Origin of the sequence: Maribacter polysiphoniae, assembly GCF_003148665.1 — a bacterium.
Classification (GTDB): Bacteria; Bacteroidota; Bacteroidia; order Flavobacteriales; family Flavobacteriaceae; genus Maribacter_A; species Maribacter_A polysiphoniae.
This window is the reverse complement of sequence record NZ_QGGQ01000002.1, coordinates 634385-692055: the sequence shown is the minus strand read 5'-3', so window position 1 is coordinate 692055 and position 57671 is coordinate 634385. Positions and strand designations below refer to the sequence as shown.

Sequence of the window (57671 nt, the reverse complement as noted above, 5' to 3'; positions counted from 1 at the left end):
TACAAGAGGCAAATAATAAGGCACAGATTGTCAGTGTTGAAAGGAACTTTTTCATTGCGTTGTTTGAGTTAATTAGTTAAATTGGATAAATCCAAATTTAAATAAAATTATGAGATTCGCAATCTTTATGGTAAAAAAATTATGCACGCATAATAAAAAGAGGGATTTGTTACGACTTTATGAAATTAAAGGTCTTGTTGAAAAACTGGGTGGGATTTTCCGCGTGAAGCCAATGCCCGGCATGATCGATTGACTCAATGACGGCGTTCGGAAAATGTCTGCGGATGATCTCGCTATCTGAAGGGATAATGTATTCTGATTTATCGCCACGAAGGAATAAGGTGGGACCATTGTATTGGTCAATGGCGCTGAGGCCTTCCCCAATTTCTTCCATTTTATGCGATAGGACCTCTAAGTTGAACCGGAAGGCAAGTTTTCCTTTTTCGACCCAATAGAGGTTTTTCAGTAAAAACTGGCGTATGCCTTTTTCCTGTATGTATTTACTTAATTCGGAATCGGCTTCCCCTCTGGATTTGATTACCCCGAAATCAAGATGGTTCAGTCCGTTGATGATGTATTCATGGTGTGGCGGATAGTATTTAGGGGCGATATCCGCAACGATCAATTTTTGGATTAGATCGGGATAGCGTACCGCAAACTGCATGGCGGTCTTTCCTCCCATTGAATGCCCTAGGATGATGACATCCCTTAATTCGTGTTGTTCAATATAATTCCTAAGGTCCTCCGCTAGAATATCATAGTTGAATTCTTCGGCATGAAAACTTCGACCATGGTTGCGTTGATCGATCAAATGAACTTGCATTCCATGTTCACTGTATTTTGACCCTAAGGTTTTCCAATTGTCGGACATTCCCAAAAAACCGTGTAATATCAATAGGGGTTTGCCGCTTCCTAGAATATTCGAATGTAATACGGGATTCATTTTAGTTTGTTCAAATACATGTTTATAACGTTCTCCAATCCCAAATAAAGCGATTCGCAAATTAATGCGTGGCCAATGGAAACTTCCAACAAGTTCGGAATGTTGTCCTTAAAGTATTTGATATTGTCCAAACTCAAATCATGGCCAGCGTTTATGCCCAATCCCAATTGATCTGCTGTTTGGGCGGCCTCAATAAAAGGGTCAATGCCTTTCATGTCCCCTTTGTCAAAAGCCTCTGCAAAACTTTCCGTGTAGAGTTCAATACGATCTGTCCCGGTTTCAGCAGCCCCCGCTACCATTTTTGGGTCGGCGTCAACAAATATGGATGTCCTTATGTTGTTTTGTTTAAAGGTAGCGATCACTTCTTTTAAAAAACTTCTATTGGTAATGGTGTCCCAACCCGCATTGGAGGTAATGGCATTCAGGGCATCGGGAACCAAGGTGACTTGTGTAGGTCTTACTTCCAAAACCAAATCCATGAATTTTTGGATAGGGTTGCCTTCAATGTTGAACTCCGTGGTCACCAATTTTTTCAAATCCCTTGCATCTTGGTATCTGATATGCCTTTCATCCGGTCTGGGATGTATGGTGATTCCTTGGGCGCCAAAAGATTCGATATCCTTGGTTACCCTTAATAGGTTCGGTACGTTGCCTCCCCTTGAATTCCTCAAGGTTGCAATTTTGTTGACATTTACACTGAGCTTGGTCATTGGGATGTATCTAGTGTTTTCATGGCAAAAATACGAAATAGGCATGCCTTTTGATATATTTAATTAGTATTTTGCGTTTAATTTTAAGCTATGCAGATTCAAACACACATAATTACCACAATACCTGTCTTTGAGGTCGATGAGCCTTTAGGTAATTTGGTTAAGTTCTTCATGGAGAATACCTACTCGCATATAGCCATTGTAGATGGGAAAAAGTTTTTGGGGGTGTTCAATGAAAATGATTTGGAGCATTTTGACGTGGACAAGAAAATCGAGGATTTCAAATACAATCTGGAATCGTTTTTTGTTCGTGAAGAAACCAGTTGGTTCGATGTCTTGGAGACCTTTGCGAGAAATGAGGCTAATTTGGTACCGGTTATAAGTGAGGGTAATGACGTTCTCGGGTATTATGACATTACCGATATTGTCAGTGTTTTTATCGATATGCCTTTTTTTACGGAGCCAGGAGGTATTTTGGTGGTGGCCAAGGAACAGCGGGATTATTCCTTTAGTGAGGTTGTGCAGATTGTTGAAAGTAACAATAGTAAGTTCATAGGAGGGTTTATTTCCCAGATACGGGATGGGGTAGTGCAGATTACGATTAAAATAAGTGGTACGAGTATGAATGAGGTCCTGCATACTTTCAGGCGCTATAATTACACGATCCTTTTTGGGAATGTGGAAGATCAGTTTATTGATGACCTTAAACAAAGGTCTGACTACTTGGATAAATACCTAAACGTTTAATTAGAGTAAAAATCGTGATTGTCCTTGATGTTGATCGGGACTTTCATCGGTGTGGTCGAGTGTTTATAAATACCCATTATGTGGATAGGTCGGTACGTGGTTGCATACGTCTGGTCGATGAAAGAAATAAGAAAAACAATAGATGAAAGTTGCTATATACGGACAAGTATACCAGGATTCAACGATGGATTATGTGGGTGAGCTGCTCGATGAACTCAAAAAGGCATCGGCGATAGTAGCTATTGAAGAACAATTTAAATACCATTTGTCCAAGAAGTCGAATGTTGATGATTGCAGGTCGTTTAATGAAACCACTGGGTTGGATGGTTCTTATGACATGTTCGTTAGTTTCGGGGGCGATGGTACCATATTAAGGGCAACAACATTTGTGCGCGATTTGGGTATTCCCATTGTAGGGGTCAATACCGGGCGTTTGGGTTTTCTTTCGACAATCAAGAAAGAGGATGTCCGTAAAGTTGTTCGGGAGTTCATGCAAGGGGCCTATACCATAGTGGAAAGAAGTTTGGTTGAGGTCGATGCCGGAACCCAGTCCGATGAAATAGGCCCGCTTAATTTTGCATTGAATGAGATTGCCGTAAGTAGAAAGGATACCACCTCTATGATTACGGTGGAAACCCATCTCAATGGGGAGTATCTGACTTCGTATTGGGCGGACGGACTCATTGTTTCCACGCCGACTGGTTCTACAGGGTATTCCCTGAGTTGTGGCGGGCCTGTGATAGTTCCTACGGCAAAATCCTTGGTACTTACCCCTATTGCCCCGCATAACCTGAATGCTAGACCTTTGGTGATTTCCGATGATACGGTCATTCGATTAAAGGTTTTAGGACGGGAAGACCATCATCTTATTTCCTTGGACTCTCGGATTGCTACATTGGAGAACGGTACTGTTATAGAGATTAAAAAGGCACATTTTGCCATAAATATGATAGAATATACTTCCGATAGTTTTTTAAATACACTGCGTAATAAATTGTTATGGGGGGAAGATAAGCGCAATTGAGCCATAGAAAACAATATTTGTGCCCAAAAGCTGTTTATCATGTGGGTACATATATGTATTGCTAATATGGGTATGTCCCTGTTAGGGTTTAATTTGCAAACTATGTTGGATATATGAAGAATTATTTTTTTTCAATTCTTTTTTTGCTTTGTGTTTCGTTGAATGCACAGACTTATGAGATAGGGGCTTTTGTTGGTGGTGCCAATAACATTGGTGATGTTGGTAGGACAAATTTCATAGCACCTTCGGATATTGCCATTGGCGGATTGTTCAAATGGAATAAAAGTAAACGATATGCTTGGCGTGCTAGCTTAATTTATGGTAAATTTACAGCCGACGATTCAAAATCGAGTATGACCGCTAGGCAACAAAGGGGTTATGTGGTTAATAATTCCGTCTTTGAAGCTTCGGCGGGTCTGGAGTTTAATTTTGTTGATTATAATTTACATAGGTTGGGTTCTGCTTTTACGCCATATTTATACACGGGGTTTACCTATTTTAGATATGACTACGACTATATAGATGCTGGTCAGCAATTGAGTATCGATCAAAAGGATGGTTCTTTTGCCATTCCTATGGTTGTGGGAGTTAAAAAGAGGTTGAATCAGTTCTTGATTATTGGTGCGGAAGTTGGGGCAAGGTATACCTTTACAGACAATTTGGATGCCAGTAATCCTGAAAAATCGAATGTGAATCAACAATTGGATGTTGATTTTGGAAATATTTTTAGTGACGATTGGTATGTTTTCTCAGGGGTTACATTAACGTATACCTTTGGCAGAAAACCTTGTTCCGATTGTTTTGAGTGATACTTACATGAATACTATCGAAGAAATCGACGACCAAAAATTACCAAAGCATATCGCTATTATTATGGACGGTAACGGTCGTTGGGCCAAACAGAAAGGTAAACTTCGGGTTTTTGGCCATGAAAATGGCGTTACTACCGTCAGAAGAACCGTTGAGAGCTGTGTTAAAATCGGCTTGGATTACCTTACCCTCTACACTTTTTCCACCGAAAACTGGAACCGACCGAAATTCGAAATCGATACTTTGATGCGGCTTTTGGTGTCTTCCCTTAAGAAAGAGCTTAAGACATTCAACAAGAACAATGTGAAGTTGAATACGATCGGTGATATTAAGGCATTGCCAAAAACAGCCTATGAGGAACTTATCGAGGTAATGGAAAAAACCAAGGGAAATACGGGAATGACCTTGACCCTGGCACTGAGTTATGGGGCCCGGGACGAAATGTTGAACGCTGTGAAACAGATTGCTATCAAAGTTAAAAATAATATAATTTCTCCTGAAAATATTGATGAAACCATTATAAATAACCATCTTTACACGCACAATTTACCTGATGTGGACTTGCTCATCCGAACCAGTGGAGAACACCGGATAAGCAATTTTTTATTATGGCAAATTGCGTATGCTGAATTATATTTCATAGATGTATTTTGGCCCGATTTTAAAGAACATCATTTAATAGGTGCCATAATAGATTATCAGAACAGAGAACGAAGATTTGGAAAAACTAGCGAACAACTCAACTAGCGATATGAAAAGGTTCATGTCCCTTGAACCCATTATTACTTTCTTATTATTTTTTATTGTCACCATTGCCTCTGCACAAGAAACTTCTTATGAAGATGGCAAAAAGTATATACTTGGTGGTCTCGAAGTAACGGGGCTACAAAGTTATAATGAACAGACAGTAAAGACCTATACCGGTTTGAGGGTAGGGCAGCCGATTACCCTTCCCGGGGAACAGATCAGTGCCATCATCAACAAACTGTGGGGCTTGGAACTTTTTACCGATATCGCATTCTATGTTACCGATATCCAAGGGGAGAATGTTTTCCTAGAATTGAACATCATTGAGCGTCCCACCTTGTCCAAGGTGAAGATGAATGGTGTGAAAGATGGTAAGGTCGATGAGATTTTAAAGGATACGGATCTTAAGAAAGGGAAAAAGATAACCGAAAGTCTTATTGCGAACAGTAAGAACTATATCACGAATAAATTCAAGAAAAAGGGCTACCTTAATACTAAGGTCAATATTATTACGGTCAAGGACACCTCGCAAACTAATGCTAGGAGTATGGTCGTAAATGTTGATAAGGGTGATAAGGTTAAAATAAAGGATATTGTTTTTGAAGGCAATGAAAAATTACCTGCAAAGAAATTGCGAAAAGCCTTTAAGAAGACCAAGAAGAAGAAATTGGGACGCTTTTGGAAAAAGTCCAAGTTCATCGAGGATGATTATGAAAATGACCTGACGCTATTGATGGATAAATATGCGGAGAACGGTTACCGGGATGCTAGGATACTTTCAGATACCATCATTAATGTTGATGAGAACAATATCAAGATCAAGATCAATGTTGAAGAAGGAAACAAGTATTATTTCGGTGATATTGATTTCGTGGGTAACAGTGTCTATTCGGATCAGGTATTAAGCCGTGTTTTGGGTATTAAAAAAGGGTCTACCTATAATGGGGTGTTGTTGCGCGAGCGTATTGCCGATGATACCAAGCCCGATGCCAATGATGTCACAAGCTTGTACCAAAATAACGGTTATTTGTTTTCAAGTATAAACCCAGTAGAGGTTTCCGCTGAGAATGACACGATTAATTTTGAGATCCGTATTGTTGAGGGCAAGGAGACCTTCTTGGACCATGTTACGATCAACGGGAACGACAAAACGAATGACCACGTTATTTTCAGGGAATTAAGAACCCGTCCCGGTCAAAAATATAACAAGTCCGATATTATAAGGAGTATTCGTGAATTGGGGCAACTTGGTTTCTTCGATGCGGAACAGATCAAACCGGATATTATCAATCCAAAACCCAATGAAGGTACTGTGGATTTGGACTATGGTCTTGTTGAATCGGGATCGAGCCAGATTGAACTCCAAGGTGGATATGGTGGCGGTGGTTTCATCGGTACCTTAGGGCTTTCTTTCAGTAATTTTTCTTTGCGGAATATTTTTAATGGGGAAGCCTATAAGCCTGTACCTATGGGTGATGGTCAGAGTTTTGCGGTACGTTTGCAAGCCAGTAAGACCTATCGGGTATACAGTTTAAACTTCTCGGAACCTTGGTTGGGTGGTAAAAAACCGGTACGTTTTAACCTATCATTATCCCAGACCAAACAATTCCGTGCCAGTTATACCAGTTCAGGTAGGATAAAGGTAGATAAGGACGAAGGGTTCTCCATTACCGGGATTTCAGCAGGGTTGGCGAAAAAAGTACAATGGCCCGATGATTTCTTCGTGATTTCACATTCTTTGGGATATCAACTCTATGAATTCAACAATTATAGTTTGGGCTTGTTCAACTTCGGTAATGGTAAATCCAATGCGTTTACCTATACCTTGGGTATTTCAAGAAATGCCACCGCTGGGGGTAGGATATTCCCAAGGGGAGGTTCCAATTTTGAGATTACGGGTAAATTCACTCCCCCATACTCCCTGTTCAGCAATAAGGATTATAGTGGCTTGAAAGAAGAGAGTACGGATCTTACGATACAAAGGGCCCAGCAAGGTGGTACATTGGATGCTGAGGATTCTGCACGATTGGAAGAAGTGGATCAAGAACGTTTTAGATGGTTGGAATACTATAAGGTAAAATTCAAAGGGGATTGGTATACGACGCTTGTTGGTGATTTGGTGCTGCGAACCAATGCCGAGTTAGGATTCTTGGGTAGTTACAACAGTGCCGTGGGCGATGTGCCTTTTGAGCGTTTCTATGTTGGTGGTGACGGTATGGGTAATTTTACCTTGGATGGTAGGGATGTAGTGCAGTTACGAGGGTATGATAACCAGGCGTTGACCCCATTTAATCCGGATACCGGCCAGCTAGATGGTGCCTTGGTGTACAATAAATTCTCTATGGAGCTACGATATCCATTGACCTTAAAGCCATCAGCATCGATTTATGGCTTGGCTTTTATGGAAGGTGGTAATGGTTTCAACAATTTTCAGGACTTTAATCCGTTTGAAATAAAACGTTCGGCTGGAGTGGGGCTTCGTATATTTATGCCGGCATTCGGTTTACTGGGAATTGACTTTGGTTATGGTTTCGATCAGGACTACAGTTCAAGTTCTACAGGACCCAGTGGATGGCAAACACACTTCATTATCGGTCAACAGTTTTAATTTAAGAATCGTGGCATAAGCTAAACCATTCATTTTAAAAGTTTTAGTATTTTTGGCACGATATTTTCTATGTATTAAAGCGGAATCAAAAATGAAACCAAAAACAAAAGTTCTTATAGTCGTATTCTTGATGTTTTGCACATTGCATTCGTTTGCCCAACGGGGTGTTCGAATGGCTTATGTGGATATGGAGTACATACTGGAAAATGTTGAGGAATATCGTGATGCTACTGCCCAATTGGAAAATAAGGTCCAAAAATGGAAAGTTGAGATTGAGCAAAAACAAAGCGTTGTTGAGCAAATGAAGAAGGATCTAATGGCTGAAAAAGTGCTGTTGACCAATGAGTTGATTGCTGAGCGGGAAGAGGAGATACAGATTCTTGAAAAGGAGATGATCGAATACCAACAAGATCGTTTTGGTCCGCAGGGTGATTTGGTCATGCAAAAGCGACAATTGATCCAGCCGATTCAAGATCAGGTTTTTAATGAGGTACAAAAAATCGGGGCCAATAAAAAGTATGATTTTATTTTTGATAAATCTGCGGATGTTGTAATGTTGTATTCCGAAAAAAGACATGATATCAGTGATCTGGTATTGCGGGGTATCGCTAGGACCAGAAAAATAAGTAAACCGAAGAAAGCAAATGCCAAGAATAGGTTGTCCGACTTTGAAGGTGGGGACGTGCAGGAAGAGGAGATGAGTGATGCCTTGCTAGAGCGAAAAGCGATGGCCAAACAGGCAGAAGAGGCCCGAACAAAGACCGCTGAGGAAAAAAGGGCGGAACAATTGAAGATTCGGGAAGAGCGTAAAAAGGCATATGACGAAAGAAGGAAGAAACTCCTAGAGGAAAGGGAAGCCAAAAAGAAGGCCAAGATTGAAGAACGGGAAAATGAAATTGAAAAAGAAGATACAAATAACAAATAAGAATCATTAACTTAAATTAATACTCAAATATTTTAATTGGAAATCATGAAAGAAGTAAAGAAAATAGTAGTTGCCTTGGTTTTGTTCGTTGCGGCAACAAGTTTTGTACAAGCACAAAGTAAAGTTGCCCATATTGATGTAACCCAGCTTTTGTCCCAAATGCCTGAAATGAAATCAGCCGAAGCCGAATTAAAAAAGCTTCAAGAAACCTATAGGGCCGATATCGAGAGCTCTATGACAGAGTTGAAAAACAAATACACTCAGTATTCAAATGAGTCTGCCTCTAAATCTGAAGAGGAAAACCAAAAAAGGGCACAAGAATTGCAAGTGTTCGAGAAAAACATTGGTGAGGCACAACAAAATGCCCAACAAGAACTTCAAAAGAAGCAAGCCGAATTGTTTGCTCCAATCTCCGAAAAAGCAAAAGCAGCTATTGAAAAGGTAGCGGCAGCACAAGGTTTCGATTACGTTATCGATGCCCAAGCCGGTGGTGGATTGATAGTAGCGAAAGGTAAAGACCTTCTTCCTGAGGTTAAAAAGGAATTGGGCTTCTAGTTCTCGAAAAAAGAATATTAAAAAAACATCCTAGCATTATTGTTAGGATGTTTTTTTTTAGGCAATGATTTTACCCTTAATGCCTTTCCATCGGAGCTTGCGAATGAACTTTCCTTCTTCCGGGGAGACCATTTTTTGAAGATTGCTTGCCTTGGCTTTGAAAAAGCCCTTCATGTTATGGTAAAAGGTTTTTGTGTTTTTCTGTTTTAAAGCCATTTTTAAGGAGGCTATGGATGTCAGTAAGAATCCATAATCCATGGCGTACATGGCTTCGCCCTGCATCAACTTCGCTTTTGCATTATAGGCTTTCCCTGTGGGTCGTAAATGTTTTACCCTTAATTCATCCAAGGTCTTGATCTCAAAACCGTGGTATTGTGCCAATAATTCATCCACAGTATCCCAACCCATAGCATTTCTGAGTCCGTCGATACTTTTGAAACACTCCTTTGTATAGGCTTTAAAAGCGCCTCTTACGTGCTTTTTGTTCATGGGGTGGTTCAGTGTCCATTCGTTGTTTGAATCGAGCTCATAAACGAACCCACCGGCTAAACCGATATTTTTGTTTTCGTTGAAAACCGAGGCTATGGATTCAAAGTAGTTTTTAGGAAGGATCAGATCGGCATCGAGCTTAACGATAAAATCATATTCATCGTCTAAGAGCGCCAATCCTTTGCGAAAAGCATTGATTACCTTACTGCCTGGAAGATGTTCCTTAGACGAGCTCGTATTTAGTTTTAGGTAGGTGTTGTGCTTGTTGCAGAAAGCGTCAATGATCTTTTCAGTGCCATCGGAGGAATTGTCATTGACGATGATAACCTTTTTGGGTGGTAGGGTTTGTGCGGACAAAGACCTTAGGGTTTCCTCTAAAAAGGCCTCTTCGTTATGCGCCGGTATAACAATGTAATACTTCAATTTAGTGTTTTTTATGCTCTGCCTATCTTATCCTTTCGGCATAAACGATATAATATCTTGGGGTAAAGCTTCGTAAGAGGGGTCTAAAACCGATTTTTTTAACGGGATTCGTCCATTTGTCCCTGTCAATGATTTTCCATCCGGCCTTTTCCAATAGCCAATCGAATTGCCAATCCTCGAATTCGTGATAATGCCTGTCCCAGGGATCGGTTTTGCTTTGGTAAGCGGGGGAGAACCATAATCGCAATGGAATACTGGCAACAAGTTTGTCGGCCTTTATTTCACGCAGTACGTTGAATGGGGCGATAAGATGTTCAAAAATCTCAAAGGCCGTGACGACATCGGTCTTACTTTGGGTTATTGTCTCGAAATCCAGGTCTAAATCCTCTCCTTTGGTATTACTGACCGTATATCCATGTTCTTTCATGATCTTGGAAAAAGGATTTTCAACCCCTAAGTCTAAAATCGTTTCTTGGGTAGTAATGTGCTTTTCTAAAAAAGAAAGGGTTTTTTCGAATCGTTTATTGGGAAATGTTTTTTCGTACATCTAAACTAAGCGTTATTTTGATGCCCCTAATAAAAGGTTGGTCATTCTATAGTAAGTACGAAGTTAAAAAAATATGCAGAGGCATAACCATATACCTCTGCAATTCTTTATTTGGGATGTGTGCGAATTTTAAACTTCGTATACCATGGCATTGATGTTCATGCCGGCACCCACACTGGCAAAGAGTACCACATCACCTTTTTTGATACTGTGGCCTTCAATGTTCCCTTTTCTTACTTTGTCATACAGGGTGGGTATCGTGGCAACGGAACTGTTTCCCAATCTACCAATGGTCATTGGCATAATATCTGTTGGGGGTTTAAGTTTATATTGTCTATAGAACCTTTTTACAATGGCCTCATCCATTTTTTCGTTGGCCTGGTGTATGAATATTTTTTTGACTTCGGAAATATCCCTTCCAGTTTTATCCAAGCATTCTTTCATCGCTTGGGGTACATGGGATATGGCAAACTCATAAATTTTTCGACCGTACATTTTTATGTAACGTCTATCTTCCTTAAGGTCCTTGTTATACGATTTGCCAAAAAACAAATAGAAGGCCTCGTCATTGGCATAAGTAGCCGTTTCAAAGTTCAGGAATTGTCCCTTGCCTTCAGTCTCCTCTATAATTGCGGCACCCGCGCCATCTGAATATAGCATGGTGTCACGGTCATAATCATCGACCACCCTTGAAAGGGTGTCGGCACCAATGACCAAACATTTTTTTGCCATTCCCGCTTTAATGAATGCGTTGGCCTGTATAACACCTTCGATCCATCCGGGACAACCAAAAAGCATATCATAAGCCACACATTTTGGATTTTTGATATCCAATTTATGCTTTACACGTGTGGCGAGACTTGGAAGGGTGTCGCCTTGGATCTGGCCTACGGACAGATCGCCGAAGTTATGGGCAAATATGATGTAGTCCAATGTTTCTTTATCAATACCGGCATTTTCAATAGCTTTTGCTGCCGCTAAATGACCTAAGTCAGAGGTTTTCAACTCTTTTTTTGCGTAGCGTCTTTGTTCAATACCTGTAATTGATTTGAATTTTTCTATGATGACTTCGTTCGGGCCTTCGATGACCGTCCCATCGCTATTCAAGAAAGTGTTTTTTTCGAAATATGAGTTTTCAATGATGATGGATGGTCTAAAAGACCCTGTTCCGGTAATGGCTATGCTCATTATTGATAAAATTTTACGCAAATTACCCAATCCCTAAATTTCGAGGGGAATAAAATGGGGTAACAATACGATGTTCAAGATTATTTGATATAAATAAATTAATAAACAAATGTATTAAAGATTAACAAAAAGGCATCTGTTTACGGGGGTTTATAATGTTATTCTGATTCAATATAGGCTTCAATGGGTGTACAACTGCAAATAAGATTACGATCTCCATAGGCATCATCAACCCTTCTTACCGTTGGCCAAAACTTATTGTCCGAAACATAGGGTAACGGAAAAGCCGCTTCTTGTCGGCTATATGGAAATGCCCAATCATCACTTGTTAGCATCGACATGGTATGGGGGGCATTTTTTAAGGGGTTGTTTTCGGGGTTTTCCACGGCCAAATCTATTTCATTGCGAATGGCCAGTAAGGCATCACAAAAACGATCCAATTCGGTTTTACTTTCACTCTCGGTAGGTTCGATCATCAACGTACCTGCAACCGGGAAGGAAACGGTGGGAGCATGAAATCCATAGTCCATAAGACGCTTGGCGATATCGGTCACTTCAATGCCGTTTTGCTTGAACGGACGACAGTCAATGATCATTTCATGGGCTGCACGACCATTTTCCCCAGTATAAAGAACATCAAACCTGCCGCTTAGTCGTTCCTTAATGTAGTTGGCGTTAAGTATGGCTATTTTAGTGCTGTTTGTCAACCCCTGTTCCCCTAGCATTTTTATGTATCCATAGGAAATCAAGCAAACTAACGAGCTACCCCAAGGGGCTCCTGAGATGGCGGTAATCGCATGGCTTCCACCGGTCTTAACCAATGGGTTGCCGGGTAGGAAAGGCACCAGTTGTTCGGCCACACATATAGGGCCCACACCGGGACCACCACCTCCATGGGGAATGGCAAAGGTTTTGTGAAGGTTCAAGTGGCATACATCCGCACCGATAGTGGCTGGATTGGTGAGTCCTACTTGGGCGTTCATATTGGCGCCATCCATATATACCTGCCCTCCATGGTCATGAATGATCTTGGTGATGTGTTTTATCGATGATTCGAAAACCCCATGTGTAGATGGATAGGTAACCATCAATGCGGCTAGGTTTTCAGAATGCAATTTGGCTTTCTCCTCTAGATCCACAATATCGATATTCCCTTTTTCATCGGTTTTGGTTACAATCACTTTCATGCCTGCCATGACCGCCGATGCTGGATTCGTACCGTGGGCCGATGCAGGGATTAGGCAAATATTACGGTGGTCTTCTTTTTGGGACTTGTGGTAGGCCCGAATGACCATTAATCCGGTATATTCACCTTGGGCACCGGAATTAGGTTGTATCGAGGTGGCTGCGAAACCTGTGATTGTCGATAGGTCTTTTTCCAATTCGTGAAGAACTTCTTGGTAGCCTTGGGCTTGGTCCAAAGGAACAAAGGGATGTATGTTGCCCCATTCTGCCCAGCTTAGGGGCAGCATTTCACTGGCGGCATTCAATTTCATGGTACAGGAACCCAACGAGATCATAGAATGGTTTAACGATAGGTCTTTGCGCTCCAATTTCTTGATGTAGCGCATCAGTTCTGTCTCAGAATGATACTTGTTGAAGACCTCATTATCCAAGAAAGTGCTTTTTCGCGAAAGTGCGATGGGAATCACTTCGTCAAATGGTTCGGAAAAAGAAAGGCTTTCCTTCTGGTCTTTTAGTTGTGCAAAACAAGTGAAAATGGAATTCAGATCTTGTTCATCCGTTGCTTCATGTATTGAGATGGATACAGTGCCCTTGTCGATATAATTGAAATTGATGCCTTTGTCTTCAGCTATTGCCCGAAGCTTATCGGAATCGGTAACATTGATTTTAAGCGTATCGAAAAACGCTGTGTTCAATGATTCAAAACCTAATTGCAAAAGACCTTGGTGTAGGGTTTTTGCATGGTTGTGCACTTTGGTTGCGATATATTTTAATCCCTTTGGACCGTGATATACAGCGTACATTCCGGCCATGACCGCCAAAAGTACCTGAGCGGTACAGATGTTGGAGGTTGCCTTATCGCGTTTTATGTGTTGTTCCCTTGTTTGTAGCGCCATTCGCAAGGCAGGCTGTCCATCGGCGTCTTTGGTCAGGCCAATGATCCTTCCGGGTATATTTCTTTTATACGCCTCCTTAGTGGCAAAGAAGGCTGCATGTGGACCGCCATAGCCCAAAGGGATCCCAAAACGTTGGGTGGTGCCTACGACCACGTCAGCCCCGAATTCCCCGGGAGGGGTCAAAAGGACCAAGCTTAGGATATCGGCGGCAACCGCTACTTTTATTTCGTTTTCCTTGGCCTTTGCCACAAAAGTGGAATAATCATAAACCTGTCCGTATTTACCGGGGTATTGCAATAATGCCCCGAAAAAGTCCGATCCAAATTCAAATTGCCCATGATTGCCAATGACCAACTCGATGCCCAACGGATTAGATCGTGTTTGTAACAAGGATATGGTCTGTGGTAAGACTTCCTCGGATACAAAGAATTTAACGACATTGTCTTTCTTTTGGGCTCTGGTACGAACGTCGAATAACATGGACATGGCTTCGGCTGCAGCGGTGCTTTCATCCAAAAGTGATGCATTTGCCAGTTCCATTCCGGTGAGATCGGCAATGACGGTCTGAAAGTTTAAAAGAGCTTCCAACCTGCCTTGTGCGATTTCGGCCTGGTATGGGGTATAAGCCGTGTACCACCCTGGGTTTTCCAAGATATTCCTCAGAATGACTGAAGGTGTGATGGACTCGTGATAACCAAGACCTATATACGATTTGAATAGTTTGTTTTTTGAGGATAATGCTTTGATGTGCGATAGGAATCCATGCTCGCTCATCGCCTTGGATAACTGAAGGGGTTGGGCCAATCGAATGTCCGAAGGAATGGTTTCGTCGATTATTTGATCTAAACTTTCGGCCTTAACGGTTTTAAGCATTTCTTGAAGGTCTCCTTCATTGATTCCAATGTGGCGTGAAGCAAACAAATCTGTTCTCATAATCAGCAGTATTTTGAAGGGCAAACTTAGGAATTTAATCCTTTTAAATTAAGCGTATTGTTGGTCTAATGGACTAAAGTTTTTAACGAAATCAAAGGGTTATAAACAGTTTGGTTATTTTTACCCGATGAACTTCATGAAGCGACTGTTCGATTTTTATCTGGATGCTAGTATACATGTAGCTTTGGCTGTAGTATCATTGGTAAAGGTCACGACCTTTTTTTTTAATGTCGAATTGGATGGTCACCTCATGTATTTTGTTTTTTTTGGTACCATTGTCAATTATAATTTCATTAAATACGGGGTTGAGGCCAAAAAGTATTTGTTGGTAGGAAACAGATACCATAAAAACATCCAATTTTTCAGTTTTGTTTGTTTTGCGCTTACCTGTTACCACGGTTGGTTTTTAAGTATGGATACCTGGTTGATTCTGTCCATATTGGCTGCCTTGACCGGTTTTTACGCTTTGCCGGTATTGCCAAGGGCCCGTAATTTAAGAAGTCTTGGTGGACTTAAGATATTGGTAGTTGCCTTGGTATGGTCTGGAATTACGGTTGTTTTGCCCATGGTCGGGACACATAAGGTTTTGGTTTGGGACGTTTGGGTCGAGGTCGTGCAACGTATACTTTTGGTATTGGTGTTGTTGATTCCGTTTGAGATTAGGGATTTGGCCTATGACGAACCTGAATTGAAGACGATTCCTCAGCGCATCGGGGTAATGCGAACGAAGGTGTTCGGAGCCTTTTTGGTACTTATGTTTTTTATCCTGACGTATTTCAAGGATGTGATCTCAGAAAGCGAACTGATTGCAAAGGGGGTGCTTTTTTTGGTCTTGGGTGGACTCATGTTCGTGACCAAACGGAATCAGTCCAAATATTTTTCTTCTTTTTGGGTGGAGGCCATTCCTCTATTTTGGTGCGGACTTATTTGGGTATTGGTGTACTTGTTCTAAATCTTTTCGTTGATTTCCTTTTTCATTTTCACCTTGTCCTTTTCAGGTAATGCGTGTAAATGGGCCTTGTCGCAGAGTGATGTGAGTTCGGAGTTTTTTTTAGAGAATTTGGAGCAGGTTTTACAAAAGAAAAGATGTATGATCAACTTAAACTTTTCGGTAAAAGTTGCCTCCTTATATTGTTCCTTGTTGCAGATAATAGCTGCTTCTTCGCACGATATCATAGTTAAAACCAATTTTTGTTAAGACAGTCCATCAAAGCGGTTCTGGCCCTATGGATCATCACCCAAAGATTAGACGGGTTTATGTCCAGTTCTTTACAAATATCTTCCGTATCCATACCTTGAATCGTTTTCAGGGTGAACACCAAGGATTGTTTTTTGGGCAATTTTGAAATACACTCCTGGATCGCCAAGCCTAATTCCTCGTTTTCGATATCATCGTTTTCAAGAATGCTTAAAGGGTCGGCAACCTGTTCTTCGAGCCAATCACCATCCGCGTCCATTTGACTGCTATAGCCCATGCGCACTTCAGCTTTGCCTTTATTTGAATTGATTTTTCGATAATAATCGATTACCTTTCTTTTAAGAATGGCAATAAGCCAGGTACGTTCGGCAGCGGTACCTTTGTAATTGGTAGCTGATTTTAAACCGGCAAAAAAGGTTTCCTGTACCAGGTCTTTTGCAATTTCCGCATCACTGACCCGGGTCACGGCATAGTTGAAAAGATAGTCAGCGTATCTGTCTACCCAAGTTTCGGGATGTAATTGGTGGTCTGTCATGAATTTGTTGCTGCCATCAAAAATAAATTAAATTTAATGATTATACCTATTTTTGAAAAAAGAGATCCCAGTATGAGAATAGTTTTATTGATGAGTATTGTGTTATTTGTGGGCGTAAGCTGTTCACAAATCAAGGAAAAGCATATAACGGAAGTTCCCCAGGCGGAATTGGATACCATTTTATTGGTAGATGTTAGAACACCTAAGGAGTATAACGATGGGCATTTGGTAAATGCCATGAATATTGATTGGAAGAGCGATGATTTTAAGCTAGGGTTCGAAACAATCGATAAGGATAAAACTATTTACCTGTATTGCCGTAGTGGTAAACGCAGTGCTGATGCCACAAGATATTTGGATTCATTAGGGTACAAACGGGTATATAGCCTTAAAGGAGGGTACGTGGCGTATAAGGAAGCGCAGCAATAGCCTTTTGTCGCACGATATCGGAAAAGGAAGAAAGCCACAATCAAGGATTTTCCCAATTGTGGCTTTCTTCCATACTACAGACAGTTTTTTAGGCCATCCTGTTACTAATGGGCTACTCGTTTTCCATGTCCCGGGGAACGGTATTTCAATTTCGGTTTATAATAATCCAGCTCTCTTTAATAGGGCTTCAACCTTTGGTTCGGCACCCCTAAAACGTTTGTATAAAACCATGGGTTTTTCAGTGCCCCCTTTGGATAGGACATGTTCCTTGAATTTTGTGGCAACCTCTTTATTGAAGATTCCTTTTTCCTTAAAATAGGCAAAGGCATCGGCATCTAAGACCTCGGCCCACTTATAGCTGTAATACCCGGAGGAATAACCGCCTTGGAAAATATGTGAGAAGGCTGTACTCATACAGGTTTCAATAGTATCGGGGTAGAGTTGGGTACCATCGAAGGCTTTGGTTTCGTGGGCTTTTACATCTTTGATGTTCGAAGGGTCGGCACCGTGCCAAGACATATCCAAAAATCCAAAACTCAATTGGCGCAAAGTGGCCATGCCTTCGTGGAAAGTAGCGGATTCCTTTATTTTACTTATCAATTCCATAGGTATGGTTTCACCGGTTTCGTAATGGGTGGCGAAAAGCTCCAAGGCTTCTTTCTCATAACACCAATTTTCCATAATCTGACTAGGAAGTTCTACAAAATCCCAATATACCGAAGTCCCCGAAAGGCTTGGATATGTCGTGTTGGCGAGCATGCCGTGTAGACCATGGCCAAATTCGTGGAATAAGGTGGTAACTTCATTAAAGGTCAATAAGGAGGGCTTGCTCGGTGTTGAACGGGTGAAATTGCACACGTTGGAGATATGTGGACGAATATTTTCACCGTCTTTTACATATTGGGGCTTAAAGGAGGTCATCCATGCGCCACCACGCTTGCCGGCCCTGGGGTGAAAATCGGCATAAAACAGGGAAACAAGGTTGTTCTTATCATCGGTTACGCGGTATGTTTTTACCTCGTCGTGGTACGTGTCAATGTCAAACACTTCGGTAAAATGCAATCCGAACAATTTTTCGGCAACCTTGAAAACCCCGGCTATGACATTTTCCAACTTGAAATAGGGCTTTAATTTTTCGTCATCAAGGTCAAAAAGCTTCTGTTTCAATTTTTCGGCATAGTATGAACCATCCCATTTCTGCAACTGGTCTATACCGTCCAATTCCTTGGCGAAATCTTCCAATTGCTTATACTCCCTTTCCGCTGCGGGTTTTGCCTTGACCAAAAGTTCATTTAAAAAAACATAAACCTTATCAGGTGTTTCGGCCATACGTTCTTCCAAAACAAAATGGGCATGTGATGGGTAACCTAAAAGGACTGCCCTTTCATGACGCAGATTGGCGATCATGAGTACGTTTTCCTGATTGTCAAATTCGTTATTGTGAAAAGCCTTACTGCCAAATGCCAAGAAAAGTTTTTTGCGGAGTTCCCTGTTCTTGGCATATTTCATAAATGGAATATAGCTCGGATAGTCCAGGGTTACCAACCAACCTTCTTTGTTTTTTGACTTGGCCATCTGTGCAGCGGCCTCCTTTTCGCCTTCCGGTAATCCGTCCAGATCATTTTCATCGGTGAGATGCATTTCGAAGGAGTTGGTCTCGGCCAAAACGTTTTCTCCAAATTTTAATTTGAGTTTGGAGAGTTCAGTGTCTATCTCGCGTAAGCGTTGCTTTTTATCTTCAGGTAAATTGGCCCCATTACGACTAAAGCTTTTGTACTTTTTGTCGAGTAACGTATCTTGTTCAACCGTGAGGTCAAGTTGGTCTTTTTGTTCGTAAACGGACTTTATTCTCTTGAAAAGTGCTTCGTTTAACGTGATGTCATTGCTGAATTCGGATAGTAAAGGGGATACTTCCTGAGCTATTTTTTGGATTTCCTCATTCGTCTCTGCCGAATTTAAATTGAAGAACACACTTGAGACCCTATCCAATTGCTGTCCTGAAAACTCCAATGCCTCAATGGTATTTTCAAAAGTTGGCGCAGCGGTATTCACTGTTATCGCATCAATTTCTGCCCGGGCATCTTCGATTGCTTGTAAAAAGGCAGGCTTAAAATGTTCGTTTTTTATTTTGGAAAAGGGTGCGGTATCAAAGGGGGTAAGTAATGGGTTCATTATATTTTATGTGATAATGGATTTGTGTAATTATTTTTTCGGTCTAAGGCCTAGGGTAAAAGGGAAATGGATTGGATACTAATGTGGAAATTGGATTTTTATCTATTCCTGATTTCCTTTGTGTGTTTTTACTTAATCTTCTTTACTTCTTTAGCACCTTCGATTACCTTTTGTTTCAGGCCTTCTTTGTAAAGAATAATCTTATCGAGTACGCATTTGTCCGAACTACCAATGATTTGAGCCGCGAGGATACCTGCATTCTTGGCTCCGTTCAAGGCTACGGTGGCTACGGGGACACCTCCTGGCATCTGAAGGATCGAAAGAACGGAATCCCACCCATCTATCGAATTGCTGCTTTTAACGGGTACCCCAATTACGGGCAGGGGAGACATGGAGGCCACCATTCCCGGTAGGTGGGCTGCGCCGCCGGCACCGGCGATAATCACAGATATCCCGTTTTTGTGGGCGTTTTTACTAAAATCAAAAAGCTTTTCCGGGGTACGATGGGCCGAAACTATATCGACATCAACCTCAATATCGAATCCTTTTAGGATATCAATGGCATCCTGCATTACCGGCAGGTCGCTCGTGCTTCCCATAACTATGGCTACTTTGCTCATAAAATTCAAAATTTTTAAATCCAAATTCCCATTCTGCAAGGGGTTGGTATTTGATTATGGCACTTAACGCGCTATTACTTTGATTGTTTCTTTTACTTGTTGGGCTATTTTTCGGGCTTCCAGAAGGTCCTCATTTACAATGGTCACATGTCCCATTTTTCGGAAGGGCCTTGTTTGTCTTTTTCCATATATGTGGGGGGTAACCCCATCCAACTTCAAAATCTCTTCAATGTTTTGGTAAACCACGTCACCGGTATATCCTTCCGCACCTACCAGATTGACCATTATCCCTGCTACCTTACTTTCGGTACTGCCCAAGGGAAGGTCCAAAATGGCACGAATATGCTGTTCAAATTGATTGGTGTAACTGGCTTCAATGCTGTAATGGCCACTATTATGCGGTCTTGGGGCAACCTCGTTGACCAAGATCTCGTCTTCCGCGGTCTGAAACATTTCGACAGCCAATAGGCCAACATGTTGTATGCTATTGGAAACCTTTAACGCGATTTCCTTGGCTTTTTGGGCAACCTTGTCATCGATCCGTGCTGGACAGATAACGTATTCCACTTGGTTTGCTTCAGGATGGAACTCCATTTCAACAACCGGATAGGTGGTCACATCGCCTTTTACATTCCGGGCGACGATCACAGCGAGTTCGTTCTTAAAGGGGATCATGTCCTCGGTAATGCATTCCCCAGGGGGTAATCCTTCTAAATCACCAATGTTACGTATGATTTTCACCCCTTGTCCGTCATACCCGAACTGGGCACTTTTCCAAACAAAGGGAAAAGAAAGGCTTTCGTGTTCAACGCTATCCTTCATTTCACTGGCATAGGCAAAACGCGAAAAAGGCGCTGTTGGGATATCGTTATCGATATAGAACAACTTTTGCTTGGCCTTGTTTTGTATAATGCGTAATGCCGATGTTGGGGGATATACCTTTACCCCTTCATGCTCTAACTTTTCGAGCGCCTCGGTATTTACATTCTCAATCTCGATGGTAAGTACGTCGACCTTCTTTCCAAAATTGTAGACAGCATCAAAATCCAATAGGTCCCCGATGAAAAACTCGTCACAGCCTATTTTGGACGGGGCATCTTTCGACGCATCCATGACTTTGGTGTGAATATCGAATTTCCGGGTTTCGTACAACATCATTTTACCCAATTGGCCACCTCCTAATATCCCCAGTTTAAAGTCAGATGAGAAAAAATCCATGTGTATCGATTCGTGTGGTTAGGGTTAATGTTCGTTGTATATTGGTAACAAAAATACATCGAATTCTTAAAACTGAATGGTTGTGATTCAAAAAGAGAAATCAAAATGGTATCTTTGCAATCCTAAAAAGCCTAAACCATTGATAAAACTACACGATAAATATTTTAAGCCATTCTTAAGTGAAGCGCAGATTCTTGCGGCTGTAAAATCGGTTGCCCAAAAGGTGGCTGCGGATTATAAGGATGAGACGCCTGTTTTTGTAGGGGTATTGAACGGTTCCTTTATGTTCGTAGCGGATTTTTTAAAGGAATATCAGCATCCCTGTGAAGTGTCGTTCATAAAATTAAGTTCATACCAAGGTCTGACCTCAACAGGAATTGTTGAGACACTGTTGGATCCACCGGATAATTTAGAGGGAAAGAGCGTGATTATCTTGGAAGATATCATCGACTCGGGGCGAACACTCAAGGAATTGATACATCTCTTTAACAACACCAATGTAAAGGAGTATAAAATCGCTAGTTTGTTCTACAAGTCCGAAGTGTATAATGGGGAGTATGCCATAGATTATATCGGTATTGATATTCCAGATAAGTTTATTGTGGGATACGGGCTCGATTATGACGAGTTGGGACGTAACCTCAGAGAAGTTTACCAATTAAATGAAAAACATATGATCAATCTAGTTCTTTTCGGCAAACCAGGTGCCGGAAAAGGTACGCAAGCTGAATTTCTTAAAGACCAATATAATTTAAAACATATTTCAACCGGTGATGTATTCCGTTACAACATAAAGAACGGGACAGAATTGGGGAATTTGGCCAAATCGTATATGGACAAGGGCGATTTGGTACCCGATGAGGTGACCATTAAAATGTTGCAGGATGAGGTTGAAAAACATACCGATGCCAGTGGTTTTATCTTTGATGGTTTTCCAAGGACCGTAGCCCAAGCTAAAGCCTTGGATGAATTTTTAAAGACCAAGGAAATGAGAATTGATGCTACCCTTGCCCTCGATGCGGACGACGAAGTATTGATACAACGACTTTTGGAGCGTGGTAAGGTCAGTGGTAGGACAGATGATCAGGACGAGTCCAAGATCAGGAATCGTTTTGAGGAGTACAACCAAAAGACGGCACCGTTGCAGGCGTATTATGAAACCCAGGGCAAATACCATAGTGTTAATGGTATTGGTGCTATCGAGGATATTACCCGTCGTTTGGGTAAGGTAATCGAGGAGCTGTAGGGCAACCTAACCTTGTTTTAAGTTCTTCTATCATCGTCAAAAACTTTGATCTTCATGAAGATAGATTGCTGACGTGCTGAAATAGTTTCAACACATGTCGCGCTAATGACAAATACATTTAAAAATGACCGAAGGCAATTTTGTTGATTATGTGAAGATCCATGCCAGCTCTGGTAATGGAGGTAAGGGGTCTGTGCATTTGCATCGGGAAAAATATATTACCAAGGGTGGTCCTGATGGTGGTGATGGTGGTCGTGGTGGCCATGTCATTGTTCGGGGCAATAAAAATCTGTGGACCTTGGTCCATTTCAAGTTCAAACATCATTTTAAGGCCGGTCATGGTGAACATGGCAGTAAAAACCGTAGTTCCGGGGCTGATGGGGAAGATGTGTACATGGATGTTCCCCTAGGTACGGTTTTCAAAAATAGTGAAACCGACGAGGTCCTATTCGAAATTACTGAGGAAGGGGAAGAAAGAATACTTGTCGAAGGAGGTATGGGAGGTCGTGGCAATTGGCATTTTAAAACATCCACAAACCAAACACCACGGTATGCTCAACCGGGGGTAAAAGGACAGGAGGTCGATGTTACCATGGAATTGAAGTTATTGGCCGATGTGGGCTTGGTAGGATTCCCCAATGCAGGAAAATCCACTTTGTTGGCGGCCATTACATCAGCAAAGCCCAAAATAGCAAATTATGAGTTTACCACGTTAAAACCCAATCTTGGTATTGTTGAGTATCGCGATTTTCAAAGTTTTGTGATGGCCGATATTCCAGGTATTATTGAGGGTGCTGCGGAAGGGAAGGGTCTTGGGCATTATTTTTTAAGGCATATTGAACGAAATGCAACGCTTCTATTCCTTATTCCCGCGGATAGTAATGATATTAGTAAGGAATATGAGATCCTTTTGGATGAGTTAAGGCGATACAACCCTGAACTTTTGGACAAGGAACGATTGGTGGCCATCTCTAAATGCGATATGCTCGATACGGAATTGATGGATGAAATGAAGATTGAGTTAGACAAGGATTTTGCCAATGTACCGTATATGTTCATTTCCTCCGTTGCCCAATTTGGTATCCAAGAGTTGAAGGATAAACTTTGGAAAATGCTCAACAGTTAATCGAAATAAAGGCTGTTTCTTAAAATAAAGGTTGTTTTTTCTTTACATTTAGGTAATTAAAAGGCGATGAAAAGTATATACTATCTCTTAATAGTCCTTTTGTTTGCGTCGTGCCAAGCGGTACGTGTGCAGACCGATTATGAAAAGGATACCGATTTCTCCAATTATGCCACATACAATTATTACGGCGACCTAGAAACAGGTTTGGGCGCATTGGAGGAAAAACGATTGATCAAGGTTCTGGATGCGGCCATGCAAGGTAAAGGGTTACTGCTTTCTGAAGAGCCTGACTTTTTTATCAATATCCAAAGTGAGATCTATCAAGCCCCAAACAACAATACTGTTGGATTAGGGGTAGGTGGAGCCGGAAGAAATGTGGGTGGGGGTGTTTCTGTTGGTATTCCTATCGGACAGGCAAAAGTACAGCGCGAAATCATTTTCGATTTTATCGATAGCCAAAAAGAGCAATTGTTTTGGCAAGCTGTAAGTAGTAGCAGTTTCAATGAAAACAGCACACCGATCCAGCGGGAACTTAAACTTCAGGAAATTGTGGACAAGGTATTGTCCAAGTACCCGCCAAAATCCAAAAAGTAAACAAGGTGTTTTGTTGAAGGAATTAATAAGTCCCCTGCTTTAGAAGGAATTGTAATTTATCCGTTAAGCAAATCCCTGTACTTATTCTTGTACCCTATGAGCATGGTAATGTTCAGGACAATAAGAATAAGGGATCCCATTATAGTACTTGGTTCCAAGGTGGCATGAAAAAGAACAGCGTTTATTGAAACACTCATCAATATAAGGGCCATTAAAGCACCGTATTTGTTGAAGAGGAATGACAAACCAGCCAAAATCTCCACAACGCCTACCAAGTATACAGTTTTTGTACTGGCCAAACCACCCATATATCCCATGGCAGCTTCACTCATGGCACTGTTGTCCATAGGTATGAAATTGAAAAACTTATTGAGGCCAAAGACTAGTACAAATAGTCCAAGAAGAATCCTTAAGACCAGAAAAACTTTTGGGTTCATAATGTATGGGTTTAAGTTGTTACTGTTTAAAGATAATGAAAATCAGTGATTTGAATCAACTATATTTTAAATCCTAGGATGTTTGGCCCAAATCGCGAACAACCCTAAAAAAAGAATAATCATTTTTTCACCGTCACTTCCTACTACTGCCCATTGCCTACTGCTAATTGTTCACTGTTAATTGTTCACTGCCCACTGATTACTGTCCACCGCCCTCTGTTCACTGCTAATTGTAAACTGTTCATTGTTCATTGTTCACTGATTACTGCCCACTGATTACTGCTAATTGTTCACTGTTAATTGTTCACTGCCCACTGATTACTGTCCACTGCCCTCTGTTCACTGCTAATTGTAAACTGTTCATTGTTCACTGTTCATTGTTCACTGTTCACTGATTATTGCCCTCTGCCTACTGATCATTGTCCACTGCCAACCGTTACCCGAACTCCCTCGGAATGACTTGAAAACTCAGGTGCATACATGCTTTGGATCGTTGTGATTCCGTTACTGAATTCCCCAGCGTTGTTTAACCTGAGGTCGTATTCGAAAACATATACCCCTTTGGGTAAATAATCGAAAAAGAAGTTGGTACTGGCATCTTTTGTGCTTTCATAATACCCTAAACCATCCTGCCATTTGTAAGCTGAAATTACATTCACAGGCTCGAAACCGGCGGCACGCATATCCTTCATATGAACGAATTCCATATCTCGGTCAGAACGAAGTTCGATTCGTGCGCGGACCAGGTCACCCACTTTCAAAGGAGTGCTTTTGGTGATTTCCGAAATTTCCTCTCCCGTGTCGGTATTCCTTTTTAAGAACAACTTTTTCTTGAGTTGTAAGGGTGTTTCAACGGAAGTTATTTTGTCCAAGTCCTCGAAATATTGCCAGTAAAGGGCGCCCCAAGCAATACCATCGCCTTTTTTGGTAAGCTGTACTTCGCCCATTTCGGATTGGATTTCATTGGTGTTCCATGATGTTTTAAAATACCCCGTACCGGCTTCTACTGAAACGTCTTCAATTATGGAAGGATCGATCTTTTTGCCGCCTACCAGAACATCTACGGTTTCGGTAACCGAAAGCCAATCGCCGCCTTGCAGCAATAGTGCATACACGGCATCACTTGTGGCTTTGGTCGTTTTCCATTGATTGGTCTGTTTGTTCTTTAATAACCAAACCTTAAGATTGTCGACCACAGTGGTGTCATTTTCGATCTCCGAAAAGGCCTCGATCAAGAGGGACTGTGTTTCGATAGGTGCTTGGTACCAGTACCATGAAGCCGTATTTTCCTTCCAATACATACCGAGTTCCTCCGAAACGATGCTGTTCTCTTTTAAAGACCTTAGGATTTTTTTGGAAGTGGAGGGGTCGCCGGCTCTATTTAGGGTCAGGGCCAACATTCCTTTCGCATAGAGACCTTTCTTTGTCCAATACTTTTTGGCTTGGCCTAGGTAATAATCGATAATCCCATCTACCTTTTTGGAAGTCTTAATGTGGCTAAAGAAACTTCGCATATACAAATAATGGATTTGCGTCTGGCTTAAATGGTCATCCTTGAGGTTGGTTGCATATTTTTTCATGTGTTCGTACTCTGTTACAAACGCATCATCCAAATAGTGGACTGCCTTGGCGATCATTTCATCTTGTTTGGCTTCTTCTTGGGGTGCGACGGAAAGTTTTTTCAAGTGACCCAGTCCGGTAATTATATGTTGGGTGATAAAGCGGTTTTCACGCCCACCATTGAACCATGGCCAGGCCCCATTGGACATTTGGTTTTGTTGGAGTTTGTTCAGGGCATTGGCCTGTTCGTTCTTCATTTTGTTGAGATCGAACAATAGGGCAATGCGTTTTTTCTGTTCCGTTTCCGATTGGGCATCCCTTAGCCATGGGGTTTCTTGAATCAACAGCGATTTTAGCTCTTGGTTCTTTTCAAGGTTGCTGATCAGGGCATCGGAATTGGCCCATTGGTCGAACACTTCCCTAATTCTTTTGTTGGAATTTGCAATGTGGCTTGCCAAACTGTTCGCGTAGTATCGGGCAAAGGTCTGCTCGTTACAGTCGTACGGGTACTCCATAAGATAGGGGAGCGCCTGTACGGCATACCATGCTGGGTTGGAAGTCACCTCAAGGGTGAGTTTGTGGTTTTTTAGGGTGGTTGAGGTATGGTCCCTTAACTTTTCCAATACAAAGGTTTTGGTCTGGTTGCTGCGCACCCATAGCGGTAGGGTCTCGGTTACTAGCATGCGGTTGGTCAATACAGGAAGTAGGCCTTGTTCGCCATCGCTAAAATCCCCTGCTTTGGCTATTACGGTATATTGGACCGCCTGTAGGTTTTCAGGTATTTTCAATTGCCATGACACCTGGGTGTTTCCTAAGGAATCCACCGTAAACGCATATTCGTTCTTTGCATTTAAAAGTCGATCGGAAATATCCTTCCCCGAAATACCATCGACAAGAACCAATTTGGCTTGTCCCGATAATTTCTTGTCGGTTAGGTTCGCAATTTTACTGCTTATGGTAATCTTATCGCCTTCCCTCAGAAAGCGAGGTGCGTTGGGCATGACCATCAACTCTTTTTGGGTAACGGTCTGAAGGGTCCTTACTGAACTCTGCAAAGATTTGGTATGAGCCAATAATTGCAATTTCCATTTGGTAAGGGCTTCGGGCGTGGTGAAGTTAAAAGAAACATTACCTTCTTTATCGGTGCGTAGTTCAGGAAAGAAAAAGGCTGTTTCCTGAAGGTTTTTTCGGATTTGTACGGCTTCCGGGTCGTTTTTTGAATTGGGTTGTGCCTGTGCGGGACTTGGGGTCACCTTATCCATTTCATCCGCTTGGGGAGCTTGGGCCGATAATTCGGCAACTCCTTCGAATTCGGAATCCTCTGCCATTATACCTAAGGGAGCTTCCTGGCTCTTCGTCATTTTTCTTGATAAGAAGTTACGGGCGTAATTGTTGTATCCAAATTGTAACCCAAACCAGTTAAAAGAGTCGTATCCTTGGTGAGGATAGCTATGGTGGGGGGTGTCAAGATAGGTGCGGAATGAGTTTGTTCCATAACTTGTACGGGCGTTGGCATAGAGGGAAGCGTAATACGAACGGCGAGCAAGCGGATTAAAATTCCATGAATGATATCGAAAAACATCCAAGGAGGCGTCGTACATGCTGGCCAAAAGTTCTGCCGATGTTTTTTCGCCTTGAGGCCCTTTTATTTTAAATGACCAGGTTTCATCGGTTCCCGGTTGCAATTTGTCCCTAAAAGTGGTGGTTTCAATTTGAAGTTGGTTTTCAGGGTAAGGTACGATTACCGAAATATTGCCCGATTGAAATGAATTATAGGCAGAATACATATAGTTGATGGCGAAGCCGCCCAAATCATCTTTGGTCACGGGTATGGTAATTGACTTTGAGTTTTTGCCCAAATGTACTTTGTGGGTGTCGACAACCTTTCTCCCTTTTTCAACGAATACCGTTACGGTCAGGTCTTCTGAATTGGAGTAAAGCGTCACTTTTACGTTGTCTCCAATGCTATAGCGTTCTTTGTCCGTTTTGATATTGAACAAGCGGTTGTCCGCCAGTTGTTTGTCGTTTTCGCCAATAAGCGTTGTTATTGTCTTTTCTTGAACAGGCTGGCCGAATTTATCCTTGGTTTCGAGTTCTATGATATATTTTCCCGATGTATAGTTTTTAAGGTTTTTGATACTGAACTGTGTGGATTTCTCAGTATCAAAATCGGTTTGCCAGACCAGCTTGCCTTTGTTCCAGTTTACGGCTTTGTCCTCTTTGTCGTAAGCCTCATGCGGAAACAAGGTACGGTATTCTTCCTTGCTCCAGTTTTTATAGTCTGGCGCTGGCCATGGCCTGTCTCGCAAAACTTGCTTGGGAGCCTGTAGTTTGTACATTTTCAATGTTCCTTTTGAAGGAACGGGCTGTCCGTTTAGATTTGTGGTCGAAATGTGTATTCGATCTTCGTTTTTGATCTTGTCCCATTGCTCCGGTGCGTTGATATGGGCAACAACCGAATGGTAACCTACAGATACAAAGGTGGTGGTGCTATGGGTCTCTCCGTTGATGTCGGTAACGTCGGCCGTAATTTCATAATTGAAGGTGGGCAGGTTTTCTTTGGATACACTATTGTCCGGAATGGCTTTAAAGGTGATGTCGTAGTTGCCCGAAGCATCCGTAACTGTTTCGCCATGGGCTATTTCCTGGGGAGTATTGTTGTACGAGGGCATGTGCCAATAGAACCAACGAGGAAAATATACGGCTCGTTTTACGCGGTAGCTCACTTTGGCATTGGTAATTTTGCTTCCGGCATACGCCGTAGCGACACCGGTTACGGTAATACTATCGTTTACCTTGTAGCTTTCAGCGACCGGATTGAACGAGGTTTCGAATTTAGGGCGCTTGTATTCCTCTACGGAGAAATATTGGGTGTACCGGGCCGTTTTTGAGAAGGTATTGGCTTCGATATGGAATTCCCCGGTAAGGCCTGAGCTCGGTAATATGAATTCCCCATTAAAAGAACCGAATTCGTTCGTGGTGAACTCAAGGTCCGATATTTTTTGGCCATTCACGTCAAGGAGACCTACAATTACGGTTTCGTTGGCTACAACCTCTGATTTTTCCTCAAAAGTTTCCATAAGGATCCCTTTAAAGTAGACCGGTTGCCCCGGTCTGTAGATGCTTCGGTCGGTAAACAGAAAGATGCGGTTCTGAACATTGTTGATTCTGTGTTCTACTTGTTTATGGTTTACATAATATTCCCCAAAGAAGGCGGTTTCCCCATTATAGTTCACTTTTATATTTACATCGTTCCAGTTTTCATCGGTTAGGGGTATGGTTACAAATCCCGTTTCATCGGTGTGCTCTGTCCTGGTGCGATAGGGTTTGTTGTAATTTCTAAGATAGGTAAACGTCAATTTTGCGTTTGAAATCGGTTTACCCGTAGTTCTGTCAATTACTTGGTAGCGCTGTTCCGAGTTGCTTCTGATTTCTGTCAAGGCCATATTGGTCACTTGAACTTGACTGAAGGCAAAATTTTTGTCGCTTTTCTTTTCTGGGGAAGCTAAGATGATGTATTGTCCGTTTTCCAACGGAGGAAGCAACACCTCTATGCTGTGCTGTTGGTAGTCTTTTTCATTTTTCAACGGAGCCGACCAGGTTTTTGCCGGTTTCAGTTTTTGAATAAAGTCGAATTGCTTTTTTTGCGGATAAAGATTGTTTAGTTCCTTGATCTGGTCGTTGTTGACCACATAGGCGGTCAGTTGTAATTCCGTTAGGTTTTTATAGTTTACCAATAGTTTTGAAGGCAGGTTCACCGGAATATGGCTTTCCGTTATAATGGAAAGGCTTGGGGCTAGAATCTGTAACCGTAGTGCCTTACATTTTTCGGCTCCCATACTTTTGGGAAACTCGGCTATAACCTTATCACATAAGCTCAGTGCTTCTTTCTGTTTCCAACGGTTTTCCTTGTTGGTGTTAGACTGATAAGCTTGCCCCTGAATGTTGTACAGTTTGGCCAGTTCATAGTTGTAAAGCGCGGAAAGCTTATGGTGCTTTAGGTGTTCGGCAGAATTTTGCAAGGTTTCCTCGTAATACGTTTCCTTATTAGGGAAAGTGGCGTTCTGGTACACGAAATCCATGCGATCGATATCGGCCATGACCAAAGCTTCTAACCGTGGTTTGTCAAAATGGAACCGTGTCAACTCCTGATATACATTGAGTGCCTTGACCTGTAAAGAGGTTTCGTCGGTCGTGATCAGGTGGTGATTAATGAATTGATAGGCCTCACATAGGGTTTCCGGATCGTTGATTTCGAATTTGTCGGCGGGGCGCGTTATATGGTTTTCATCACTTTTGTAAAACTGAAGCGCCGTATGGGCGAGCAAATCGTAAAGGGTAGGGCGGAAGGTCTCCGAACCTTCTTGTTTGTTCAGGATTTCCGTAAAGGAACCGACCTTGATTTGTTGCAGTGTTTTAGGATCTGCCAATGCGTTTTCAAAATGGATATTGATTTCCTCAAAGAGGGTTGTCAGGTCCCAAGTCCTGAAGTCGACCGAATCAATCTTTGTCTCGGTTTTGGTTCTGTTGTAAAATTGGTGGCGGTTTTGTTGAAAGTATTTCCAATATAGATTGGCCAAATAACCCTCCAATATATTTTTGGTTGGCGATTTCGCTTGGGCGATTTCTGCCTTAAAGTCATTGATGACCTGTAGTTGTGCATCCTCTTCCACGGTCATGGCATATTTAGAGCGATAAAGAAGCGACTTGACGATTTGAGTGGAATTATGTTCTTTTTTTGCCTTCTTCGATATCTTTTGTACCACTCCTAGGGCAGACTTGGTCAAGGCTTCCTTTTCAAATTGGGCTACATTCTTCCATAGCACCTCATACGATTCATCGTTTTTTTGGGAATGTGACATTTGGGAAAACAGGATTACGGTTAGTATTACAATGAGATGCTTCATAGTCATAAAATTAGTAAACAAAGATGTGCAAAACCTATGCCAACGACAATAATGAATGAGTGATTGGGTTTTTTGAATGAGTCAAAGGTTGCCATAACAAAGTAATGTATATTCCTTAAGCTGTTTTTCAACACAGCAACCCACTGGTTACAAAAACATACAGGTCAAAGTGACTTTAGTAATCCACCGTCTATTGGGATTTGGGTGCCGGTAATATAGGCGGCGTTGTCAGAGGCTAGAAAGGTGACCAGATATCCGTATTCCTTGGGGTCCCCGATTCTCCTCACCGGTACTTTGGCTTCCATATCGGCGAGAATGTCATCCTCCGAAATACCTAGCTGTTCCGCTTTTTTTGCGTTTAGTTGTTCAATTCGTTCCGTATTGAAATATCCGGTAAGAATACTGTTCACCGTAATTTGGAACGGACCTACATCGTTGGCCAATGACTTGCCCCAGGTAACTACAGCGGCCCTTATGGTATTTGAAAGAGCCAAATAGGACAATGGTTCCTTTACGGATACCGAAGCTACGTTTATAATCCGGCCCCATGTATTGGCCTTCATGTGTTTTAAGGCAAGTTCGGTGGTGTAGACTACTGTTTTAAATAGTAGATCGAAGGCCTCTTGATAATCGGAAATATCCTTTTCTAGGGCACCTCCGGCCTCAGGACCTTGGGTGTTGTTGATCAGGATATCCACATGATTGTTTTCGAAAAAGGAATAAATCGTTTTGCTATAGCTTTGAAAGTCTGTAAAATCAACCACGAGATACCCATGGTTTTGACCTTGGTCGGTAGGCAGGTCGGCTATTATTTTTTGAAGTTTTTCCTCACTGCGAGACATTAGGGTAACACTGGCCCCACTTTCGGCCAGTTGTTCGGCAATAGCCTTTCCAATGCCTCGACTGCTACCACCAATCAATGCGTTTTTACCTTTGAGTGAAATGTTCATATCGCTTTATTTGTATTCTTCTCTTGTTGGACTAAATACATCCATTAGTTTACAGGGTGTAAGGGCTTTGCCACTATGTGGAACATTCGAGGCAATTAGGACCACATCCCCTGGGCCATATACCTTGGTGTTACCGTTCAAGGTAAATTCAAATTCACCTTCCATTACATGCATGATCTGCTCGTTCATATGGGAATGTTCGGGAACTTCAGCATCTTTTTCAACTTCCCAAAAGGCCATGGTCATATTTTTGGAATGTATCAGTTTACCGTGGTAGCCCGGCATAATTTCTTTGGAAGGAATATCGGATAGGTTCATAGTGTATGTATTGGCTAACGAAGATATAAAGAATAGCGGCAGAAAAGAAAAAACCCCAAACCATAAGTTTGGTTTGGGGCAAAGTCCGGGGTAGATATAATTCTTTATTGATTGTTCAATTCTTGGTTAGGGTCACTCCCATTTTACAACGATGAGCTCACATCTTCTGTTCCACTCATGGTCTTCCTCGGTACAACTCTCTACGGTCTCACATTCGACAATGGGTTGTGATTCGCCATAACCTTTGGCAATGACCCGTTCTGGGGAAATACCGTTTTTGACCATAAATTCCTTGGCCGAATCGGCACGTTTTTGGGAGAGGTTACGGTTGTATTCCGCATTGCCACGAATATCGGTATGGGTGCCGATTTCGATGACCATACCGGGGTTTTGTTTCATGATGTCAATGACCTTGGCCAACCGTTCACGGGCTTCCCGTCTTAAATACCATAGACTATAATCAAAATGGATTTCCTCGGTTTTAATGATGATGAGATCTTTTTCTTTGACAATGGCATCTTCCTTTGCAATGATCGCATCGATTTTTGTGAGGCGCTCCCGTTTTTCTTTTTCTTGTTCGGCCTTTTGTTGGTGGGCTATTTCCTGCTCTTTTTGAAGGCGTTCCAATGCTGCGATTTTTGCCTGTTCTTTTTGTCTTTTAATCTCGGCCAAGGCTGCTTTTTCCGCAGCTTCTTTCTTGGCTAATAGCGCTTTTGTTTTTTGGGCTTCCCGTTCCTCAATGGAGTATAGCGTAAGGGAACCGTCTTTTACGTCATTTCTTTCGATGTCTGCAACGATGTTTCTTGAATTGTCTTCATACCCATCTTTGTGAGCCTTTATACGATATTCGCTGGAGCAGGAGATCTGAAACTTAAATGAAGCATCCTTTGAGGTTGTGATCTTTTCGATACGGTTTCCGTTCGCATCAACAAGCTCAATATTGGCATCGGGTAAAGGTAGTTTGGTGGTTTTGTCCGTTAGGACTCCGGCAATAAACTGTTTACAATCTTCTATGACCAGTGGTTTTGTTTCTGCGAAGGAATAGATGTCGTCGCTCCCTTTTCCTCCGGGTCGGTTTGAAGAAAAGTAGCCTGTGATCGAATCGGGATCCAAAGACAGGGAGAAATCGTCATAACCACTATTCACGGGGAGTCCGAGATTGTCTGGTTTTGTAAAATTTCCATTTTCCTTTTTCGAAACAAAAACATCCAATAGTCCGAAACCGGGATGCCCATTAGAGGCAAAATAGAGGTTGCCTTCTTTGTCCACAAACGGAAACTGCTCTTTCTTATCGGTATTGATTTCCTTTCCTAAATTGATCGGATTGCCAAAGAAACCATCCTTTTGGATGTTTACCACATAGAGGTCGAACGATCCGAAACCACCTTCACGGTCCGATGAAAAATAGAGTTTGGTTTCATCCGGGCTCAAAGCAGGGTGTTCCGTAGAAAAATCATCGCTGTTGAAGGGGAGGGCTATGATATTTTTCCAAGCACCATCAATATATTCGGCACGGTAGATCTTTAGGTTGCTGATTTTGTCGTCCTCGGTCTTTTTTTTGCTGTTTCTGGTGAAATAAATTGTTTTTCTATCCTTGGTGATGGCAAAGGTGCCTTCGTGCATTTTAGAATTGATGTTGTTGCTTAACGAAGTGCTCAAACTATCTCCCAGGTTGATTTTGTCGATGGGATGGGAATAGATATCGAGGTAGTTTTCGTTGTTCCATCGGTATAGCTTAGGTAAGGCAAGGGCATGTTTCCGCGAAGCACTATATACCAAATTGGAATCTATCCGCGCCGCACCGAATTCAGAGGTAGCCGTGTTGATGTTCAGGTTTTCAATTTTAAAGCGATCTCCAATGGCACGTACATTTTCAATGTAGGTGAAATCTTTTGTAAGCTGTGATACCTTATCGTCCTGGTCTTGTTCGGAATAGAAATCGATAAGTGCTTTTTGGGCATTTTCGTATTCGCCTATGGCTTTTAAGGATTGGTTGAGTTTAAAACGATAGTCCTCGTCAACGCTTTCACCATAATTGGAAACCAGATACCCGTACCAACGGGCGGCGGCCTTCATATTGAAGGTATGATAATAACAATCGGCCAGGTTCTTTATAAGTTTTGAGCTCTTATTGCGGGGTAGCAGTTGCTCATAAAGGGGGATGGCATCACTATAGTAAGCGCGTTCAAAATAGGTGTCTGCCCGTTTGAGTTCTTGTTGGCCAAAGGTTTGAACCATAAGACCCAGCGTAAACAGTATGAATAGTATTTTTTTCATGTTTAGTAGAATCTTGGTGATTTGTCGTATCCTTTGCCTAGGCCCAGTACATCGAGATTAAAAAGAATGAATATTTCGTGGGAGCCGGAGCTATAGGTACTTAGGTTTGATAAGGTATAATCATATGCATAGCCAATGCGCAGGGCCGGTGTGGCCGCAATATTGAACATGGCACTTACCGAATCCTCCAAACGATACGATAATCCACCCTCAAAGCGATTTAGAAAGAGGGCGTTAAGTGATACATCGAAAGTCAATGGGGCGCCCTGAACCATTTTTGCCAGTACCGAAGGTTTTAATTTAAGGTCTGGGTTCAATTCGTAAACATAACCGGAGGTCATAAAAAGATGTATTTTTTCAGAACCGATGCGATTGATGCCGTCTTTGTTTTCCAGATGTTTTGATGTCAATAAGTTGGGAGCGGAAATCCCGGCATAAAAATGCTGCCGATGGTAAAAGGCACCTACACCTACATTCGGAAAAGTGTTGTTCAGGTTTTCGTTAAAAGCAGGGTCGTCCTGAAATTCGGGAAGCATAAAGCCGTTAAAATTGGTCTCGAAAGTGGTAATGCCTCCTTTTAGTCCTAAGGACAGGTTACTCTTTTCATCCAACTTCAGGATATAGGCAAAATCAGCATAGATGTTGTTTTCCTTGAGCGCACCATCGCCAATATCGTCGGTTATGAATGAGAGTCCCATCTCCACTTTATCGCTCATGGGGGCATGTGCGAAAAAGGTAAACGTTTTTGGACTGCCCACAGCATTTTTCCATTGTGAGCGATAGAGTGCCCCAAAATTAAGCATACCCGGTTCATTGGTGGTGTAGGCGGGGTTTACAACGCTCATGTTATACATGTACTGTGTATATTGAGGGTCTTGTTGCCCATGGGCCGCAGCACACACCAGCATCAGGAAAATAAAATATTGTTTTATTTCTTTCATGGTTTAGCGGTTGAGGTATAATCTGCCCTGTACGGGGTTATGACCTTCTTTGTTATAATCAATAATGTAGAAGTACACGCCGTTTGGGGCTGTGCTGTTTCCGTTTTTACCATTCCAGGCAGGATTATTCCGGTCTCCCTTGAATAAGGTCGCGCCATAGCGATTTATGATCTCAAGGGTAAATTCAGGAAATATGACTTCGATGTTTGGTATAAAAAAAGTATCGTTTCTGCCATCGCCGTTCGGGGAGAATCCGTCAGGGATGAAAAATCCATAATCTTCCGGGTTACAGTTGGTAAGGTCAACAGTTATGGCTATACGATCTGGGTTCATACAGCCCGTATCGGGGTTGTAGCTTTCCGCATAATAGACGGTTCCGGTAATCAATAATTCACTTTCATCCAAGGGAGTGCCGTTTTCGGCCGTGTCGTACCAAAGCACATCATAGGCATTATTGCTTTCGGCATCCCGTAAGTTTTCTATGGTAGGATTATCCAATCCACAAAGGGCCAGTGTAGAGAATTCCAATGAAGCCGGTTCCAATGCATATACCGTAGGGATAATTTCGATACGCCCGGAACTTTGGCATTGTCCGTTGATTTCCGTTGCGGCATAATAACTCTTCCCGTCTATTAGGGATGTATTGTCTTCTAGGGCGGTTCCGTCAGAAGCTGATTCATACCACACTATTTCACCATTACTGGTTAGGCTGGTGTTCAAATCGGTTACCGTTGGATTCTCCGAACCACAAAAGGTAGGGTTCGCATTGAGTAGTGTGGGCTTTTCAGGGTCAGAAAGGGTAATTGTAACCTGGATTCTATCGGAACCTTCGCAATTGTTGTTGGGGTCTATGTTCGATATAAAATAGTCCTCACCATCTACGAGTTCGGTATCCAATGGCAGTATATCCATGTCCGTTGCGGTTTCATAGAATAAGATTTCACCGTTGGCGCTTACTACGATATCCTGCAAGGTGGGTGATTCGGGTGTGAAGGCTGCTAGGCAAAACGTTTGTTGGGCTTCGGCTTCGGGCATTGCAGGAATACCTTCGACAGCAAAATTCTCGCTTACCTCAAAATCAAATTCGGTTCTACAGGGAGTGGTGTCGTTTTGGGAGCTTTTTACCGTGACTGTGTAATTGCCCTGTTCCAGGGTAGCAACATCTATTTCGTAGTCAGCGGTACCCCCGTTAAAGTTGATCGAGTTGTTTATAAGTACGGCATTGGTTTCCTGTGAAACTACCTCATATGTGACCATATATGTGCCATCAGCTAATGTTGGGGCGCTGACCACTACATCTATACTGGTGGCGTCGCAAGAGTTGTCGACCAAGAGATTCAAATCAATGGCTTCGGGTATGGGGGTGATCATTGCCGTATCCGTTAGTTCACAATCCAAGGGAAAACCGTTATCTACTTCAAAACTAAAAGTATGCTCTCCTGTTTCTGAAATTTGGGAAGCAGGTATGGTGAAATTTGCATTTCCTGAATTGAATGATACGGCACTGGCTTGATATGTGGTTTTGGTACCACTTGGTGGGGTTATCGAATAAGCTACATCGTAAGTGCCATTGGCAGGATTTAAAGAGGGGTCAAAAATAGTACTTAAGGATACGGAAAGATCTTCATTTTCACAGGTATCGGTTACAGTTGCTTTAGGGTCACTCACCAAAAGTGAAATGGGGGTGACTTCAATATCCGCACATACCTCATCGCCCAATGTGGTAATGCTCAAAGTGGTGTTTTCATTCACTGTGATGAGGTTCGCATCTATTTCAAAAAAGCCCGTTTTATCATTTAAAAGCACAAGTTCGCTATCTCCGGTTGCGGTGTTACTGGCCGAGGTAAGGGCATATGAGATATTGTACGTGCCATCGGAAATCAAGGTGTCGTCATAATCGCTGATATCGATTTGATATTTGGTAGCCCCCGAACAATAGTTCGATGCGTTCATCGTACCGCGAAATGTGGGTAGGATGATTATTTCTACTTGGCTCCTATGAATATCACAAACGGCGTGTGATGGGTATACGGTATACGTAAACGTATAGGATCCAAAGGTGTGGCGGTCCCTAATAGCTTGTATATCTATAAGGTGGTCGGTAAGGTCCGATAATTGGTCAGTATTGGGTCCTTCTGACCAAGTACCGTTGATGTCCTCATCAGCCAATAGATCATTTAAATCGTAATCGGTGTAGCCCGATAGGTCGTCTGTTGTACAGACAGTAAGATTGGAACCTATACCCGAATGGGCAGGTCTTTGCACTTCAAGAAGCAGTCGGGCCTCTCTACTGGGACAAGAACCCACAGCAGGTACGGTATGTGTAAATTCGTATATACCCGGTCCTGCCGATTCGGCATCGAAAAAATTCAGGGACAAGTAAGGGGCCGCTTCCGGTGTGACAGCGGCCCAGGAGCCATTGAAGTCTTGGAATTTACCTTCCGTTTCATCACCTATGTAGCTATGTAGGTTTACTCTGGGATCGTCACCGCAGGCATCAGCGGAACCATCAATGTTATCTTCCCCAGGGTAGCCACCCAGGTTGATGGTCACAGTGGCCGATTCATTCACGCCACCACAAGTATTGGTGTAGGTAAACTCATGCAGTCCTGAATTTTTAACTTCCCAAAGGTTTACAATGCCATTAACGCGGTCAAGGGCATAAAAATTGGCTGGGTCGTTGGTTGACCAGGTACCACCAGGGGTAGGCGCACCACCGAGTTGGGTGAAAAGGTCAAAGGTTTTATTGGCATCATCGGCGTCTTTTGCGCAAATGATAACGGTCTTATCGGTACCTGCACATTGTGCCATTGTGTTTACGGAGAAAAGAACAAGGCAAAAAGACAGGGCCAATTGCATAATGGTTCTTATATAATTTCGGTCGGTCATTTTATTATATTACTGGAAAGATGCATATTGTCATTGAACAAATGTAAGTTGGAGGATTAGGGTACAATAATAAATGTTGTCAAAGCATATATTTGAAGGGTGAATCTTACGAATTGAGTAGCCGAGATCATAATTATTTTGTTTTTCGTCGATTATTTTGGTATTTTATCGATGATGCATATAGGTAATCTGCAGCTGTTTTTGATGTTTTTTTCTGAGAGATCTATGCCTATCTTTGTGGCATAAATCAATCTTCATGCAAATACATTTTATCGCTATTGGGGGTAGTGCCATGCACAATCTTGCTCTAGCGCTTCACCATAAAGGCTATATCATTTCTGGGAGTGATGATGTCATTTTTGAACCTTCAAAAACGCGATTGGCCGATAAAGGCCTACTACCTCCTGAATTCGGTTGGTATCCAGAGAAAATACATACCGGTTTAGATGCCGTCATACTCGGGATGCACGCAAAACCGGATAATCCTGAGCTATTGAAAGCGCAAGAGTTGGGTGTTACCATTTATTCCTATCCGGAGTTTCTGTATGAGCAATCGAAAAACAAGACCCGAGTGGTCATTGGGGGCAGTCATGGGAAAACGACCATAACTTCCATGATCTTGCACGTGCTCAACTACCATAACATAGCGGTCGATTATATGGTAGGGGCCCAATTGGATGGATTTGACCGAATGGTCCATCTGACCGAGGAGAATGATTTTATTGTGCTCGAAGGGGACGAATATCTTTCATCCCCTGTAGACCGGCGGCCAAAATTCCATCTCTATAAACCCAATATCGCCTTGTTGAGCGGTATAGCCTGGGATCATATCAATGTTTTTCCAACTTTTGAAAACTATGTAGGGCAATTCCGGATTTTCGTCGATAGCATCGTTAAAGGAGGGAGTATTACCTATAATGAAGAGGATTTGGAGGTAAAAAAGGTTGTAGAGGCTTCTGAAAATGCAATTCGAAAGCTGCCTTATAGAACCCCTGAATATACTGTTGAAGACGGACAAACCCTTTTGGAAACCCCGGAAGGACCTATGCCTATTGAGGTTTTTGGGAAGCATAACCTCAGTAATTTGGCCGGTGCCAAATGGATTTGCCAAAACATGGGTGTTGATGAAGATGACTTTTATGAAGCTATAGCAACATTCTCAGGTGCTTCAAAACGCTTGGAAAAAATTGCGGAAAGTAAATCCTGCGTAGTGTACAAGGATTTTGCCCATTCGCCTAGTAAGGTGATGGCAACTACGAACGCCGTTAAGGAGCAATACCCGGATAGAAAAGTGATTGCCTGTTTGGAATTGCATACCTACAGTAGTTTTAACGCTGATTTTCTAAAAGAATATAAAGGAGCGTTGGATGCAGCCGATGAGGCTGTTGTTTTCTTTTTGCCGGAATCTGTGAAAATTAAAAAATTAAAGGAAGTGACCCCTGCCCAGATCTCGGAAGCCTTTGAACGCAATGATCTAAAGATTTTTACGGAATCCGAGGCTTTCAAAGAATTCGTTTTTGGTCAAAATTATGATGATTCCGTTTTACTTCTTATGAGTTCGGGAAATTATGGGGGACTTGACCTTAAGGCGGTGAAGCAATTGGTTGAAGGGTAAAATATAGGCCCTTTTAGGTTTTTGGGAGGTATTCAAACCAGTGTTTTTGTTGTCTTAACGGGCATATGATAGCAACGGGTGAATAACTTTGAACATGAAAATCAAGGAGTTGTTCGCATCGAAAATATTTGTTCATTATCTTTAACGGATGCAAGAAAAATCAAGCTCTTTTTCTATAAAGCATTGGGCCGATGATGATAAGCCCAGGGAGAAGTTGGTGCATAAGGGGAAATCCATTTTGTCCGATGCCGAATTGATTGCCATTTTGATTGGGTCTGGGAGTCGAAATGAAAGTGCCGTGGAATTGTCGAAGCGCATTTTGTCCTCGGTAAACAATAATCTGAACGAGCTGGGGAAACTCTCCATTAAACAATTGATGCAGTTTAAGGGTATTGGGGAGGCTAAGGCAGTCACAATTGCGGCGGCCTTGGAAATTGGTCGAAGGCGAAGGGGGGAAGAAGCCCAAAAAATAACGAAAATCACAAGTAGTAAGGATGCTTTTGAGTTATTGCAACCGAATATGGGCGAATTGCCCCATGAGGAATTCTGGATTGTATACCTCAATAATTCCAACAAGGTGATCCATACCGCCCAATTGAGCAAAGGGGGCATTACAGGGACCTTGGTAGATGTTCGCCTGGTCATGAAACAGGCATTGGAGCTAGGGGCTGTAGCCCTTATTTTAGCACATAACCATCCTTCGGGAGGTTTAAAACCAAGTCAAGCCGATAAACAATTGACCCAAAAACTTAAGAATGCGGGTATTTCCTTGGATATAAAAATTTTGGATCATTTGATCATTACCCAAAAGGATTACTTTAGTTTTGCTGATCAATCTATTTTATAAACCTTTATAGAGCACAGATGTTACTGATCTACACCCATAGAATAACACCACGGTTTAGTTACATCATGCGTCAGGTGTTTACCCGGATCTTGGGGATAAAAGTGTCGTACACGACCAAGGTCGAGGATTTCATAAAGCATACCGGGGCTAAAATAACCTATACGAAACAACCTTTGCAGAACGAGTTTTTCGTAAGAAGCAATGATTTGCTCTTTGAACAGGGGATCAATGATATCCAAATCAATGTGGCGGATTGGGAAGGTGTGCCTTGTTTTTTTACTACAAGTGAAAACAGTGCCTTGCCCTTCGATATTTTTTCCGCTAGTTTTTATTTGCTTTCCCGTTATGAGGAATATCTTCCACATGTAAAGGATATGCACGGTAGATTTTCCCCAAAAGATAGTGTTGCCTACCAGAATGGTTTTTTGACATTACCGGTAGTCGATATCTGGGCCAATAAATTGTTGGACAGGTTGCTGGAACGATTTCCCGATATGGAGGTCAAGAAACCTATTTACAAGTACACTTCGATCATTGATGTGAACACATCACATTGTTTTGCACACCGGGGATTTACACGAAGCCTTGCAGGTTTTCTTCTCGATTTGGCGAACCTCAAGTTTAAACGTTTGTTCGAAAGGGTTGTGGTGTGGTTTAACCCACAAAAGGATCCCTATGATAATTTTGGGTTTTTAATAGAAAAAAAGAAGGAATACAATATCAATTGCATGTTCTTTTTTCAGTTTGCCATGTATTCCACCTATGATAAGAATGTCTCCCCGAACAATAACAATTTTCGTTTTTTGATTAAGTCCATAGCGGATTATTGCAAGGTTTCCTTGGCGGCATCATATAGCTCCTTCAATGATGTGGAAGTGTTGCGAAGGGAGAAGAAAAACCTTGCCGAAGTAATCAATAGGCAAGTGGAATATTCAAGAATGCGGTATAATCGTGTGGATGTGCCCCAAACCTATCGAAATTTGGTCGATGCCGAGTTTGCTGATGATTTTACAATGGGGTATACCCATGAAATAGGATTTAGGGCAGGCACTTCATTTCCATTTTATTTGTACGATATTAATATGGAGTTGCAACAGCCCATTAGGGTGCATTCCTTTGCCTTTCATGATTATGCACTTCATGGGGAACACTCCATTGAAGATATTTTGGATAAGGTAAAATCGTTGTACCAGGAAGTGAAGAAAGTAAATGGAAACCTGATATCGATTTTTTCGAACGAACTTTTAGGAACCGAGCACCATGTAGATTGGAAAGCGACCTATGAGGCAATAATCAAGAATTACCATGTATAGTAAAAAGATATCCGATGTGTTTTTTGATTTGGATCATACCCTTTGGGATTTTGAGAAAAACTCTGCACTTACTTTTGAAAAAATCCTGAAAGAGCATCATGTTGAGGTCGATTTACATGATTTTCTCGAAGTCTATATTCCCATAAACCTGGCTTATTGGAAGCTGTATCGGGAAGAAAAAATATCGAAATCGGAATTGCGTTACCAGCGTTTGAAAACCGTGTTTGATGACCTGGATTATAAGCTTCCGGATACACTTATAGATCAATTGGCCATTGATTACATCGAGTATCTATCTTCGTTTAACCATCTTTTTCCCAATGCATTGGAGGTGTTGGACTATTTGAAGCCGAAATACAAACTTCATATCATTACCAATGGTTTTGAGGAGGTACAGGAAAAAAAGTTGATCAATGCCAATATTCGGGATTATTTTGATCAGGTGGTCAATTCTGAAATGGCCGGGGTAAAAAAACCGAATCCGCAGATTTTTGAATTGGCATTGGATAGGGCGCATACCACCTCCGAAAGTTCCATCATGATTGGGGATAGTTTGGAGGCTGATATCCTTGGCGCCAAGGCAGTTGGCTTTCATGCGTTGCACTTTAACGCACATAATGAACCAGAGCACGAAATTTGTCAAATGATTCATGATTTAAGTGAAATAAAAAGGTATTTGTAGAGTTATACATAGTATAACATTATATGCTTTTTATCGATAAAAGGTTGTTGGAATGAAAAGGATCGGAACTTATTTGTGGGTTGTCTTTGCAACCTTATTGATTGTGTCATGTGTTGAGGAACAGGATTTTAATCAATATGATGACCTTAGTGTTACCCCAACCTATGAGGCCAGTGTTCTTTATTTAGAGGTTCCTGAAAGATCGATCAATCAATTGACGGGAACGAATGTCTATTCGCGGGATTTTAATTTTGATGCCTTTTCAGAGGATGTTTTTTCAAAAAGGGTTATCGAGGGTGTGCTTACGTATGAAGTCGAGAATACGACAAGCAAACCTTTAGAGGTTGAAATCCGGTTTTTGGATGAGGCAGGAACCGTCTTGGATACCGAACAATTTGTTTTGGGCCCGGAGCCTACTGCAGTTTTGATCAATGAAACTTACTATGGTCCATATGGTGAGGATATCAATATCATTAAAAATACCTCTAGTATATTCGTGACTGCCACGAACCTTGGGGATACTTCAAGTACATCTTCCCAAGAAAATCCTATGGTTACTCTTAAGAGTAGCGCTAAATTCAAGGTTCGAATAAAAGAATGATAGCTAGGAAATATTTTATCATAACCGCGTTATGGGCTGGGCTTTTTGTGCATGCCCAGAACAAACAATTATTATATGATTTCACGGAAGTTCCCCAGGCTTTGATGATCAATCCTGGTATGGAAACCGATTTTTCATGGTATGCCGGTATACCTGCTTTATCTGGTATTTCTTTTCAAGCCGGTTCCAGTGGTATCTCGGTCAATGATATTTTTGCGGATGACGGTCTTGATATCAATGATAAAGTCCGTGATAGGGCTATCTACGGAATGTCGATTCAGGATGAGTTGAGTGGCACCTATCAAGTGGAGATCTTCAACGGGGGATTCAGGGGTAAGGATCCTAGTGTTTTTTATTCTTTTGGATTGTACAATGAGGGTGATGCCATAGGGTATTGGTTTCGGGATTATGCCATTTTAGGTTACGAAGGAAATGCAGATCGACTTAATCAACGATTTGACCTGAGCCATTTGAAGACACGGGGTGAAATGCTCAATGTTTTCCATTTTGGGGTCAACAAGAAAGTAAGCAGTGATTTGATCCTAGGGGCTAGGGGAAAGATCTACTCCAGTATCTTTGATTTCAATTCGGTCAATAATGATGGCTATTTTGTTACGACCGAAGGTGAAAACAATGTTTATGCCAGTACCTTGAACGCCGATCTTGAATTAAGGACTTCTGGGGTAAATGCCATCGATCATGCTTTGGATGATGACAATGTTCCCGCTACGATTATTAAAAGAGGGTTGTTCGGGGGAAACCTCGGCCTGGGTGTCGATTTGGGCTTTACGTATTATTTAAATCCCCAAACGGTTGTTACCGGTAGTTTGTTGGATCTTGGATTTATTTATCATGCCAATGATGTTGAGAATTTTTCTTTGCAAGGTGAGGCAACGATTGAAGGCATGGAGATCATACTGCCCGATGCCCTGTCAGATCCCAATCAGGATTTTTGGCAAAACCTAGTGGATGATGTAGAGGGGTTTATTCCATTTGAAAAGGAAACGACGGGTTATCTCACTTTTAGGCCTACCAAGCTATACGGTTCCATTCGTTATAATTTTGGGGAACCCATGCAGGGTTCGGCACAATGTGATTGTGATTATCGTACGAGTGGAAAAGGTCCCAATGCGGTCAAATATCGCAATAGTATAGGTGGCCAACTTTATGTTATCAATAGGCCTAGAGGTCCCCAAAGTGCCATTACGGCATTTTATCAGCGAAGGTTTGGGAATTTTATGGCCATGAAAGCTACCTATACTGCCGATAAATTCACATTTACCAATATAGGTTTAGGGGCAAGTATTCAAGTGGGCCCTGTTAATTTCTATCTAATGGCAGATAATTTACTCGCTTATAGGAATATAGCAGATAGTAATTATACATCTTTTCAATTCGGATTAAATATCATATCTTGGGGTAAGAAATGATAGAACGGATTTCATGAAAAAACTTATCGTATTACTTGTTGTTTTTGGTATATCCTACGGGTATTCCCAAGAAAATTTAAATGCCTATAAATATGTTATCGTGCCTAAAAAATTCGATGCCTTCAAAAAGGAAAACCAATATAAAACCAGTACGTTGATCAAATATTTATTCATCCAGAATGGTTTCGATGCTGTTTATGATGATGCCCTGCCACCTGATCTGGAACGGAATCGCTGTTTGGGATTACAGGTTTTGCTCAATGATGAGTCCTCAATGTTCACCACTAAAACATCGCTGACCTTGAAGGACTGTGCTTCGAAAGAGGTGTTTACGACCCTAATGGGAACCAGCAAGAAGAAACAATATGAGAGTTCATATAGGGAAGCATTGACAGAGGCCTTTACAACGATCAAAGCCTCCAATTATGCCTATTCACCTTCAGAAACGGAGGAAGTTTCCGTGCCAGTTGTTGTAACAGAGGTTATGGAGAAACAAGTTGAACCTAAGAACAAGCCTAACGTTGCGGTTGTTCAGCAGGTTGCCACCCCTGAAAACCAAGCGTACAAAAGTAAGGAGCCAGTGGTGTCAAATATTAAAAAAACGGAGCCTGTAGAAGCGGTGGTAATGGCCGAAAAGGAAGATTATTCCGGTATACTTTACGCCCAGGAAATAGAAAACGGTTATCAGCTTGTAGATAGTACCCCTAAAATACGTTTAAAAATATATCGGACTTCCATGCCCGATGTTTTTTCAGTGGCCAACGAAAACGGAGGCAATGGTATGGTATTTAAGAAAGACGGTAAATGGTATTTGGAGTATAATACCAACGGTACCATGACAACTAAAGAATTGAATATAAAATTCTAAAGATCATATTTGCCTTTCCAACGTTTTTTTAAAAAATCATCAATGGCATTTTCACGTGGGTTTTTACCCGGTTTGTAGAAGCTCGTTCCTTTTAGCTCTTCTGGCAAAAACTCTTCATCCACGAAATTGTTTTCATATTCATGGGCGTACTTGTAATCCTTGCCATAACCCAAATCTTTCATCAATTTGGTCGGTGCATTGCGCAAGGGTAGGGGCACCGATAGGTTGCCTGTCTGTTTAACGGTCTGCTGGGCCGTATTGATGGCCATATAACTGGCATTGCTTTTTGCTGAAGTAGCCAGATAAATGGCACATTGGCTTAGGATTATCCGTGCTTCTGGGTAGCCAATGGTCGTTACGGCCTGAAAGGTGTTATTGGCGATAACCAAAGCCGTAGGGTTGGCAAGACCTATGTCTTCGGATGCGGAAATCAACATTCTTCGGGCAATGAACTTTATGTCTTCCCCACCTTCTATCATTCGCGCCAACCAATACACGGCACCATTGGGGTCGCTTCCCCGTATCGATTTGATAAAGGCCGAGATAATATCATAATGCTGTTCCCCCGTTTTGTCGTAAAGGACGGTATTACTTTGTACTTTACTTAAAACGGACTTGTCTGTGATGGTAATGGTGTCCGACTGTTCCGAATTGACCACCAATTCAAAGATGTTCAATAGTTTTCGGCCATCGCCACCCGATAATCGCAATAAAGCCTCGGTTTCCTTAAGCTTTATTTTTTTTGATTTCAGGAAAGTATCCTGTTCCATGGCTCTTGCCAGAAGGGCTTCTAGGTCTTCTTTGCCAAAGGCGTTCAGAACATACACTTGGCAACGGGACAATAAGGCGGGAATTACTTCAAAACTTGGATTTTCCGTAGTGGCCCCAATGAGGGTTACCCAGCCTTTTTCCACCGCACCCAATAGGGAATCCTGTTGCGACTTACTGAACCTATGGATCTCGTCAATAAATAAGATTGGATTCTTAGACGTGAAGAGTCCACCACTTTGTTTGGCCTTATCAATTACCTCTCGAATATCCTTAACACCACTATTGATGGCGCTTAGGGTATAGAACGGTCTTTTGCTCTCATGGGCTATGATATTGGCCAAAGTGGTCTTTCCGGTTCCTGGAGGCCCCCATAGTATTAAGGATGGAATTATTCCTTTTTTAATTTGGTGGGTCAAAGAACCCTGCTCACCGACCAAATGGTTTTGGCTGATATAGTCCTCTAAGGTTTTTGGGCGTACCCTTTCTGCCAATGGTTCATTCATAAGGTAAATTTAAAACAAAGTTGTGATTGAGCCGTTTCTAAGTATATGGTATTGTAAACAAATTGAGTATTGCATAGTGAATAAATGACAATTTAACATGTTTGTGGATTGTGGTAGGTTTTTTGAATGCCAAGAGGTTATTTAGAAGGAATGTCTGAAAGTAAATATTTTAAGTTCACCAACTCGGTAGTAGTTGCTCCTTTGGTAGGGGTCATTTTGATATGGGCCGTTTTTTGGTTAGAGCTACAGTTGCATACCAATTTCAATGAATTTGGGGTGTATCCCAGAACCTTGAAAGGGTTGAGGGGGATATTCCTAAGTCCGTTTATCCATGGTTCGGTCGAACATTTATATAATAACACCATACCGTTGGCCATATTAACGGCATCCTTGTTTTATTTCTATAAGGATATTGCCATTAGGGTGTTGGTATATGGTTTGTTGTTTTCGGGATTGTTTACCTGGTTTGTTGGGCGGTCTTCGTACCATATTGGGGCTAGTGGTATGATTTACGTATTGGCCAGTTTTATATTTTTCAAAGGTATTTTTTCAAAGTACTACAGATTGGTGGCACTTTCACTGGTTGTTGTATTCATCTATGGTAGTCTTTTATGGTATGTTTTCCCCATTGAGGACGGTATATCGTGGGAAGGACATTTGGGCGGATTCATAGCCGGACTTTTACTTGCCTTTTTTATGAAGGCCAAAACACCCTCACCCAAAAAGTTCGATTGGGAACACGAGGATTATAATGAGGAGGCCGACGAGTTTTTAAAACACTTTGATGAAGACGGTAATTTTATCGAAACAAAGCCCGAAATGATGGACCAAGGAGATGAATCCATTCGAATTACCTATCATTACAAGCCGGAAGAAGGAAGGGATGTGACAAAAGATTGATCAATCCATTCTTTGTCGAACCACTTCGTAAAGGAATACACCACAGGCAACGGAGACATTCAATGATCCTATCTCACCCAGTAATGGAAGCTTGGCGGTTTGGTCGGCTGCTTTGATCACAGAAGGGGAAACACCTTTGTCTTCGGAACCCATTACGATGGCAGTGGGCTCCTTAAAAGAAACATCATAAATGGTTTTGGTGGTTTTTTCAGTGGCAACCGTTACGGAGACTCCGGAAGCTTGAAGATAATAAACGGCATCCTTAATATGGTCCACTTTCGCAATAGGAACTTTAAAGGCCGCCCCGGCAGAGGTTTTGATGGTATCCGCAGTCACGGGTGCAGCACCTTTCTTCTGGATAATGATGCCGTCAACACCTGTACATTCCGCAGTTCTTATAATGGCCCCGAAATTACGAACATCGGAAAGTTGGTCGAGCAATAGGAATAAAGGGGCTTCTTTGTTTTCTATTACCTTTTCGACTAGGGTCTCAAGTTCGTAGAAGGTAATCGGTGAAATGTTTGCGATAACCCCCTGGTGGTTGTTTTTGGTAAGTCTGTATAATTTCTCAGGCGGAACATATGAAACGTTTATTCCGTTTTTACGGATGAGGCCTTCCAATTCCTTGGATAAATCACCTTTAAGTCCTTTTTGAATAAAGATCTTATCAATGGTCTCACCGGCATTGATCGCTTCGATGATGGCTCTGATACCGTAAATTTGGGTGGGTTTTTCCATAGTAAATTAAATTGCCTAAATCGCTTTTATGATACTTGCAAAGTTAGGGCAAAAATGACTACAAAGTCTTTATAAAGTAAAAAGAGGCAAGCTTTAAAGGCTTACCTCTTTTGTTGTAGGTATGAAAATACTAATTTATAGTTTTTCCAGTATCATTTCACGGTTATCAAGATAACCATCAGCAGTGTAATAAATAGTGATGGTGCCAGTATCCGGATCTACACTTCCTGTTCCAGAGACTCCAATTCCAAAGTTATCATCAAGGAACCCTCCAGTAACGGTCAGGGAATTACATATATCTGAAATATTAAAGGAGTATTCAGAGGTAAAGGCGTTATCAGCACTTACGGTATATGTACCTGTACCAGTACTTGTGATGGTTACTTCCCTATCAACACCATTGAGGTATCTGTAGGTTCCCTCTAAATTGGATGGGCAAATAGCTTGAAGGGTTATTGCAATTTTATTTTTATTGCTAGATACCGTTTCAGAAGAACTCACTATTTGAATTACGGCTTCTTTAGGGTCGTTAGAATCTAAATTAGCAGAGTTAACCATTATAACCGCACTGGCCGTATTAGATCCTGCCGGAATTGTGAATTCAGTTTGATCCAAACTGAATTCAGTTCCTTCAACGGCAGTAGAACTCGTCGCATCAACCGCAATAGAGAAAGTTACGTCTTTGTCTAAAGGGAGGCCATCTTCACCGAAATACTCAATAGGTACTTCATACGCATATACAGCACCGCTACCATCTTGAAGGAAGTTACTGGAAATAGCTGCATCAGGAAATTGAACCACTATGGGTCCTTTTCCGAAGTCGGTTTCATCTTGATCCAATAATGCATCACAAGAGGAGTTAAAGGCTGCTACGACAACCGATGCAAGGATAAATGTTATTTTTCTAATTATGTTTTTCATTTTTCTTAAGTTTATTTCCAGAATGGATAGTTAGTAAAAGCGTCTTCTCGCGATGTTGGAGGTACATTTTCGCTATTTCTAGAATATTCTGAAGTAGGATATAGTAGACTTACTGGGCGAATGCCATCAGAGTCACCTGAAACAGGAAGGTCTACAGGGAAACCGGTTCTTGTGTTCTCAATCCATGATTCTATAGAACTGGTACCGTTAAGAATAACCCATTTTTGCGTAATAATAGCTTCGATTTTATCGCTGGAAGTATCCCATCCTACATTCTTAACACCTTGAGAGTAGTAAGTTTCCGCTTCTGTTGCAGCATCTTCAACTTCAAGATATTCAAAAGAAGCCGTAATGGCATCATTGTACAATTGTTTTGCCTCAGCATCACTTCCATCAATATACCCTCTGACAATAGCTTCAGACTGTATTAAAAGGGCTTCGGCCAATAGCATAATGGGTTGGTCTTGTGTAGGGCTTTTGATTAGGCCTGTTCCTATTTTTGATAAGTCGTCAGAGGTATATCCTTCACCAGGAAGATTGATGGCTTGCCATACACCCTTGAATTCATCGGCGTCTTCGGATGGGCTATATAAATAGCCAATTCGAGGGTCATTGGTAGAGGATAGGTAATCTATGGTGTAATCAGTGGCAACAGTGTAATCATGACGGTTAGTCTCAGCGTCTCCTTCGTCATATCCTGCATAGTCGTAAAAAGGACTTTGTTTATCAGCATTTTTCGAGTATCCTGGATTAGCCATAACGTCAGCTGTTATATAACCAACACCATTGGCATCGATCAAAGCTATTTGCTCTTTAATGTAAGCTTCTTGTCCTGTGTTGCTTAATCTTACCAACATTCGCAATTTTATGGTGTTTGCAAATTGAGCCCATTTTTCCATGTCCCCTCCGAAAATGATATCGCTGTCACCAGGATTTTCTGCATTTTCAGGTAGGTTCAAGGCTAGATTGGCCGCACTGGTCAACGAATCGATAATGCTTTTGTATACCGTTTCTGCATCATCATAAACGGGTGTAGTGTTTTCTGCCCGTTGGTTCGCTTCCGTAAAAGGAACATCGCCATAAAGGTCTACCAAATATTGATACTGAAAACCTTTGATCGTTTGGGCAATAACATCATAAGAAGAATAATCAACCGCTCCTGTGGGATCTTCATAATTTTCAATGTAAGTTAGGTTTTTGAAAATTGAAGCATAGGACGTTTCAAATATGTTGGTATAAAAACTACTGGAAACATTATATCTGAAAAAATCAGAGTTAGCAGACCAGTTAGATGGTGTTGCCCAGTTATACACGAACATATTGCCAACATAGGTCATAGAAGTCCCGTTCAATTCAGCAAAAGTCACCTGTGCCGCTGGAAGCGTTTGTATCGGTGTTGATATTGAGGGGTCGTTCGGATTCTCATTGACGTCATAGAAGTCGTCACTACAGCTTGATGCGATAATGCCGAAGGCGATTACCAGCAAGCTCTTGTCTAAAATGTTATATATTTTTTTCATCACTTTTTTTTAGAATTTAGCTGTTAAAGTCAAACCATACTGTCTAGTTGGTGGAGTTTGTGAATCTGTACCGAAACCAACAGCATTACCGGATGAATAATTGAATTCAGGATCGGTGTACACGTTGTCAGCTGGTCTCCACATGAATAGATTGCGACCATAAAGTCCAAGGCTTAAGGCTTGCATGCCTAATTTTTCCACAATTACATCATCGAAAGAATATGAAAGGGATATCTCTCTCAGTTTTAATACAGAGGCATCTGCTACATAATTTGACTTGGTTTCACCATAAACATCCCAGAAAGCATTACCACCACCGCTTGTTAAGCGGTCATTGTTTTCCACATAACCACCGGTTCCATCGGCATATACCGAATTTGGAAAGACGAAAGGTTGTCTTCCTGCAGTAACACTGTGTTGGGTTAAACCAGTGAATTCCAAGGCGTCAACAACGTTGTTGTAGAACACATGGCCAGTTCTATAATCAGCTACCGCATACAATGATAATCCTTTGTACTTCACAGTGGTGTTTAATCCAACGATGTAGTCAGGGGTGGTTTTACCTTGAATTTGTAAATCGGATGCTTCAAGAGGGTCTCCATCATCACCAACGATTACCCTGCCCAATTCATCTCTTTCATAATCCGTAGTTTTAAGTAGTGGGTACGATTCACCAACTTTTGCAACCACAACTGCACCATAACCAGGGCCGTCTACATAAGGTGAACCAATTTCTATTTCGTCAACCCCTTCGGTAAGCGAGATAACTTCAGAACTATTTAATGCATAATTCATAGCTAATTCCCATGAAAAATCCTTGTTCTTTAGAATGGTACCCTTTAAATCAACCTCTAAACCTCGGTTTTCAACTTCCCCTAGGTTTGTTAGAATGCTCGTAGCTCCTGAAGTAACAGAGGTGTTTATTGGAACAATTTGATCTGTGGTGTTTGTTTGGTAACCTGTAATACTACCTGATAATCTATCATCCCTAAAGAAAGCAAATTCGATACCAGCTTCTAAAGATGTAGTAAATTCTGGGTTTAAGTCTGGATCGGGATCTCTACCGGATAGTGATAAACCAGTGGTAGAGCCATAAGGAAAACCAGTTGGGGCACTAAAAACATTGTTTATAACATAGGGGTCGGCATCGTTACCGGTTTTGGTCCAGTTGAAATTAGCTTTCAAATATCTCAAGGTTCCTTTAAGTCCTTCAAAAGCATCGGTAGGTACAAATGAGATACCAGCTCCTGGATAGAAATATGAACGGTTGTCTGCAGGTAGAGCAGAGGACCAATCGTTTCTGGCGGTAGCACTTAAGAAAAGGTAATCATTGAAACCAAAAGTTACGTCACTATATACACCTACTTTTCTATAATCACTTCTAGCTTCGTCACCGTCTAATTCCCCTGTTCTGGTCGATATATTATAGAAGTCTGGAATTATCAAGTTTAAGCCTTCAACGTTTATGCTTTTCGAATCAGTTATTCGAATATTATGACCTACGTTCGCATTGATTGAAAAACTATCGGATATTTCTTTATCAAAATTGATAATGAAATCACTGTTAAAGCGAGAACTATTGTACATAGAATCGTAAGTGCTAGGATTGAACTCGTCAATTCTGGCATAGGTATTGGGTAGTTCAAATGCATAAGAGAGTCCTGCATGCTCTTCTTTATATTCGGAGGTGTATTTGGTATATCCTAGTCTTAAAGAAGCTGAAATCCAATCAGTGAAATCATATTTCAAGTTGCCGATAAAAGTCATCTCGGTACGATCTGTTTTAGCTCTTTGGGTATCAAGTATAAACCAAGGGTTTTCATAGAAAGCGTAATAAGAAGCTTCGTTTCTTGTGAATTCACCGGTTTTCCAATCTTTGACTTCATTAATTGGAATATGTAATGGTGTATTCAGAATGTACCAGTAAAGTGGTCTTTCTTGGTGGCCACCGGAAGTCACTGTGTTTGCATGTGAACGGAAAAAGGATAAGTTACCGCCAACTTCAAGCTTTCCAAAGTCGTAACTTCCTTTTAATCGAACATTGGTACGGTTGTATTGGTCTTTAGGAATTGCCCCATCGGTAAGGGTGTGGTCTAAAGAAAATAGAAAATCACTTTTTTCATCCCCACCACTAAAGGAAACGCCATTACGAATGGTACTGCCTGTTTGGAAGAAGGATTCATGGTTTCCAGGAATGGGACTGTAAGGCACTTGCCAAACACTTCCGTCTTCATAGGTTTCACTAGCATCTACCATGCGCCCGTCAAAACGTGGTCCCCATGCAACATTTTCCAAAGGCCATAAAGTTCCGTCAGGGAAACCACCAACACCAAATTCATCTTGTAGCTCAGGTAAGAATGCTACTGTTTCTTGTTGTACGCTGGAGTTGAAAGTAATACTAACCTTTCCTTCACCGGATTTGGTTTTGATGATAACAACCCCATTGGCAGCATCGGAACCGTAAAGTGCAGATGCGTTAGCACCTTTCAATACAGAGATTTCAGCAATGTCATCTGGGTTTATACGGTCAAAGGCGTCCCTGCTTGAAGGATATCCATCCACAACAATCAAGGCCTGGTTATTGCCCAATAGTGACCGGTTACCCCTTAGAACTACCCTTGTGCTAGGGTTTACCCCGTTGCTAATTGTATTGATTTGCATACCTGAAACTTTACCCACCATAGCGGTAGCTGTGTTTACGGCTCTAGTTTGGGTAAGTTGTTCATTGTCTACTTTTCCAACGGAATAAGAAAGTTCACGAGGTTTTCTTTCGATACCAAGGGCCGTCACGATAACTTCTTCCAAAGCCTGGGCATCCTCCTCCATTTGAAGATTGATGGTATTGGAGGTGCCTACAGTTCTTGTCGCATCTTTGAACCCCATATAGGTAAAAACCAATGTTTGTCCTACACTTGCTTTAAGTTCATAATTACCATCAAAGTCGGTTTGGGTACCATGAGTGGTGTTTTGAATTAAAATGTTGACTCCTGGCAACGGCAGACCATCTGGGTCTGTTACATTACCGGAAATCGATTTTTCTTGTGCAAACGAAATGTGCACAACGAACGCTAATAATAGCGTGAAGATTCCACTTAAATTTGTTTTCATTTCTCTATAATTATTTGATTTAGCAAAGGCAAAATTCACAATTTCATGTTAATAATCCAATAAATGTTAGCTAAACTTTAAGGAATTGTTGTAAAAATTATAACAACTGCAGTATAATGTGTTATGTATTACAGTATTGTTATTAAAAAATGATATCAGTGAATTTAATAAAAAAAATAGTGGAATAAATTACGGATATGGACAGTATGTTAAATTATATCAATAAAAAGGTAGGAATATGATAATGTTAAAAATAGCAAAAAAGCCGATAATTAACATAAAAAGTTTAAAAAATACAACAAAACATGTTTTGGAATTCATAAAAAGTAGGATATCGGCATAGTTGTTGATTTTAATTAAATTCGGGTGGATAAAAGTGATGGAATTTTCAATATCTAATTGTTTTTGTTGCACTATTTTTTTTTTGTTTTACGCTTTTAAATCTAAACATGATTTTAAGTTGATTGTAAGTTGTTGATTTTCAAAAATTAAGAGACTGGTGACTTATTTGTGACCTATAATTGCCATTTGGCGATTGTTTTGCTTTTAAATGTTTTTTTTTTGTTTATCGGCACCGATTTAAGAGGTATTACATAAAAAGATAAGAAAAAGCCTACATTGATTGTAAATCACCCTTTTTGAAAATTCGGGTTTGCTTTAGTGCGAATATTCTTCTCAATTTTAAAATGACCTAATAAAACCATTTTTATGATGGGTTTTAGTCATAAGATAATGAGGTATTGGAGTGTTGGGTTTAGGTTAAGGGAAAATTAGAGGGGCCGCTTGAATGCCTTTTTGGATGATGTCATGGTGTACTTAAATAGGCATTCATTCTTTCATTTCATTTTTGTGGCCTTGAAATATGCTTGGTTTTGCTTAATTAGGGAACTTGGCTTTTGCTCTTGTAGATGCTGTTTCGCCGTCGCAGGGTTCTTTATAACGGTTTATTCGGGTTGCTTAGGCCTTAAGTAAAAAGCAATAAAAAAACCACCTCGTTAAAGGTGGTTTTTGCAAATACGTTAAGGGTGTTTAGGTTATTCGGCGCATAAAATTACCGTTAAGGGGCCTGATGCGGCTTCACCCGGTCCGGATGCCAATAGCAGCTCATCATTAGGGCCATAAATTTCAAAACTGATTTCACCATATTGGTCTCCAGGGAATTGCCATAAGGCTATGGCTGTTCCTTCCGGAATGGTTACCGTGTCAATGCCATCGGTATAATCCCCGACACAATTATAGGGGCTATCTACATACGGATTGCACAGCCCTACTTCTGCTGTAAGTTCACCGTCCAAAATCAATTGGATTCCGTTTCCACCGTTGTCATCATTAGTCTGCCACCCATCATCATACGCATCATGCATTTCAATTCTATAGATCCCAGGTTGTGGGGCACAAGTTACAGGATAGGCAAGGAAATAATTATTGTCTCCAATTTGATTGAAATCGGAGGCGTAATAATTTGGTTCGCCTTTGGTGTTTAAAGTTTCCAGTACCCTGCCATCTTTCATGGTGAATGAGGCGTAGAATAATATGTTATCCCCTGCATTCATATCGGATACGGAATTGATCTCGGTAAACGCACTGATGACTTCAGATCCCGTTAGCACATAGTCTTTTGGGAAACTGCTTACATTCTCATCGATGGTTACCGGCCCGTAGAACTCCCCGCCAAAAGTTTTATAGAGTGCTTTTAAATCAAAGGATTCTGGGTCGCCGAAACTTAAATCCACGCTGAACTTAAGTTCCGTATTGGCAAAAGTGCTATTAATAATGAATTCAGGACTCCCACTTGCCAAGGTGAGATTGGTTAATGCCCCTTGGCTTAAATTTTTCGATGATGTTCCCCCATCGTCATCACATGATATGTTTAGCGCAAAAAGGGCTAAAAGGAGACTTGAAATATATAGATTTCTCATTATAATGTTTTTATGGATTAATTGTCCCAAAATATTTTATAGGCAGTTGCATCTTTTTGGGCAGGTGCATTTTCATTGACGTTCAATTCGGATTGTGGCCAGAATAAGGAGACCTGAAAGGGTCTTGTCAATGTGGTTTCACTATCGATCAAGGGCCAGTCGTCCCCATTGTCCAATTGGTATTCCGGGGAGTCTCCAAGTGGGTCTGCCAATATGGGGAATCCTGTTCTTCTGTAATCATTGTACTGGTCAAATGGATCGCCAAAAGTAGATACCCATTTTTGGGTCATGATAATCTCCATTTTCTTGGTTGCGGAAGCAGCATCGAACTCAGTCAGAATTCCGGTAATAAAATCATCTACAGCAGTGGATCCTATAAGTTTGGGTACTGTTTGAGTGGTTTCGGAATTTGCGACTACATCATCCACTTTTTTGAATGCCGCGGTCATAGCCTCCTCCAAAATAGCTCTAGCATCACCTGGGATTACCTCGGCTTGTATTAATTCAGCCATGATAAACAAAGATTCGTGATAGGTCAGAAGCCTATGGGGTGCAGCGCCTGTCCCGGCATCAACATCGGCATCACCACCTAAACCGTCGTCATATCTTCCCCCGCAAGGGTATATTCCTGGGTAGGTGGAGGATTTTCTACTTGAAAAATCCCTGTTTGGACCCACACTTCCAAATCTAATGGAATGAAACCCTGTGCTTCTGTCCCAGTAATCAGCTTTTGGGTCGCCCGTTTCAGGGTCTCCGGCATCGGGGGGTAATTGACCAGGGGTTAATTGGTTGAAGAAATAATAAGCAAGCCTTGGGTCTTCAATGCCATTGTGTATCCTGGGGTTCCATCCTTTTAGGATTTCATAGAACCATGGACTGGCATAGTGGGCGGTTTGTCCTGTTAAGTAAGACGCCCTAAAAAGTGGATTTCTTTCCTCTGCAGGTGATTGTGTGGTGGAATAAGGAAATTCAAAATCATCACTGCTGCTCTCCATGAAATTGTTAGCCGCTAGTAAGGCATTTAATTTACTTGCATCGAACATTGGGGATAACCGAATCTCATTATACAATTTTAATTTTAGGGTGTTAACGAATTTGTTCCATTGGGGGATGCTTCCATTATAAAACAAATCCTGTGTGTCAGGATTCGATCCTTGTCCACTATTGATATTGGCGAGACCTTCATCAATTAGTGAAAGGGCATTCGCATAAATGGAATTTTGATCATCGAATACCGGACTAACTGTTCCTGTGGCAAGTTTGGAAGCTTCAGAATAGGGGGCATCGCCCCAAATATCGGCGATGATGGTTGCGGTGTATCCTTTAAGGATCTTGGCCATACCGACAATGATCATTTCATTTTCAGCGGTACCTTGCTCAATAATGATATCGGCCTCGGTTATTACCGAATAAGCATCGTCCCATGAATTATGGATATTGGCATTGTCTGGCTTAGTGCCGTATTGATCCTGTTCCTCCCTGGATGTAAGTTGATGTACATAGGTGGAAAGCACCTCGGCCATATACAATCTAAATTCGGTAATGCTGTTGAAGTTTCTCTGCGTGTCCGTCAAAAGTTGGTCCAGGGGGGCAACCGTCGGATTGTTCGGGTCTGTATTTACGTCCAAATAGTCACTACAATTGCAGAGCAGTAAAGACACCAATACTACGATGGCCAAGGTGTGGTTCTTCAGATTGATTTTAAATATATTTTTCATGCTTTTTTTATTAGAATTTTATATTTAGTTTAAATCCGTATCTTTTTGAACTTGGTGCGGATTGGACTTC

47 protein-coding genes (2 of these 47 running past the window's edge) are annotated in these 57671 nt (G+C 41.6%); 20 read left to right on the top strand and 27 right to left on the bottom strand.

The window, feature by feature from the left end; all coding sequences use genetic code 11:
* From LX92_RS07340 to LX92_RS07330, 3 genes are all read right to left on the bottom strand, one after another.
* Positions 1 to 55, bottom strand: the beginning of a protein-coding gene (locus tag LX92_RS07340; protein WP_109649614.1) for an SGNH/GDSL hydrolase family protein. It extends 1529 nt beyond the left edge of the window; the window shows 55 of its 1584 coding nt (coding positions 1-55); it begins with the start codon at positions 53 to 55; the stop codon falls past the left edge of the window.
* Positions 56 to 169: 114 nt separating this feature from the next.
* Entirely contained in the window at positions 170 to 943 is a 774-nt protein-coding gene (locus LX92_RS07335) for an alpha/beta fold hydrolase (RefSeq protein ID WP_109649613.1), read from the bottom strand.
* Complete coding sequence (locus tag LX92_RS07330; protein ID WP_109649612.1) at positions 940 to 1653, bottom strand: pyridoxine 5'-phosphate synthase; 714 nt, start codon at positions 1651 to 1653, stop codon at positions 940 to 942. Before LX92_RS07330 ends, LX92_RS07335 begins: the two co-directional genes overlap by 4 nt.
* Before the next feature lie 90 nt (positions 1654 to 1743).
* Between LX92_RS07330 and LX92_RS07325 the strand changes: the two genes are divergently transcribed.
* From LX92_RS07325 to LX92_RS07295, 7 genes are all read left to right on the top strand, one after another.
* Positions 1744 to 2400 (top strand): CBS domain-containing protein, encoded by a 657-nt coding sequence (locus tag LX92_RS07325; protein ID WP_109649611.1) that lies wholly within the window; start codon positions 1744 to 1746, stop codon positions 2398 to 2400.
* Positions 2401 to 2542: 142 nt separating this feature from the next.
* Entirely contained in the window at positions 2543 to 3424 is an 882-nt protein-coding gene (locus tag LX92_RS07320) for an NAD kinase (protein ID WP_109649610.1), read from the top strand.
* Positions 3425 to 3537: 113 nt separating this feature from the next.
* On the top strand, positions 3538 to 4233 hold the full coding sequence (porG, locus tag LX92_RS07315; protein ID WP_109649609.1) for a type IX secretion system protein PorG: 696 nt from the start codon (positions 3538 to 3540) through the stop codon (positions 4231 to 4233).
* A 7-nt stretch (positions 4234 to 4240) separates the two neighbouring features.
* Entirely contained in the window at positions 4241 to 4981 is a 741-nt protein-coding gene (locus tag LX92_RS07310; protein ID WP_109649608.1) for an isoprenyl transferase, read from the top strand.
* Between the two features lie 4 nt (positions 4982 to 4985).
* Positions 4986 to 7589 carry a BamA/OMP85 family outer membrane protein gene (locus LX92_RS07305; RefSeq protein WP_109649607.1) on the top strand — a complete coding sequence of 868 codons (2604 nt, stop codon included), beginning with the start codon at positions 4986 to 4988 and terminating at the stop codon, positions 7587 to 7589.
* Positions 7590 to 7680: 91 nt separating this feature from the next.
* Positions 7681 to 8514 (top strand): OmpH family outer membrane protein, encoded by an 834-nt coding sequence (locus LX92_RS07300; RefSeq protein ID WP_109649606.1) that lies wholly within the window; start codon positions 7681 to 7683, stop codon positions 8512 to 8514.
* A 45-nt stretch (positions 8515 to 8559) separates the two neighbouring features.
* Entirely contained in the window at positions 8560 to 9069 is a 510-nt protein-coding gene (locus tag LX92_RS07295) for an OmpH family outer membrane protein (RefSeq protein WP_109649605.1), read from the top strand.
* Positions 9070 to 9126: 57 nt separating this feature from the next.
* On the opposite strand, the gene LX92_RS07290 is transcribed toward LX92_RS07295, so the two are convergent.
* From LX92_RS07290 to gcvP, 4 genes are all read right to left on the bottom strand, one after another.
* The gene (locus LX92_RS07290) at positions 9127 to 9981 is read right to left on the bottom strand and encodes a glycosyltransferase family 2 protein (protein ID WP_109649604.1); all 855 of its coding nucleotides are present in this window, start codon (positions 9979 to 9981) and stop codon (positions 9127 to 9129) included.
* A 22-nt stretch (positions 9982 to 10003) separates the two neighbouring features.
* Complete coding sequence (locus tag LX92_RS07285) at positions 10004 to 10528, bottom strand: class I SAM-dependent methyltransferase (RefSeq protein WP_109649603.1); 525 nt, start codon at positions 10526 to 10528, stop codon at positions 10004 to 10006.
* 129 nt (positions 10529 to 10657) lie between these two features.
* Entirely contained in the window at positions 10658 to 11716 is a 1059-nt protein-coding gene (locus tag LX92_RS07280; RefSeq protein WP_109649602.1) for a 3-oxoacyl-ACP synthase III family protein, read from the bottom strand.
* A gap of 158 nt (positions 11717 to 11874) precedes the next feature.
* Positions 11875 to 14730, bottom strand: a complete 2856-nt coding sequence (gene gcvP, locus LX92_RS07275; RefSeq protein ID WP_109649601.1) for an aminomethyl-transferring glycine dehydrogenase — start codon at positions 14728 to 14730, stop codon at positions 11875 to 11877.
* 136 nt (positions 14731 to 14866) lie between these two features.
* Here gcvP and LX92_RS07270 point away from each other — a divergent pair, with 136 nt between their 5' ends.
* Positions 14867 to 15682, top strand: a complete 816-nt coding sequence (locus LX92_RS07270; protein WP_223308272.1) for a hypothetical protein — start codon at positions 14867 to 14869, stop codon at positions 15680 to 15682.
* Here the strand turns inward: LX92_RS07270 and LX92_RS07265 are convergent.
* Both LX92_RS07265 and LX92_RS07260 read right to left on the bottom strand, forming a co-directional pair.
* Positions 15679 to 15906 carry a hypothetical protein gene (locus LX92_RS07265; protein ID WP_109649599.1) on the bottom strand — a complete coding sequence of 76 codons (228 nt, stop codon included), beginning with the start codon at positions 15904 to 15906 and terminating at the stop codon, positions 15679 to 15681. The two genes, LX92_RS07270 and LX92_RS07265, sit on opposite strands and share 4 nt — an antisense overlap.
* Positions 15907 to 15908: 2 nt before the next feature.
* Positions 15909 to 16463: a sigma-70 family RNA polymerase sigma factor gene (locus LX92_RS07260; RefSeq protein ID WP_109649598.1), complete on the bottom strand. Its 555-nt coding sequence runs from the start codon at positions 16461 to 16463 to the stop codon at positions 15909 to 15911.
* Positions 16464 to 16535: 72 nt separating this feature from the next.
* Here LX92_RS07260 and LX92_RS07255 point away from each other — a divergent pair, with 72 nt between their 5' ends.
* Positions 16536 to 16892 (top strand): rhodanese-like domain-containing protein, encoded by a 357-nt coding sequence (locus tag LX92_RS07255; RefSeq protein ID WP_109649677.1) that lies wholly within the window; start codon positions 16536 to 16538, stop codon positions 16890 to 16892.
* Positions 16893 to 17048: 156 nt separating this feature from the next.
* Here LX92_RS07255 and LX92_RS07250 read toward each other — a convergent pair whose 3' ends face one another.
* The 3 genes from LX92_RS07250 to LX92_RS07240 all read right to left on the bottom strand — a co-directional run bounded on the left by LX92_RS07250 (position 17049) and on the right by LX92_RS07240 (position 20902).
* The gene (locus LX92_RS07250; RefSeq protein WP_109649597.1) at positions 17049 to 19064 is read right to left on the bottom strand and encodes a M3 family metallopeptidase; all 2016 of its coding nucleotides are present in this window, start codon (positions 19062 to 19064) and stop codon (positions 17049 to 17051) included.
* 128 nt (positions 19065 to 19192) lie between these two features.
* A complete protein-coding gene (gene purE, locus LX92_RS07245) occupies positions 19193 to 19684 on the bottom strand; it encodes a 5-(carboxyamino)imidazole ribonucleotide mutase (RefSeq protein ID WP_109649596.1) in 492 nt (163 codons plus the stop codon).
* A 63-nt stretch (positions 19685 to 19747) separates the two neighbouring features.
* On the bottom strand, positions 19748 to 20902 hold the full coding sequence (locus LX92_RS07240) for a 5-(carboxyamino)imidazole ribonucleotide synthase (protein ID WP_109649595.1): 1155 nt from the start codon (positions 20900 to 20902) through the stop codon (positions 19748 to 19750).
* A gap of 139 nt (positions 20903 to 21041) precedes the next feature.
* Here LX92_RS07240 and LX92_RS07235 point away from each other — a divergent pair, with 139 nt between their 5' ends.
* From LX92_RS07235 to LX92_RS07225, 3 genes are all read left to right on the top strand, one after another.
* Positions 21042 to 22148, top strand: coding sequence for an adenylate kinase (locus LX92_RS07235; RefSeq protein WP_109649676.1), 1107 nt, complete (start codon positions 21042 to 21044; stop codon positions 22146 to 22148).
* 124 nt (positions 22149 to 22272) lie between these two features.
* Positions 22273 to 23274: a GTPase ObgE gene (gene obgE / locus LX92_RS07230; RefSeq protein WP_109649594.1), complete on the top strand. Its 1002-nt coding sequence runs from the start codon at positions 22273 to 22275 to the stop codon at positions 23272 to 23274.
* 66 nt (positions 23275 to 23340) lie between these two features.
* Positions 23341 to 23868, top strand: coding sequence for a DUF4136 domain-containing protein (locus tag LX92_RS07225; RefSeq protein ID WP_109649593.1), 528 nt, complete (start codon positions 23341 to 23343; stop codon positions 23866 to 23868).
* Positions 23869 to 23924: 56 nt separating this feature from the next.
* On the opposite strand, the gene LX92_RS07220 is transcribed toward LX92_RS07225, so the two are convergent.
* From LX92_RS07220 to LX92_RS07190, 7 genes are all read right to left on the bottom strand, one after another.
* Positions 23925 to 24305 carry a DoxX family membrane protein gene (locus LX92_RS07220; protein WP_109649592.1) on the bottom strand — a complete coding sequence of 127 codons (381 nt, stop codon included), beginning with the start codon at positions 24303 to 24305 and terminating at the stop codon, positions 23925 to 23927.
* A 416-nt stretch (positions 24306 to 24721) separates the two neighbouring features.
* Positions 24722 to 30772 carry an alpha-2-macroglobulin family protein gene (locus LX92_RS07215; RefSeq protein WP_109649591.1) on the bottom strand — a complete coding sequence of 2017 codons (6051 nt, stop codon included), beginning with the start codon at positions 30770 to 30772 and terminating at the stop codon, positions 24722 to 24724.
* A gap of 164 nt (positions 30773 to 30936) precedes the next feature.
* Positions 30937 to 31722 (bottom strand): SDR family oxidoreductase, encoded by a 786-nt coding sequence (locus LX92_RS07210; RefSeq protein ID WP_109649590.1) that lies wholly within the window; start codon positions 31720 to 31722, stop codon positions 30937 to 30939.
* Positions 31723 to 31728: 6 nt separating this feature from the next.
* Positions 31729 to 32040, bottom strand: coding sequence for a cupin domain-containing protein (locus tag LX92_RS07205; RefSeq protein WP_109649589.1), 312 nt, complete (start codon positions 32038 to 32040; stop codon positions 31729 to 31731).
* 132 nt (positions 32041 to 32172) lie between these two features.
* Complete coding sequence (locus LX92_RS07200; RefSeq protein WP_109649588.1) at positions 32173 to 34317, bottom strand: OmpA family protein; 2145 nt, start codon at positions 34315 to 34317, stop codon at positions 32173 to 32175.
* Between the two features lie 2 nt (positions 34318 to 34319).
* Positions 34320 to 35258 carry a PorP/SprF family type IX secretion system membrane protein gene (locus LX92_RS07195; protein WP_109649587.1) on the bottom strand — a complete coding sequence of 313 codons (939 nt, stop codon included), beginning with the start codon at positions 35256 to 35258 and terminating at the stop codon, positions 34320 to 34322.
* A gap of 3 nt (positions 35259 to 35261) precedes the next feature.
* Positions 35262 to 38147 (bottom strand): gliding motility-associated C-terminal domain-containing protein, encoded by a 2886-nt coding sequence (locus tag LX92_RS07190; RefSeq protein WP_109649586.1) that lies wholly within the window; start codon positions 38145 to 38147, stop codon positions 35262 to 35264.
* Positions 38148 to 38403: 256 nt separating this feature from the next.
* On the opposite strand from LX92_RS07190, the gene LX92_RS07185 reads away from it, so the two are divergent.
* The 7 genes from LX92_RS07185 (at position 38404) to LX92_RS07155 (ending at position 45503) form a co-directional block, all read left to right on the top strand.
* Positions 38404 to 39762, top strand: a complete 1359-nt coding sequence (locus LX92_RS07185; protein WP_109649585.1) for a UDP-N-acetylmuramate--L-alanine ligase — start codon at positions 38404 to 38406, stop codon at positions 39760 to 39762.
* A 148-nt stretch (positions 39763 to 39910) separates the two neighbouring features.
* A complete protein-coding gene (gene radC, locus LX92_RS07180; RefSeq protein WP_109649584.1) occupies positions 39911 to 40609 on the top strand; it encodes a RadC family protein in 699 nt (232 codons plus the stop codon).
* 17 nt (positions 40610 to 40626) lie between these two features.
* On the top strand, positions 40627 to 41922 hold the full coding sequence (locus tag LX92_RS07175) for a polysaccharide deacetylase family protein (RefSeq protein ID WP_170117802.1): 1296 nt from the start codon (positions 40627 to 40629) through the stop codon (positions 41920 to 41922).
* Positions 41915 to 42604: a YjjG family noncanonical pyrimidine nucleotidase gene (locus LX92_RS07170; RefSeq protein WP_109649583.1), complete on the top strand. Its 690-nt coding sequence runs from the start codon at positions 41915 to 41917 to the stop codon at positions 42602 to 42604. The genes LX92_RS07175 and LX92_RS07170 overlap by 8 nt, the downstream gene beginning before the upstream one ends.
* Before the next feature lie 52 nt (positions 42605 to 42656).
* Positions 42657 to 43205 (top strand): hypothetical protein, encoded by a 549-nt coding sequence (locus LX92_RS07165; protein WP_109649582.1) that lies wholly within the window; start codon positions 42657 to 42659, stop codon positions 43203 to 43205.
* Positions 43202 to 44635 (top strand): DUF5723 family protein, encoded by a 1434-nt coding sequence (locus LX92_RS07160; protein WP_109649581.1) that lies wholly within the window; start codon positions 43202 to 43204, stop codon positions 44633 to 44635. Before LX92_RS07165 ends, LX92_RS07160 begins: the two co-directional genes overlap by 4 nt.
* 13 nt (positions 44636 to 44648) lie before the next feature.
* Positions 44649 to 45503 carry a hypothetical protein gene (locus LX92_RS07155; RefSeq protein WP_109649580.1) on the top strand — a complete coding sequence of 285 codons (855 nt, stop codon included), beginning with the start codon at positions 44649 to 44651 and terminating at the stop codon, positions 45501 to 45503.
* On the opposite strand, the gene LX92_RS07150 is transcribed toward LX92_RS07155, so the two are convergent.
* Entirely contained in the window at positions 45500 to 46777 is a 1278-nt protein-coding gene (locus LX92_RS07150) for a replication-associated recombination protein A (protein WP_109649579.1), read from the bottom strand. The genes LX92_RS07155 and LX92_RS07150 overlap by 4 nt on opposite strands.
* A gap of 150 nt (positions 46778 to 46927) precedes the next feature.
* Between LX92_RS07150 and LX92_RS07145 the strand changes: the two genes are divergently transcribed.
* Positions 46928 to 47677, top strand: a complete 750-nt coding sequence (locus LX92_RS07145; protein WP_109649578.1) for a rhomboid family intramembrane serine protease — start codon at positions 46928 to 46930, stop codon at positions 47675 to 47677.
* Here LX92_RS07145 and rlmB read toward each other — a convergent pair whose 3' ends face one another.
* The 7 genes from rlmB to LX92_RS07105 form a co-directional block, all read right to left on the bottom strand.
* Positions 47678 to 48415: a 23S rRNA (guanosine(2251)-2'-O)-methyltransferase RlmB gene (rlmB, locus tag LX92_RS07140; RefSeq protein WP_109649577.1), complete on the bottom strand. Its 738-nt coding sequence runs from the start codon at positions 48413 to 48415 to the stop codon at positions 47678 to 47680. It lies immediately after the preceding gene.
* 135 nt (positions 48416 to 48550) lie between these two features.
* Entirely contained in the window at positions 48551 to 49336 is a 786-nt protein-coding gene (locus LX92_RS07135) for a hypothetical protein (protein ID WP_109649576.1), read from the bottom strand.
* A gap of 11 nt (positions 49337 to 49347) precedes the next feature.
* Positions 49348 to 50856: a SusD/RagB family nutrient-binding outer membrane lipoprotein gene (locus tag LX92_RS07130; RefSeq protein WP_109649575.1), complete on the bottom strand. Its 1509-nt coding sequence runs from the start codon at positions 50854 to 50856 to the stop codon at positions 49348 to 49350.
* Between the two features lie 9 nt (positions 50857 to 50865).
* Positions 50866 to 53964 carry a SusC/RagA family TonB-linked outer membrane protein gene (locus tag LX92_RS07125; RefSeq protein WP_109649574.1) on the bottom strand — a complete coding sequence of 1033 codons (3099 nt, stop codon included), beginning with the start codon at positions 53962 to 53964 and terminating at the stop codon, positions 50866 to 50868.
* A gap of 1034 nt (positions 53965 to 54998) precedes the next feature.
* Positions 54999 to 55883 (bottom strand): hypothetical protein, encoded by an 885-nt coding sequence (locus LX92_RS07115; protein ID WP_109649572.1) that lies wholly within the window; start codon positions 55881 to 55883, stop codon positions 54999 to 55001.
* A 17-nt stretch (positions 55884 to 55900) separates the two neighbouring features.
* The gene (locus LX92_RS07110; RefSeq protein ID WP_109649571.1) at positions 55901 to 57601 is read right to left on the bottom strand and encodes a SusD/RagB family nutrient-binding outer membrane lipoprotein; all 1701 of its coding nucleotides are present in this window, start codon (positions 57599 to 57601) and stop codon (positions 55901 to 55903) included.
* A 10-nt stretch (positions 57602 to 57611) separates the two neighbouring features.
* A protein-coding gene (locus LX92_RS07105) for a SusC/RagA family TonB-linked outer membrane protein (RefSeq protein ID WP_109649570.1) crosses the window boundary here: on the bottom strand, positions 57612 to 57671 show its 3' portion. The gene runs 3096 nt beyond the window's last position; 60 of the gene's 3156 nt are visible here — the last part of the coding sequence; its start codon lies beyond the right edge, outside the window — the gene reads right to left on this strand; it ends in the stop codon at positions 57612 to 57614.

Bases quoted from the DNA above. Each gene is read 5' to 3' on its own strand.
- LX92_RS07335 (WP_109649613.1), bottom strand. From the start codon at position 943: ATGAATCCCGTATTACATTCGAATATTCTAGGAAGCGGCAAACCCCTA.
- LX92_RS07330 (WP_109649612.1), bottom strand. From the start codon at position 1,653: ATGACCAAGCTCAGTGTAAATGTCAACAAAATTGCAACCTTGAGGAAT.
- LX92_RS07325 (WP_109649611.1), top strand. From the start codon at position 1,744: ATGCAGATTCAAACACACATAATTACCACAATACCTGTCTTTGAGGTC.
- LX92_RS07320 (WP_109649610.1), top strand. From the start codon at position 2,543: ATGAAAGTTGCTATATACGGACAAGTATACCAGGATTCAACGATGGAT.
- porG (WP_109649609.1), top strand. From the start codon at position 3,538: ATGAAGAATTATTTTTTTTCAATTCTTTTTTTGCTTTGTGTTTCGTTG.
- LX92_RS07310 (WP_109649608.1), top strand. From the start codon at position 4,241: ATGAATACTATCGAAGAAATCGACGACCAAAAATTACCAAAGCATATC.
- LX92_RS07305 (WP_109649607.1), top strand. From the start codon at position 4,986: ATGAAAAGGTTCATGTCCCTTGAACCCATTATTACTTTCTTATTATTT.
- LX92_RS07300 (WP_109649606.1), top strand. From the start codon at position 7,681: ATGAAACCAAAAACAAAAGTTCTTATAGTCGTATTCTTGATGTTTTGC.
- LX92_RS07295 (WP_109649605.1), top strand. From the start codon at position 8,560: ATGAAAGAAGTAAAGAAAATAGTAGTTGCCTTGGTTTTGTTCGTTGCG.
- LX92_RS07285 (WP_109649603.1), bottom strand. From the start codon at position 10,528: ATGTACGAAAAAACATTTCCCAATAAACGATTCGAAAAAACCCTTTCT.
- LX92_RS07280 (WP_109649602.1), bottom strand. From the start codon at position 11,716: ATGAGCATAGCCATTACCGGAACAGGGTCTTTTAGACCATCCATCATC.
- gcvP (WP_109649601.1), bottom strand. From the start codon at position 14,730: ATGAGAACAGATTTGTTTGCTTCACGCCACATTGGAATCAATGAAGGA.
- LX92_RS07270 (WP_223308272.1), top strand. From the start codon at position 14,867: ATGAAGCGACTGTTCGATTTTTATCTGGATGCTAGTATACATGTAGCT.
- LX92_RS07265 (WP_109649599.1), bottom strand. From the start codon at position 15,906: ATGATATCGTGCGAAGAAGCAGCTATTATCTGCAACAAGGAACAATAT.
- LX92_RS07260 (WP_109649598.1), bottom strand. From the start codon at position 16,463: ATGACAGACCACCAATTACATCCCGAAACTTGGGTAGACAGATACGCT.
- LX92_RS07255 (WP_109649677.1), top strand. From the start codon at position 16,536: ATGAGAATAGTTTTATTGATGAGTATTGTGTTATTTGTGGGCGTAAGC.
- LX92_RS07250 (WP_109649597.1), bottom strand. From the start codon at position 19,064: ATGAACCCATTACTTACCCCCTTTGATACCGCACCCTTTTCCAAAATA.
- purE (WP_109649596.1), bottom strand. From the start codon at position 19,684: ATGAGCAAAGTAGCCATAGTTATGGGAAGCACGAGCGACCTGCCGGTA.
- LX92_RS07240 (WP_109649595.1), bottom strand. From the start codon at position 20,902: ATGGATTTTTTCTCATCTGACTTTAAACTGGGGATATTAGGAGGTGGC.
- obgE (WP_109649594.1), top strand. From the start codon at position 22,273: ATGACCGAAGGCAATTTTGTTGATTATGTGAAGATCCATGCCAGCTCT.
- LX92_RS07225 (WP_109649593.1), top strand. From the start codon at position 23,341: ATGAAAAGTATATACTATCTCTTAATAGTCCTTTTGTTTGCGTCGTGC.
- LX92_RS07220 (WP_109649592.1), bottom strand. From the start codon at position 24,305: ATGAACCCAAAAGTTTTTCTGGTCTTAAGGATTCTTCTTGGACTATTT.
- LX92_RS07215 (WP_109649591.1), bottom strand. From the start codon at position 30,772: ATGAAGCATCTCATTGTAATACTAACCGTAATCCTGTTTTCCCAAATG.
- LX92_RS07210 (WP_109649590.1), bottom strand. From the start codon at position 31,722: ATGAACATTTCACTCAAAGGTAAAAACGCATTGATTGGTGGTAGCAGT.
- LX92_RS07205 (WP_109649589.1), bottom strand. From the start codon at position 32,040: ATGAACCTATCCGATATTCCTTCCAAAGAAATTATGCCGGGCTACCAC.
- LX92_RS07200 (WP_109649588.1), bottom strand. From the start codon at position 34,317: ATGAAAAAAATACTATTCATACTGTTTACGCTGGGTCTTATGGTTCAA.
- LX92_RS07195 (WP_109649587.1), bottom strand. From the start codon at position 35,258: ATGAAAGAAATAAAACAATATTTTATTTTCCTGATGCTGGTGTGTGCT.
- LX92_RS07190 (WP_109649586.1), bottom strand. From the start codon at position 38,147: ATGACCGACCGAAATTATATAAGAACCATTATGCAATTGGCCCTGTCT.
- LX92_RS07185 (WP_109649585.1), top strand. From the start codon at position 38,404: ATGCAAATACATTTTATCGCTATTGGGGGTAGTGCCATGCACAATCTT.
- radC (WP_109649584.1), top strand. From the start codon at position 39,911: ATGCAAGAAAAATCAAGCTCTTTTTCTATAAAGCATTGGGCCGATGAT.
- LX92_RS07175 (WP_170117802.1), top strand. From the start codon at position 40,627: ATGTTACTGATCTACACCCATAGAATAACACCACGGTTTAGTTACATC.
- LX92_RS07170 (WP_109649583.1), top strand. From the start codon at position 41,915: ATGTATAGTAAAAAGATATCCGATGTGTTTTTTGATTTGGATCATACC.
- LX92_RS07165 (WP_109649582.1), top strand. From the start codon at position 42,657: ATGAAAAGGATCGGAACTTATTTGTGGGTTGTCTTTGCAACCTTATTG.
- LX92_RS07160 (WP_109649581.1), top strand. From the start codon at position 43,202: ATGATAGCTAGGAAATATTTTATCATAACCGCGTTATGGGCTGGGCTT.
- LX92_RS07155 (WP_109649580.1), top strand. From the start codon at position 44,649: ATGAAAAAACTTATCGTATTACTTGTTGTTTTTGGTATATCCTACGGG.
- LX92_RS07150 (WP_109649579.1), bottom strand. From the start codon at position 46,777: ATGAATGAACCATTGGCAGAAAGGGTACGCCCAAAAACCTTAGAGGAC.
- LX92_RS07145 (WP_109649578.1), top strand. From the start codon at position 46,928: ATGTCTGAAAGTAAATATTTTAAGTTCACCAACTCGGTAGTAGTTGCT.
- rlmB (WP_109649577.1), bottom strand. From the start codon at position 48,415: ATGGAAAAACCCACCCAAATTTACGGTATCAGAGCCATCATCGAAGCG.
- LX92_RS07135 (WP_109649576.1), bottom strand. From the start codon at position 49,336: ATGAAAAACATAATTAGAAAAATAACATTTATCCTTGCATCGGTTGTC.
- LX92_RS07130 (WP_109649575.1), bottom strand. From the start codon at position 50,856: ATGAAAAAAATATATAACATTTTAGACAAGAGCTTGCTGGTAATCGCC.
- LX92_RS07125 (WP_109649574.1), bottom strand. From the start codon at position 53,964: ATGAAAACAAATTTAAGTGGAATCTTCACGCTATTATTAGCGTTCGTT.
- LX92_RS07115 (WP_109649572.1), bottom strand. From the start codon at position 55,883: ATGAGAAATCTATATATTTCAAGTCTCCTTTTAGCCCTTTTTGCGCTA.
- LX92_RS07110 (WP_109649571.1), bottom strand. From the start codon at position 57,601: ATGAAAAATATATTTAAAATCAATCTGAAGAACCACACCTTGGCCATC.